This is a genomic window from Jiella pacifica, assembly GCF_010500815.1.
GTDB lineage: Bacteria > Pseudomonadota > Alphaproteobacteria > Rhizobiales > Rhizobiaceae > Jiella > Jiella pacifica.
In genome coordinates this window covers 1-55069 of sequence record NZ_JAAAMG010000003.1, presented here as the reverse complement: position 1 = coordinate 55069, position 55069 = coordinate 1, and the positions used below count along the sequence as shown (strand labels likewise).

59 protein-coding genes and 1 riboswitch (1 of these 60 cut by a window edge) are annotated in these 55069 nt (G+C 66.7%); of the genes, 29 read left to right on the top strand and 30 right to left on the bottom strand.

Going from position 1 to position 55069, the window contains the following annotated elements; genetic code table 11:
• On the top strand, nt 1–431 hold the 3' portion of the coding sequence (ccmA, locus tag GTK09_RS05095) for a heme ABC exporter ATP-binding protein CcmA (protein ID WP_163461599.1). The gene continues 352 nt to the left of window position 1, outside the view; the window shows 431 of its 783 coding nt (coding positions 353–783); its start codon lies beyond the left edge, outside the window; the stop codon is at nt 429–431.
• Complete coding sequence (ccmB, locus tag GTK09_RS05090) at nt 428–1087, top strand: heme exporter protein CcmB (RefSeq protein ID WP_163461598.1); 660 nt, start codon at nt 428–430, stop codon at nt 1085–1087. The genes ccmA and ccmB overlap by 4 nt, the downstream gene beginning before the upstream one ends.
• A gap of 71 nt (nt 1088–1158) precedes the next feature.
• Here the strand turns inward: ccmB and GTK09_RS05085 are convergent, their stop codons facing one another.
• Nucleotides 1159–1485: a hypothetical protein gene (locus tag GTK09_RS05085; protein ID WP_163461597.1), complete on the bottom strand. Its 327-nt coding sequence runs from the start codon at nt 1483–1485 to the stop codon at nt 1159–1161.
• On the opposite strand from GTK09_RS05085, the gene GTK09_RS05080 reads away from it, so the two are divergent.
• Nucleotides 1475–1735, top strand: coding sequence for a type II toxin-antitoxin system ParD family antitoxin (locus GTK09_RS05080; protein ID WP_163461596.1), 261 nt, complete (start codon nt 1475–1477; stop codon nt 1733–1735). The two genes, GTK09_RS05085 and GTK09_RS05080, sit on opposite strands and share 11 nt — an antisense overlap.
• Nucleotides 1725–2012 (top strand): type II toxin-antitoxin system RelE/ParE family toxin, encoded by a 288-nt coding sequence (locus tag GTK09_RS05075; RefSeq protein WP_312869637.1) that lies wholly within the window; start codon nt 1725–1727, stop codon nt 2010–2012. Before GTK09_RS05080 ends, GTK09_RS05075 begins: the two co-directional genes overlap by 11 nt.
• Before the next feature lie 41 nt (nt 2013–2053).
• Here the strand turns inward: GTK09_RS05075 and GTK09_RS27735 are convergent, their stop codons facing one another.
• Nucleotides 2054–3079, bottom strand: coding sequence for a GGDEF domain-containing protein (locus GTK09_RS27735; protein WP_163461594.1), 1026 nt, complete (start codon nt 3077–3079; stop codon nt 2054–2056).
• Nucleotides 3080–3294: 215 nt separating this feature from the next.
• On the opposite strand from GTK09_RS27735, the gene GTK09_RS05065 reads away from it, so the two are divergent.
• The 7 genes from GTK09_RS05065 (at nt 3295) to GTK09_RS05035 (ending at nt 6731) form a co-directional block, all read left to right on the top strand.
• Nucleotides 3295–3804 (top strand): GNAT family N-acetyltransferase, encoded by a 510-nt coding sequence (locus GTK09_RS05065; RefSeq protein ID WP_163461592.1) that lies wholly within the window; start codon nt 3295–3297, stop codon nt 3802–3804.
• 57 nt (nt 3805–3861) lie between these two features.
• Nucleotides 3862–4623 (top strand): heme ABC transporter permease, encoded by a 762-nt coding sequence (locus tag GTK09_RS05060; protein ID WP_163461590.1) that lies wholly within the window; start codon nt 3862–3864, stop codon nt 4621–4623.
• Between the two features lie 23 nt (nt 4624–4646).
• Complete coding sequence (gene ccmD, locus GTK09_RS05055) at nt 4647–4838, top strand: heme exporter protein CcmD (protein ID WP_163461588.1); 192 nt, start codon at nt 4647–4649, stop codon at nt 4836–4838.
• Nucleotides 4839–4900: 62 nt separating this feature from the next.
• On the top strand, nt 4901–5515 hold the full coding sequence (locus GTK09_RS05050) for a DsbE family thiol:disulfide interchange protein (RefSeq protein ID WP_163461947.1): 615 nt from the start codon (nt 4901–4903) through the stop codon (nt 5513–5515).
• 70 nt (nt 5516–5585) lie between these two features.
• Nucleotides 5586–5861, top strand: coding sequence for a type II toxin-antitoxin system ParD family antitoxin (locus GTK09_RS05045; protein WP_163461586.1), 276 nt, complete (start codon nt 5586–5588; stop codon nt 5859–5861).
• A gap of 6 nt (nt 5862–5867) precedes the next feature.
• Nucleotides 5868–6164, top strand: coding sequence for a type II toxin-antitoxin system RelE/ParE family toxin (locus GTK09_RS28105; protein WP_163461584.1), 297 nt, complete (start codon nt 5868–5870; stop codon nt 6162–6164).
• Nucleotides 6165–6167: 3 nt separating this feature from the next.
• Nucleotides 6168–6731, top strand: coding sequence for an NUDIX hydrolase (locus tag GTK09_RS05035; RefSeq protein WP_163461582.1), 564 nt, complete (start codon nt 6168–6170; stop codon nt 6729–6731).
• A 180-nt stretch (nt 6732–6911) separates the two neighbouring features.
• Here the strand turns inward: GTK09_RS05035 and GTK09_RS05030 are convergent, their stop codons facing one another.
• On the bottom strand, nt 6912–7358 hold the full coding sequence (locus GTK09_RS05030) for a c-type cytochrome (RefSeq protein ID WP_163461581.1): 447 nt from the start codon (nt 7356–7358) through the stop codon (nt 6912–6914).
• Nucleotides 7359–7872: 514 nt separating this feature from the next.
• On the opposite strand from GTK09_RS05030, the gene GTK09_RS05025 reads away from it, so the two are divergent.
• On the top strand, nt 7873–8655 hold the full coding sequence (locus tag GTK09_RS05025; RefSeq protein ID WP_163461579.1) for an outer membrane protein: 783 nt from the start codon (nt 7873–7875) through the stop codon (nt 8653–8655).
• Between the two features lie 142 nt (nt 8656–8797).
• Here the strand turns inward: GTK09_RS05025 and GTK09_RS05020 are convergent, their stop codons facing one another.
• Nucleotides 8798–9748, bottom strand: a complete 951-nt coding sequence (locus GTK09_RS05020) for a carbohydrate kinase family protein (RefSeq protein WP_163461577.1) — start codon at nt 9746–9748, stop codon at nt 8798–8800.
• Nucleotides 9749–9916: 168 nt separating this feature from the next.
• On the opposite strand from GTK09_RS05020, the gene pcaD reads away from it, so the two are divergent.
• Nucleotides 9917–10723, top strand: coding sequence for a 3-oxoadipate enol-lactonase (gene pcaD / locus GTK09_RS05015; protein ID WP_163461575.1), 807 nt, complete (start codon nt 9917–9919; stop codon nt 10721–10723).
• The gene (locus tag GTK09_RS05010; protein ID WP_163461573.1) at nt 10720–11778 is read left to right on the top strand and encodes a 3-carboxy-cis,cis-muconate cycloisomerase; all 1059 of its coding nucleotides are present in this window, start codon (nt 10720–10722) and stop codon (nt 11776–11778) included. Before pcaD ends, GTK09_RS05010 begins: the two co-directional genes overlap by 4 nt.
• Nucleotides 11779–11815: 37 nt before the next feature.
• Here GTK09_RS05010 and bluB read toward each other — a convergent pair whose 3' ends face one another.
• The 8 genes from bluB to GTK09_RS04970 form a co-directional block, all read right to left on the bottom strand.
• The gene (gene bluB / locus GTK09_RS05005; protein WP_163461571.1) at nt 11816–12517 is read right to left on the bottom strand and encodes a 5,6-dimethylbenzimidazole synthase; all 702 of its coding nucleotides are present in this window, start codon (nt 12515–12517) and stop codon (nt 11816–11818) included.
• Between the two features lie 83 nt (nt 12518–12600).
• The gene (gene cobO / locus GTK09_RS05000) at nt 12601–13209 is read right to left on the bottom strand and encodes a cob(I)yrinic acid a,c-diamide adenosyltransferase (protein WP_376767953.1); all 609 of its coding nucleotides are present in this window, start codon (nt 13207–13209) and stop codon (nt 12601–12603) included.
• A 38-nt stretch (nt 13210–13247) separates the two neighbouring features.
• Nucleotides 13248–13775, bottom strand: coding sequence for a GNAT family N-acetyltransferase (locus GTK09_RS04995; protein ID WP_246217717.1), 528 nt, complete (start codon nt 13773–13775; stop codon nt 13248–13250).
• Nucleotides 13762–17670, bottom strand: a complete 3909-nt coding sequence (gene cobN / locus GTK09_RS04990; RefSeq protein ID WP_163461562.1) for a cobaltochelatase subunit CobN — start codon at nt 17668–17670, stop codon at nt 13762–13764. Before cobN ends, GTK09_RS04995 begins: the two co-directional genes overlap by 14 nt.
• An 11-nt stretch (nt 17671–17681) precedes the next feature.
• Nucleotides 17682–18773 (bottom strand): cobalamin biosynthesis protein CobW, encoded by a 1092-nt coding sequence (cobW, locus tag GTK09_RS04985; RefSeq protein WP_163461560.1) that lies wholly within the window; start codon nt 18771–18773, stop codon nt 17682–17684.
• Nucleotides 18774–18864: 91 nt separating this feature from the next.
• Nucleotides 18865–19389 (bottom strand): bifunctional adenosylcobinamide kinase/adenosylcobinamide-phosphate guanylyltransferase, encoded by a 525-nt coding sequence (cobU, locus tag GTK09_RS04980; RefSeq protein WP_163461558.1) that lies wholly within the window; start codon nt 19387–19389, stop codon nt 18865–18867.
• A gap of 3 nt (nt 19390–19392) precedes the next feature.
• On the bottom strand, nt 19393–20160 hold the full coding sequence (locus tag GTK09_RS04975) for a CbtA family protein (protein ID WP_163461556.1): 768 nt from the start codon (nt 20158–20160) through the stop codon (nt 19393–19395).
• A gap of 90 nt (nt 20161–20250) precedes the next feature.
• Entirely contained in the window at nt 20251–20427 is a 177-nt protein-coding gene (locus GTK09_RS04970; RefSeq protein WP_163461554.1) for a CbtB domain-containing protein, read from the bottom strand.
• A 33-nt stretch (nt 20428–20460) separates the two neighbouring features.
• A riboswitch (cobalamin riboswitch) is annotated at nt 20461–20710 on the bottom strand.
• A gap of 357 nt (nt 20711–21067) precedes the next feature.
• On the opposite strand from GTK09_RS04970, the gene GTK09_RS04965 reads away from it, so the two are divergent.
• The 4 genes from GTK09_RS04965 (at nt 21068) to GTK09_RS04950 (ending at nt 26323) form a co-directional block, all read left to right on the top strand.
• Complete coding sequence (locus GTK09_RS04965) at nt 21068–22843, top strand: N-acetylglutaminylglutamine amidotransferase (protein ID WP_163461552.1); 1776 nt, start codon at nt 21068–21070, stop codon at nt 22841–22843.
• Between the two features lie 4 nt (nt 22844–22847).
• Nucleotides 22848–24641, top strand: a complete 1794-nt coding sequence (gene ngg / locus GTK09_RS04960; RefSeq protein ID WP_163461543.1) for an N-acetylglutaminylglutamine synthetase — start codon at nt 22848–22850, stop codon at nt 24639–24641.
• The gene (locus GTK09_RS04955; protein WP_163461532.1) at nt 24642–25796 is read left to right on the top strand and encodes an osmoprotectant NAGGN system M42 family peptidase; all 1155 of its coding nucleotides are present in this window, start codon (nt 24642–24644) and stop codon (nt 25794–25796) included. It begins immediately after the preceding gene.
• A 77-nt stretch (nt 25797–25873) separates the two neighbouring features.
• A complete protein-coding gene (locus tag GTK09_RS04950) occupies nt 25874–26323 on the top strand; it encodes a hypothetical protein (RefSeq protein ID WP_163461523.1) in 450 nt (149 codons plus the stop codon).
• Nucleotides 26324–26676: 353 nt separating this feature from the next.
• On the opposite strand, the gene GTK09_RS04945 is transcribed toward GTK09_RS04950, so the two are convergent.
• Nucleotides 26677–27615, bottom strand: coding sequence for an NmrA family NAD(P)-binding protein (locus GTK09_RS04945; protein ID WP_163461522.1), 939 nt, complete (start codon nt 27613–27615; stop codon nt 26677–26679).
• Between the two features lie 74 nt (nt 27616–27689).
• On the opposite strand from GTK09_RS04945, the gene GTK09_RS04940 reads away from it, so the two are divergent.
• Entirely contained in the window at nt 27690–28517 is an 828-nt protein-coding gene (locus tag GTK09_RS04940; RefSeq protein ID WP_163461517.1) for an AraC family transcriptional regulator, read from the top strand.
• 256 nt (nt 28518–28773) lie between these two features.
• Here the strand turns inward: GTK09_RS04940 and GTK09_RS04935 are convergent, their stop codons facing one another.
• From GTK09_RS04935 to GTK09_RS04895, 9 genes are read right to left on the bottom strand one after another with little or no spacing between them, the layout of a single operon-like run.
• Entirely contained in the window at nt 28774–29571 is a 798-nt protein-coding gene (locus GTK09_RS04935; protein WP_163461515.1) for an SDR family NAD(P)-dependent oxidoreductase, read from the bottom strand.
• The gene (locus GTK09_RS04930) at nt 29568–30002 is read right to left on the bottom strand and encodes a DUF423 domain-containing protein (RefSeq protein ID WP_163461513.1); all 435 of its coding nucleotides are present in this window, start codon (nt 30000–30002) and stop codon (nt 29568–29570) included. The genes GTK09_RS04935 and GTK09_RS04930 overlap by 4 nt, the downstream gene beginning before the upstream one ends.
• 1 nt (nt 30003) lies before the next feature.
• Complete coding sequence (mnhG, locus tag GTK09_RS04925; protein WP_163461511.1) at nt 30004–30423, bottom strand: monovalent cation/H(+) antiporter subunit G; 420 nt, start codon at nt 30421–30423, stop codon at nt 30004–30006.
• Nucleotides 30420–30806 (bottom strand): cation:proton antiporter, encoded by a 387-nt coding sequence (locus tag GTK09_RS04920; protein WP_163461509.1) that lies wholly within the window; start codon nt 30804–30806, stop codon nt 30420–30422. The genes mnhG and GTK09_RS04920 overlap by 4 nt, the downstream gene beginning before the upstream one ends.
• Nucleotides 30803–31276 carry a Na+/H+ antiporter subunit E gene (locus tag GTK09_RS04915; protein WP_163461507.1) on the bottom strand — a complete coding sequence of 158 codons (474 nt, stop codon included), beginning with the start codon at nt 31274–31276 and terminating at the stop codon, nt 30803–30805. Before GTK09_RS04915 ends, GTK09_RS04920 begins: the two co-directional genes overlap by 4 nt.
• Complete coding sequence (locus GTK09_RS04910) at nt 31273–32973, bottom strand: proton-conducting transporter transmembrane domain-containing protein (protein ID WP_163461505.1); 1701 nt, start codon at nt 32971–32973, stop codon at nt 31273–31275. The genes GTK09_RS04915 and GTK09_RS04910 overlap by 4 nt, the downstream gene beginning before the upstream one ends.
• Before the next feature lie 6 nt (nt 32974–32979).
• Entirely contained in the window at nt 32980–33357 is a 378-nt protein-coding gene (locus GTK09_RS04905; protein WP_163461503.1) for a Na+/H+ antiporter subunit C, read from the bottom strand.
• Complete coding sequence (locus GTK09_RS04900) at nt 33357–33776, bottom strand: Na(+)/H(+) antiporter subunit B (RefSeq protein ID WP_163461502.1); 420 nt, start codon at nt 33774–33776, stop codon at nt 33357–33359. The genes GTK09_RS04905 and GTK09_RS04900 overlap by 1 nt, the downstream gene beginning before the upstream one ends.
• The gene (locus tag GTK09_RS04895; protein ID WP_163461500.1) at nt 33773–36133 is read right to left on the bottom strand and encodes a putative monovalent cation/H+ antiporter subunit A; all 2361 of its coding nucleotides are present in this window, start codon (nt 36131–36133) and stop codon (nt 33773–33775) included. Before GTK09_RS04895 ends, GTK09_RS04900 begins: the two co-directional genes overlap by 4 nt.
• A gap of 344 nt (nt 36134–36477) precedes the next feature.
• Here GTK09_RS04895 and GTK09_RS04890 point away from each other — a divergent pair, with 344 nt between their 5' ends.
• Nucleotides 36478–38583, top strand: coding sequence for a S9 family peptidase (locus GTK09_RS04890; RefSeq protein WP_163461498.1), 2106 nt, complete (start codon nt 36478–36480; stop codon nt 38581–38583).
• Between the two features lie 104 nt (nt 38584–38687).
• On the opposite strand, the gene GTK09_RS04885 is transcribed toward GTK09_RS04890, so the two are convergent.
• From GTK09_RS04885 to GTK09_RS04865, 5 genes are all read right to left on the bottom strand, one after another.
• Entirely contained in the window at nt 38688–39857 is a 1170-nt protein-coding gene (locus tag GTK09_RS04885; RefSeq protein WP_163461496.1) for a glycosyltransferase family 61 protein, read from the bottom strand.
• A gap of 218 nt (nt 39858–40075) precedes the next feature.
• Nucleotides 40076–41044, bottom strand: a complete 969-nt coding sequence (gene egtD, locus GTK09_RS04880) for an L-histidine N(alpha)-methyltransferase (protein WP_163461495.1) — start codon at nt 41042–41044, stop codon at nt 40076–40078.
• Between the two features lies 1 nt (nt 41045).
• On the bottom strand, nt 41046–42335 hold the full coding sequence (gene egtB, locus GTK09_RS04875; protein WP_163461493.1) for an ergothioneine biosynthesis protein EgtB: 1290 nt from the start codon (nt 42333–42335) through the stop codon (nt 41046–41048).
• 197 nt (nt 42336–42532) lie between these two features.
• Nucleotides 42533–43363 carry an amidohydrolase family protein gene (locus tag GTK09_RS04870; RefSeq protein WP_312869670.1) on the bottom strand — a complete coding sequence of 277 codons (831 nt, stop codon included), beginning with the start codon at nt 43361–43363 and terminating at the stop codon, nt 42533–42535.
• Nucleotides 43364–43574: 211 nt separating this feature from the next.
• Nucleotides 43575–44372 carry an HpcH/HpaI aldolase family protein gene (locus GTK09_RS04865; protein WP_163461491.1) on the bottom strand — a complete coding sequence of 266 codons (798 nt, stop codon included), beginning with the start codon at nt 44370–44372 and terminating at the stop codon, nt 43575–43577.
• A 331-nt stretch (nt 44373–44703) separates the two neighbouring features.
• Here GTK09_RS04865 and GTK09_RS04860 point away from each other — a divergent pair, with 331 nt between their 5' ends.
• Nucleotides 44704–46092 (top strand): HD-GYP domain-containing protein, encoded by a 1389-nt coding sequence (locus tag GTK09_RS04860; RefSeq protein ID WP_163461489.1) that lies wholly within the window; start codon nt 44704–44706, stop codon nt 46090–46092.
• Nucleotides 46093–46125: 33 nt separating this feature from the next.
• On the opposite strand, the gene hslV is transcribed toward GTK09_RS04860, so the two are convergent.
• Complete coding sequence (gene hslV, locus GTK09_RS04855) at nt 46126–46692, bottom strand: ATP-dependent protease subunit HslV (RefSeq protein ID WP_163461487.1); 567 nt, start codon at nt 46690–46692, stop codon at nt 46126–46128.
• Between the two features lie 222 nt (nt 46693–46914).
• Here hslV and hisB point away from each other — a divergent pair, with 222 nt between their 5' ends.
• The 6 genes from hisB (at nt 46915) to GTK09_RS04825 (ending at nt 51173) form a co-directional block, all read left to right on the top strand.
• Nucleotides 46915–47523: an imidazoleglycerol-phosphate dehydratase HisB gene (gene hisB / locus GTK09_RS04850; protein WP_163461485.1), complete on the top strand. Its 609-nt coding sequence runs from the start codon at nt 46915–46917 to the stop codon at nt 47521–47523.
• A gap of 16 nt (nt 47524–47539) precedes the next feature.
• On the top strand, nt 47540–48292 hold the full coding sequence (locus GTK09_RS04845; RefSeq protein WP_163461484.1) for a DUF2628 domain-containing protein: 753 nt from the start codon (nt 47540–47542) through the stop codon (nt 48290–48292).
• A gap of 2 nt (nt 48293–48294) precedes the next feature.
• Nucleotides 48295–48948 (top strand): imidazole glycerol phosphate synthase subunit HisH, encoded by a 654-nt coding sequence (hisH, locus tag GTK09_RS04840; RefSeq protein WP_163461482.1) that lies wholly within the window; start codon nt 48295–48297, stop codon nt 48946–48948.
• Between the two features lie 166 nt (nt 48949–49114).
• Entirely contained in the window at nt 49115–49594 is a 480-nt protein-coding gene (locus tag GTK09_RS04835; protein WP_163461480.1) for a methyltransferase family protein, read from the top strand.
• Nucleotides 49595–49705: 111 nt separating this feature from the next.
• A complete protein-coding gene (locus GTK09_RS04830) occupies nt 49706–50182 on the top strand; it encodes a CYTH domain-containing protein (protein WP_163461478.1) in 477 nt (158 codons plus the stop codon).
• Between the two features lie 19 nt (nt 50183–50201).
• Nucleotides 50202–51173, top strand: coding sequence for a CHAD domain-containing protein (locus GTK09_RS04825; RefSeq protein WP_163461476.1), 972 nt, complete (start codon nt 50202–50204; stop codon nt 51171–51173).
• Nucleotides 51174–51204: 31 nt separating this feature from the next.
• On the opposite strand, the gene GTK09_RS04820 is transcribed toward GTK09_RS04825, so the two are convergent.
• Nucleotides 51205–52077: a glucose 1-dehydrogenase gene (locus tag GTK09_RS04820; protein ID WP_163461474.1), complete on the bottom strand. Its 873-nt coding sequence runs from the start codon at nt 52075–52077 to the stop codon at nt 51205–51207.
• 260 nt (nt 52078–52337) lie between these two features.
• Between GTK09_RS04820 and GTK09_RS04815 the strand changes: the two genes are divergently transcribed.
• Nucleotides 52338–53114, top strand: coding sequence for a DeoR/GlpR family DNA-binding transcription regulator (locus GTK09_RS04815; RefSeq protein ID WP_163461472.1), 777 nt, complete (start codon nt 52338–52340; stop codon nt 53112–53114).
• Between the two features lie 55 nt (nt 53115–53169).
• The gene (locus tag GTK09_RS04810) at nt 53170–54396 is read left to right on the top strand and encodes an MFS transporter (RefSeq protein WP_163461470.1); all 1227 of its coding nucleotides are present in this window, start codon (nt 53170–53172) and stop codon (nt 54394–54396) included.
• 155 nt (nt 54397–54551) lie between these two features.
• Here GTK09_RS04810 and GTK09_RS04805 read toward each other — a convergent pair.
• Nucleotides 54552–55069 (bottom strand): transposase (locus GTK09_RS04805; protein WP_163461469.1); only part of this gene is annotated, 518 nt, incomplete at its 5' end.

The window sequence follows — 55069 nt, the reverse complement described above, 5'->3', positions numbered from 1 at the left end:
GGCAGGATGCCCGACGCGGCCCGCATGTCGGCGTCCCGACCGTTTCCGCCCCGCTCTCGCCGGCCGAAGCGCTCGCCGCCGTCGGCCTGCCCGGCCTCGACGCCATCCCCTTCGGCTATCTCTCCGCCGGCCAGCAGCGCCGGGCGAGCCTTGCCCGCCTCCTCGTCGCCCATCGGCCGGTCTGGATTCTCGACGAGCCGACCTCCGCTCTCGACATCGCCTCGCAAGCCCGCTTCGCCGATCTCGTCGCCGGCCACCTCGCGGCCGGCGGCATCGCCATCGCCGCGACCCACCATCCCCTCGGCCTCGAAGCGGCCAGGACCCTGCACATCACACCAGGTGCCGGACGCGACGACGGCCGGGGCTCGAACGCCCCCGGCGCGCCCGCCCTCGACGACGCCGCCCTCGCCGAAGCCGAGGGCTGGCTGTGACCGCCCTCTTCCTGCGCGACCTGCGCCTCGCCTTTGCCGGCGGCGGCGGGGCGACCACCGGCGTCATCTTCTTCCTCGCCGTGATCGCGACGATCCCCTTCGGCGTTGGGCCGGACCTCAACCTGCTGTCGCGTATCGGCCCGGCGATCCTGTGGATCGGCGCGCTGCTCTCGACCCTGCTCACCCTCGACCGGCTGTTCCAGGCCGACCGCGACGACGGCACCCTCGACCTCCTGATCGCGGGCCCGCTGCCGATGCCCCTCGTGGTGCTGGCAAAATGCCTCGCCCTCTGGGCCGCCTCCTGCTTGCCCCTGGTCCTCGCCTCTCCCGTCCTCGGCCTGTTCCTGGCGCTCCAGCCCGCCGCCCTCCTCGCTGTGATGGCCACCCTCTTCGTCGGCACCCCCGCCATCGTCTGCATCGGCGCCGTCGGCGCGGCGGTCGCCGTGGCGCTCCCCCGTGGAGGCCTCTTGGTCTCTGTGCTGGTCCTGCCGCTGGCGATCCCGGTGCTGATCTTCGGCGTCTCGGCGACCTATGCGGCGGTGAACGAGCCGGACCCGTTCTGGCCGCCGTTCATGATTTTATGCGCGCTGACGCTGTTCTTTGGGGCGCTGGGGCCGATGGCGGCGGGGGCGGCGTTGAAGGGGGGCGGGGATTGAGGACGGGGCGTCGTGTCGCGCTGGCTCACTGTGGATGGTCGAGGGCTGAAACGCAACAGAATGAAAGTGTTTCACACACGAGGTTCTGGCATGCCAGGAACAAACGGGATTGTAACCGCTCTGGCACGAATGATCCCACCCAATCCGTAACAAGGTTCAATTTCCATCTCGACGTCGTCGGGTAACGGATTGACCGAAAGGGAACCTCGACGTTCAGCTCGGTCAATCGCGCGGCGCAGAGTCAAGCAGGCCTCGTCCAGCGCCGCGATGTCGCTCTTGTCGATCTCGCTGCCCGGCAGCGCCATCTTGCAAAGCGTTACCTCTTCTTCCCAGATCGCCTTGGCAATCCTTGCCAAAAATGCGATATCTCCCCCAGGAGGTCCGGCCATGGCGACCATGAACGTTTCCCTGCCTGATCCCATGAAAGACTGGGTCGAGGCCCAGGCCGAGACCGGCCGCTACAGCAATGCCAGCGATTATGTGCGCGATCTCATCCGCCGGGATCAGGAGCGCGCCGCGAAGGTCGCCCATATGCAGGCGCTCGTCACAGAGGGGCTGGAAAGCGGGATCAGTTCGCACTCGATGGATGACATCGAGGCGGCCGCACGCCGGGAAGCCGGTGTCGAGCCGGCCGGGCGTGACCTATAGGCTGACGGCCAAGGCCGCGGACGACATCCGGCGCATCACTGCCGACGGCATTCGCATGTTCGGGGCCGCGCAGGCCTCGCGCTACCACGCCCGTCTGCGGCAGAGCTTCGAAGCGCTCGCGCGCTATCCCGAACTCGCCCGCGAGCGGCATGAACTGACACCCCCCGTCCGCGTTCATCCCTGCGGCTCTCATATCATCGTCTATCTTGCCGATCAGAGCGGCGTCCTGATCGTCCGCGTTCGGCACGGCCATGAGGATTGGGGCAACGAGCCCTGAGTGAGACCGGCTATCCGACCCTTACGTCTTCGCTCCCTGCCTCACCCCCAAACCACCCGGTTCCGCCCCGCGACCTTGGCCGCATAGAGCCGCTTGTCCGCCGCGCCGAGCAGGGCTTGGAGCTCCCTCCCGTCCTCCGGACACGAGGCGACACCGATGCTCATGGTGAAGGAGAGGGTCGCGCCAGCCTCCTCGAAGGACGATCCCTCGACGAGGCGGCGCAGCGTCTCCGCCGCCTGCCGTGCCTGCGCCGCTGAAGCATTGGAGAGGAGAATGCAGAACTCCTCGCCGCCGTAGCGAAAGACGTCGTCGTTCGGATCGATGGCGTCGCCCAGGAGCGAGGAGACCGCCCGCAGTGCGTTGTCGCCGGCCTCGTGTCCGTAGGAGTCGTTGATCGTCTTGAAGAAATCGATGTCGAGAAGAAGAAGGGCGAGCGGCGTTCCATCGCGCTCCCATCGCGCCTTTTTTTCCCGAAACCGCATCTGCAGGTGGGCGCGGTTGCCGAGCCCGGTCAGGGGGTCGGTATGGGCCTGGCGTTTCAGCGCCTTTTCCGCGCGCGAGCGCGAGGTCTCGTAGACGAAGGAGAAGCCGAAGATGCACAGCGCGACGCCGGCGACGTTGAGGAGCGCCCGCGGGTTGCCGGTCACCGTGTCGTCCGAGAAGCGCGTGTAGTAGATGGCGAAGGCGGTCGCCAGGAAGACGACGGTGACGCTGCCGCCCAGCGCCCGGCCGAGCAGCATGTGCGAGAGGATGGGGATCAAGAGCACCCAGGCGAAGACCGACGGCGAGGACTGCGGCGTCGAAAGGATCAGCATCATCGTCGTGTTGAACAGGACGAGATAGACGAAGGACCACCGGATGAGATGGGGCGTCCTGCGGATGACCGGAACGAGGGTCAGCGCGAAGAGCCCCATGGCGATTTCGCCGGCCATCGCCTTGTAGTTGGCGTTGCCGTAATTGAGAACCGCGAAGATCGCGCCGAAAGAGGTCGTGAAAATCAACAGGACGATGAGGATGGAGCGGCGGAACGCGTCGCCATCGTCGAGACTGCCCGTCTTTTTCGTCACCGTTCGACGCTCATGCTTCACATCCGGTCACTTCGGTTGCCGCCGGAAAGACATCGGCGCTCCGGCTGCGGAAGCCCTGAGAACCAGGAGGCGCGGCATCGGTCGGAGGTTCCTGCCGCCATCGGCCTCGACCCGCGCCGGTATTAGAACACAAGTGTGAATCTCGTTTTAACCGTCCTGCCGGCCTTGCCCGGCGGCGGACCCGGCGCCACAAGATGGCGTTCCAAGCCTCGAGCCATGCGGAGTTCCCCTTGCCGCCCAGCCCTTCACCCGACAGCCTGCCGAACCGCAGCGTCCTCGCCGGCTACGATTTCGCCGAGGAGATCCCCGGGATCGAAGACTACCGGCGCTTGCGGGAAGTCTCCGGCCTCTCGCCCAAAAGCGACGAGGCCGCGCGCATCGCCTTGCCGAACACGCTCTTTGCCGTCGTGGTGCGCCATGACGGCCGGGCGGTCGGCATGGGCCGGGTCGTCGGCGACGGCGGCTGCCACATGCAGATCGTCGACATGGCGGTCGAGCCGGCGCATCAGGGCAAGGGCATCGGCAAGGCGATCTTCGCGGCGCTCGAAGCCTGGCTGACGCGGACCGTGCCCGACACCGCCTATGTCAGCCTGATCGCCGACGGCGACGCGAAGCATCTCTATGCCAAGTTCGGCTTCGAGGAGGTGATGCCGGCCTCGATCGGCATGGCGCGGTTCTTTCGCGGCGACCCTGCGAAAAGGTGATCCGATCGGGACATCATCCGTTTGCGGGCGGCTTCGACTGGTTCTAGTATGCCGGCCATGACCGACGTCTCCACCAGCGCCAAGCCTTCGCGCTTTTCCATCCTCGCCAATCCGACCCGCTTTCTGGAGCTGTCGGGCAAGCTGCAGCCGTGGCTCTACGGCGCCGCGCTGATCGCGGTCGCCGCCGGGGTTTTTCTCGGCCTGACGGCGCCCGCCGACTATCAGCAGGGCATGACCGTGACGATCATGTTCATCCACGTGCCCTTTGCCTGGCTGTCGATGATGATCTGGACGGTGATGAGCCTCTCGGCGCTGGGCACGCTGGTCTGGCGCCATCCGCTGGCCGACGTTTCGGTCAAGGCCGCGGCGCCGATCGGCGCGGTATTCACCGTGCTGTGCCTGATCACCGGCTCGATCTGGGGCCGGCCGATGTGGGGCACCTGGTGGGTCTGGGACGCGCGGCTGACCTCGGTCTTCGTTTTGTTCCTGATGTATCTCGGCCTGATCGCCCTGACACGGGCGCTGGAAGAGCCGGGCAAGAGCGCCAAGTCGGCCGCGATCCTCGTCCTCGTCGGCTTCGTCAACATTCCGATCATCAAGTTCTCGGTCGACTGGTGGAACACGCTGCATCAGCCGGCGAGCGTCATGCGGATGGACGGGCCGGCCATGCCGGCTGCCTATCTGACGCCGCTGCTCGTCTCGGCGCTGGGCTTCACGCTGTTGTTCTTTGCCCTGCATCTGACGGCGATGCGCACCGAGATCCTGCGCCGGCGCGTCGCCGCCCTGTCGCGCCTCGCCGCCCGGCGGGCCGAAGGCTGAAACGCCCGAACTGGAGCCATTTCATGCAGGCCGATTATTTCGCCTTCGTCGCCAGCGCCTACGGCATCTCCGCCCTCGCCATCGCCGGCCTCTTCGCCTGGGTGTTCGTCGACGCCAAGGCCCAGCGTCGGGCCCTGCAGGCGCTGGAGGCGCGGGGCATCCGCCGCCGCTCCGAGGCGGGCGGTTCGCGCGATGCACCGGGGGCCGCACGATGAGCACGGGCAGCGAAAACGAGACGTTGCTCCAGACGGCACCCGCCGACGAGCTGCCGCGGGAGATGAAGCCGGACGGGCGACGCCGCGGCCCGAGGCCCGTCGTCCTGCTACCGCTCGTCCTGTTCTTCGCCCTTGCCGGCGTCTTTCTCTATCAGCTCCTCTCCGGCCACGACCCGAAGGAGATCCCCTCCGTCCTCGTCGGCAAGACCGCCCCGATGACGGTGCTGCCGGCGCTCGATGGCGCGCGTCTGGCGAACGGCCAGCCGATGCCGGGCCTCGACCTCGCCGGCCCCGGCGACGGACGGCCGGTGCTGGTCAACGTCTTCGCCTCCTGGTGCGCGCCCTGCCGCGAGGAGCATCCGCTTCTGATGCAGCTCGCCAAGGACGAAAGGTTTCGGCTGGTCGCCATCAACTACAAGGACAAGCCAGCCAACGCCCTCGGCTTCCTGCAGAATCTCGGCAATCCCTATGCGGCGATCGGCGTCGACGAAAAGGGCTCGGCGACCATCGACTGGGGGGTCTACGGCGTGCCCGAAACCTTCCTCGTCGCCCCCGACGGCGAGATCGTCTACAAGCAGACGGGCCCCTTCACGCCGGAGGCGATCGAGACTGGGCTGATGCCGGCTGTGGAACAGGCGCTGCAGCGCGAACCGATGGGGCGGCGGCCGACCAGTTGAGCGCGGCGTCGTTGCCGGCCCATCGGTCATCGCCCAGCATGACCCTCATCGGCGCGAACGAGCTGAGGACATGGCCATGAATTCCGTAAAGAGCTTCGATCTCGGCGAGCATTTCGGCGCCTTCGTCGAAGATCAGGTCGAACGCGGGAATTTCGACGATGCCGATTCGGTCGTCCGGGCGGGGCTCGCCCTCCTCGAACGGGCGAGCATCGGCGAGGACTCCCGGATCCGGGCGGCGATCGCGGAGGGTGAAGCGAGCGGGGGGTTTGGCGAACTCGACTGGAACGCGCTCTATGCCGAAATCGAAGCCGAGGAAGCAGACACATCATCGTCCAGAACGGGCTGATCCGGGGTGGCGCGACCGCCGGTCTATTCACGACAGGCCGAAGCCGATATCCGGCACGTCTTTCGGCACAGTCTTCAGCTGTTCGGCCCACGACAGGCACGCGGCTATTCCGACAGGATCCGCCGAGCTTGCGAGGATCTTGCGGCCGGCGTCGCCAAAGGTCAGGCGATCGACCGAATTCGGGCCGGCTATCTGCGCAAACTCGTCGGGTCTCACTATGTGATCTATCGCTTCGATGACGGCGGGCGTCTCCTCGTCGTCCGCATCCTCCATTCCCGGATGGACCTTCCCGACCATCTATAGTCCATGCCAGATCCATCCTTCTCCCTCCGCACCCCCGATGACGATAGCATCGCCCGCAAGATCTGCGACAATTGCGGCTACGTCGCCTACGAGAACCCGAAGATCGTCGTCGGCTCGGTGGTGCGTCACGAAGGCGCAATCCTGCTCTGTCGCCGGGCGATCGAGCCGCGGCGCGGCTTCTGGACGATCCCGGCCGGCTATCTGGAGCTGAACGAGACGCCCGAGGACGGGGCGAAGCGCGAGGCCAGGGAAGAGGCGGAGGCCGATCTCGCCATCGAGCGGCTGCTCGCGGTCTATTCCGTGCCGCGCATCAGCCAGGTGCAGTTGATCTACCGGGCGCGGCTGCAACGCCCGCATTTCGCATCCGGGCCGGAGAGCCTCGACGTGCGGCTGTTCGATCCGGCCGACATTCCGTTCGACGAACTCGCCTTTCCCTCGGTGCATTGGGCGCTCGCCCACGATGCTCTGGCCGAGGCCGGCGCTCCTTCGCTGCCATTCTCGAACCCTTCGGGCGAAAGCGGCAACCGCATGCCGGACGGCCGTCCGGTAACGCCCGACGAGAGCTGACGGCCGGGCCCTCCGCCCACCCACGCGACGCCCTCGGGAAGCTCCTGCTTCTGCTCAGCCCGCCCTGTACTCCTCGCCTCACGCGAAAGGGCGGGACGCCGGCACCGACGTTCCGCCCTTTTCAGAACATGCATGGATTTCAGACAGACCCGCGCGGCGGATGGCCGTCGCGGCAATCGGCTACTTCGCGGCAGCCGCCTTCAGGGCTTCGGCCGGGTCCTGCTTGGCGCCCGATTCGTCGAAACTCGCCAGATAGGCGATGACGTTTTTGAGCTCTTCGGGCTTCTTCAGGCCGACGAAGACCATCTTGGTGCCTTTGACCACGGCTTTCGGATCGGAGATCCAGGCCGTCAGCAGTTCCTCGTTCCAAGCCGCCTTGTCGGCTGCCCAGTCCTGGAAAGGCTTGGAGAACTTGAAGCCGCCGCGATCGGCGCCCGGCTTGTCGCCGACGATGCCGTTCAGCTCCGGTCCGATCTTGTTCTTCGCCCCTTCGCCGACGGCGTGGCAGGCCTTGCACTTGTTGAACACCTTCTCGCCGGCCGCCGGATCGCCGACCTCCTGGGCCGAAGCCGCCCCCACGGCAAACAGAAGCGCCGTCCCGGCAATGGCGAGGTTGAACTTACGCATCTTTCCTCCCTTTCAGGTCGCATGGTCCGATTGTCCCGGCACCCACCGCGACCATATCGGGACCGGCGCCGGCTTGGCAATCGAGATGAGAACGAATCCAAACTGTTCCACGTTCCCCCGAGACGCCGCAAACGAGGCACCGCGAAGCGACGGTGTACCGAGGCGCCACCGCGCTTGAGATCGCCTCCCCGGATACAACCTTCCCTTTGGGAATATTATCTTCACAGTTTCGCCACAGTCGTAAACCCCTCCAGAATTTGCGGAAATTTTTATTAAGTTTAAATTTTAGTCGTTTCTCAAAGGTTTGGGATCATGAATGGGTCATTAACGAGACGGCCTCGGAGGGGGTGCGGCGGATCGGCAACAGGAAGAATATGACCGTATTCCTGCCATCTTTCAGCCAACTCAACCGATCAGGGATCTGTCTCGAATTCGGATGTGATCCGAATCCGTCACGTGCAGGCGGCCTTGCCCCTGCCAATGCGTCGCGACAAGCGACAAAGGAGACATACGCATGAAACGCCTTGCCCTGCTTCTCGCCACCGCAGCGCTTTCCACCCCGGCCATGGCCGCGGACGTCCTCGTCCCCGAGCCGCCGGCACCGGCGCCGGTGGCCTACGAGCCGATCTCCGAGACGACCACCTGGACCGGCCTCAATCTCGGTGTTCAGGCCGGCGTCGCCTTCGGCAACAGCGATAACGGCGCCAACTTCAACACCAGCAATCCGGTGCTCGGCAGCGGCGTATTCGACGACGACGACAATGCCGGCTTCATCGGCGGCGGTCATATCGGCTACGACTACCAGTTCCAGAACAACGTCGTCGTCGGCGCCGTCGCGGACATCAACTACATCGATGCCGAGACGAACCGCTCCTACACCACGCCGGGCGGCGCTGAGTTCAACTCGAACAGCGACATCAACTATCTCGGTACCGTGCGCGGCCGCCTCGGCTATGCCTTCGACAGCGTCCTCGTCTACGGTTCGGGCGGTCTCGCCTATGCCGGCGTTGACAACGACATCTCGGCGCCGAACATCGCCAACTACGACTTCGACAACAACGGCGACGATGCCGACATCGGCTATTCGGTCGGCGCGGGCGTCGACGTGATGGCGACGCAGAACCTCTCCTTCGGCGTCGAGTATCTCTACACCAACCTCGGCTCGAACGAGCAGTCCGTGACCGGCACCGGCACCGGACCGAATGCGGGTCAGACGATCAAGTACACGACCGATTCGAGCAACGAAGACCTCGACTTCCACACGGTCTGGGCCAAGGCGTCCTACCACTTCAACTAAGACGATCCGGGCGGCCGGGGCCGCTCGCCTCTCTTGGACACGCAAAAGGGCCGGCGGATCGCATCCGTCGGCCCTTTTCGCGTCGATCTTTGGAAATTTCCGGCGCCGGTCCGAAGGATTGCCCGCGCTCCGCCGTTGCGAGTCAAACGAGCGGCGCAAGCCCCAGTTCGGCGCGCCGGGGCAGATCCGCCCCCTTGCGCGTGCAGGTGACGGCTGCCGCCCTGACGGCGAAACCGACGAGCTCCTCGACATCCGATCGCGCGAAGCCGGCGATCGCAGCGCGTGACAAAGCGCCGCGCTCCTTCAGGCCCGCCAGCAGCGCGGCCTGGAAGGTGTCGCCCGCGCCCACCGTGTCGACCACCGTGACCGCGCGGCCCGCCACCTTCGCCGTCTCGCCCCGGCTCGTCGCGGCGATCGCGCCGTGCTCGCCCAGGGTGACGACGGCGATCTCGGCCCCGGCCGAAATCCACTCGCCGACGACGCTGTCGACGGCGCGGCCGGGATAGAGCTGGGCGATGTCTTCCTCGCTGGCCTTCACCAGGCCCGCCAGGGGCACGAGTTCTGCGACCTTCGCCCGCCAGACGTCGAGGTCGGGCTCGATCGAGGCGCGGATGTTCGGATCGTAGGAAATGAAACGGTTCGGCGCTTCCTGCCTGACCAGCTGCAGGAGAGCCGATGCCGTCGGCTCGGTCACCGTCGAATAGGAGGCGACATGGACGACCTCGACCTCGGCGGGGAGCGACTGCGGCACCTCCTCGGGCTCGATCGACCGGTCGGCCGTCCCCTCGATGTAGAAGGCGTAGCTCGCCGAGCCGTCCGGCGCGAGCGAAACCATGGCGAGCGTCGTCTGGCGGTCGGTGGGGATCAGGAAGCGCTGGTCGATCGCCTCGCGCTCCATGAAGGCGCGGATCTTCTCGCCGAACAGATCGCCCGACATCTTGGTGAAATAGCCGGCGTGGTGGCCGAGCCGCGCGAGCCCCAGCGCCACGTTGAGGGGCGATCCGCCGATCCGCCCGGACAGGGCGATGGTGGATACGTCCTCCTGCGGGACGGCGAACAGATCGAACAGGCAATCTCCGCAGCTGAGAAACATCCACGATCCTCCCTTGGGTGATGCAACAGCGGCTAGCAGGAATGAGGCATTCGGAAAAGAGCGGCATGCGCCGCCGGCGGAAAAGAGCGGCGCGCGGCGTCGGGGCCTTCCTTCGCCGCCCGCGACCCCTATGATGCCGGGCAACCGAGACCGAGCCGGGACCAGGCAATGCCCTTCGATCGCTTCGACGACATCGTCATCCATCACAAGGCCGAGGGGCCCGAGGCAGCCCCGACCCTCGTCCTGATCAATTCGCTCGGCACCGACTATCGTATCTGGGACGACGTCGTCCCGAAGCTCGCGGGCCGCTACCGGGTCATCCGCTACGACAAGCGCGGCCACGGTCTCTCCGAGGTGCCGCCCGCGCCCTACCGCATGGAGGACCATTCGGCCGATCTCCTGGCGCTTCTCGACCATTACGGCGTCGCGCAGGCTCTCGTCGTCGGCCTGTCGATCGGCGGCCAGATCGCCCTCGGCCTCGCCGCGATCGACCAGAACCGCCTCGCCGGTCTCGTCCTGATGGACACCGCCCACAAGATCGGCGATGCGGCGAGTTGGAACGGGCGGATCGACGCGATCGGGAAGGACGGGATCGCCGCGATCGCCGATCAGATCCTGACGCGCTGGTTCACCCCCGCCTTCCGCAGCGGGGGCAATCCCGCCTTCGTGGGCTATTCCAACATGCTGGTGAATTCGCCCGTCGCGGGCTATCTCGGCTCCTGCGCCGCACTGCGCGATACCGACCATACCGAGACGGTCCGCAACCTCGAGGTCCCGACTCTGTGCATCGTCGGCGATCAGGACGGCTCGACGCCTCCGGATCTCGTCAAGGCCTGCGCCGATCTCATCGTCGGCGCGCGGTTCGAGATCGTCGAAGGCGCCGGACACCTGCCCTGTATCGAACGGCCGGAGACGACGGCCCGGCTGCTCGGTGATTTTGCCGACGCGATCTTCGGCCAGGACGCGCCGCGTTGACGGCGTCGGTCTTCACCCACCCGTTCCTCGGCTCGCTGTTCGGCGACGAGGAGATCGCCAGCTATTTCACCGCGGCCGCGGACATCGAAGCGATGGTCGCGTTTGAAGTGGCGCTGGCGGAGGCAGAGGCTGAGTTCGGCCTCGTCGAGAGTGCCGAACTCGAATCCATTCGGGCCCGCACGGCCGAGTTCGCGCCGGATCTCGCGGCGCTCGCCGCGGGAACGGCGCAAGATGGCGTCGTGGTGCCGAGCCTCCTGAAGCAACTGCGCGCCGGGCTGGACGACGCCGCCGCCAGGGCGCTGCACAAGGGCGCGACCAGCCAGGACGTGATCGACGCCTCGCTCGCCATGCGCATGCAGGGCGTCTCGCTGGTCCTCGACCGGCGGCTGGCGGCGCTCACCGACGCCTTCGCCGGCTGGAGCCTCGAATCGGGCGAGCGGCGGGTGATGGCCCATACCCGCATGCAGGCGGCGAAGGAGACGCGGTTTTCCCGCAAGCTCGCCGCCTGGACCGATCCGCTGGTGCGCTGCCGCCTGAAGCGCGAGGCGATCGCGCCGCATGCCTTCGCCCTGCGGATCGGCGGCGCCGTCGGCGACAGAACCGGCTTCGGCGAGAAGGCCGACCAGATCGCCAGTTCCGTCGCAGCGCGCCTCGGCCTCCACGCCGCGCCGTCCTCGCTGCATTCCGAGCGGGACGGCCTCGTCGAAGTGGCAGACTGGTTCTCGCTGATCACCGGGGCACTCGGCAAGTTCGGTCAGGACGCGGTGCTGTCGCTGCAGAACGAGGTCGGCGAATTGCAACTCACCGGCGGCGGTGGCTCCTCGGCGATGCCGCACAAGAACAATCCGGTCGGCGCCGAACTCCTGGTGACGCTGGCCCGGTTCAACGCCACCCTCGTTTCCGGCATGCACCAGGCGCTCGTCCACGAGAACGAGCGCTCGGGTGCCGCCTGGTCGCTGGAATGGATGATCCTGCCGCAGATGGCCATGGCCGCCGCCGCCTCGACCCGCACGGCACTCGACCTCCTGGAGAAGCTGTCGCTCGCCCCGGAGTAGCCTCGGCGAAAACCTCATCCTGCGCGACGTCGCCGTATCACCCTTCCTCCGGGAAGCGCCACGGTCGGTCCCAACTTTCCTCGAAGACGAGATCCTCAAGCGCCAGGCGTTTCGACCATCGCCGGGCCTCCAGCTCCGGCCGTCGGAAAAGCGCCTCGACATAGCCGACGCAGAGATAGGCGACCGGCACGACCGGATCGGGCAGTTGGAGAATCGGCCTCAGATCGTCCGGCTCGAAGATCGACACCCAGCCGACGCCGATCCCTTCCGCTCTGGCGGCAAGGAACAGGTTCTGGACGGCACAGGCGGTGGAGAGAAGGTCGGTGTCGCGCTGGTGGGTGCGGCCGAGCACCACCTTGCCGCCACGTGTCCGATCGCAGGTGATGCAGATGTTCAGCGGCGCATCGACGATGCCTTCGAGCTTCAGGCGCTGATAGGCGGCGGCGCGATCGTCGTCGAACATCGCCGCGGCTTCCGCGTTGCGCGCCATGACGATGTCGCGGATCGCCCGGCGCGTCTTCATGTCGCGCAGGATGATGAAGTTCCATGGCTGCATCAGCCCGACGGACGGCGCGTGATGGGCGGCTTCGAGCAGCCGCGCGAGAACCGCGTCCGGAACCTCTGTCGGCAGGAACTCGCCGCGCACGTCGCGGCGGGTCTCGATCGCCCGGTAGACCGCCGCCCGCTCGGCCTCCGAGAACGGCCCTGCGGCGGTCAGTTCTCCTTCCGCGAGGTCCACGTCGGAGGATCGGTCGGCAATGTCTGCCGCAGGGGCCTCGTCGCTGCGACCCGCCCTGCGGCCGCCCGTCGCCTGGTCCGCTGTCAGAACTCGATCCCCTTCTGCGCCTTCACGCCGGCGCGGAACGGGTGCTTGACCATCTCCATCTCGGTGACGAGATCGGCCAGCTCGATCAGCTCGTCCTTGGCATTGCGGCCAGTGACGATGACGTGCTTGTTGGCCGGCTTTTCCTTGAGGAATGCGACGACGTCGCCGATGTCGAGATAGTCGTATCTGAGGACGATGTTCATCTCGTCGAGCAGCACCATCTGGTGCTCCTCGTCCATGATCATCGCTTTGGCCCGCTCCCAGGCGGCCTTCGCAGCCGTAATGTCGCGCTGGCGGTCCTGGGTCTCCCAGGTGAAGCCGTCGCCCATCGCCGTCATCGTCACCTGCTCGGGAAAATGCTCGAGGATCTTGCGCTCGCCGGTCTCCCACTTGCCCTTGACGAACTGCACGACGCCGACCTTCATGCCGTTGCCGAGCGCCCGGAAGACCAGCCCGAAAGCCGCCGTCGACTTGCCCTTGCCCTTGCCGGTATGGACGATCAGAAGGCCCTTCTCGATCGTCTTGGTGGCGAGGATCTTGTCGCGCGCGGCCTTCTTCTTCTTCATCTTTTCGGCATGGCGGGCGTTCAGTTCCTCCTCGCTCATGCCATCGGTGATCTTGGTACGTTCGCTCGGCGTGTCGCTCATGCGGCCCTCCCGGTTTCCGTCGACTGGTCGTCGTTGAAAAGCTTGGCGAAGAAGATGCGCTCCTCGCCTTTCGGATAGTTCGGCAGGCGGCCGAAGGGCAGATAGCCCATCGCCTCGTAGAAGCCGGGCGACTGGAAGGAATAGGTATCGACCCAGACGCCCGTGCAGCCTTCGTCCCGGGCGATCGCCTCGGCCCTTTCCATCAGCGCGCGGCCGAGCCCGCGGCCGCGCCAGCGCTCCGGCACGGCGAGGATCTCGACATGCATCCAGTCCCAGTAGACCTGCGCGATCAGCCCGCCGTCGACGCCCCTCTCGTCCTTCAGCGCCAGCGTCACGTAGCGCGGCGTGAAGGAGAAATCCTTCTTGGTCGAAAACTCGGCGAGGGGCGCGACGATGCACGACCTCAGGTCCGAGCTCGGAAGCTCGAGGCGCTCGATGGCCGGGAACGTGGTGGGTGGAAGTGTGGGGGTTGGGGTCATCGCGTTGTCATGATCCGAACCCAGCCGCGCTTCAAGCCCTGCCATGAGATGCTCCTTTGGCCTGCAGCTCGGCACGGGCGGAATTGGACCGCGGCGTCCACAGCCCCCGCTCGATCGCCTCGGCAAACCGGTCGCGGATTTCGGCGAGCGCCGCCGCGTTGTTCGCTTCGAGAAAATCGCGGACCCGGTCGTCCATGAGGAAGGCGTTCCAGGCGGCCTCGAAGTGATGGTCGCGCACCGCTCCGGTCGTCGCGGCAAAGGCGAACATGTAGTCCACCGTCGCGGCGATCTCGAAGGCGCCCTTGTAGCCATGGCGCATGACGCCGGCGATCCATTTCGGGTTGACGACCCGCGCCCGGACCACCCGGCCGATCTCTTCTTCCAGAGTCCGCACCACCGGGCGCTCCGGCCGCGAATGGTCGTTGTGGTAGACCACCGGCCGCGTTCCGGAGAGATGCTCGACCGCCGCCGTCATGCCGCCCTCGAACTGGTAGTAGTCGTCGGAATCGAGCAGGTCGTGTTCGCGGTTGTCCTGGTTCTGGACCACCGCCTCGATGCCGGAAAGCCGCGTCTCGAACGTCTTCCGCTCGGCCTCGCCTTCCGCGTCGGCCCCGTAGGCGTAGGAGCCCCAGACGAGATAGCTCTCCGCGAGATCGGTCTTGTCGTCCCAGCCCTTTTCGTCGATCAGCGCCTGCAGCCCGGCGCCGTAGGCGCCCGGCTTCGAGCCGAAGACCCGGAAGCCGGCGCGTCGGTCCGCCTCGGCCGCGTCGGTCCCCGCTTCGATCAGAGCGGTCTTGTCGGCCCGCATGCGCGCGGCGATCGGATTGTCGCTCGCGTCCTCATCCAAGGCGCCGATGGCCCGGATCGCCCGGTCGTAGAGCGCGATCTGGTCCGGAAAGGCGTCGCGGAAGAAGCCGGAGATGCGCAAGGTGACGTCGACCCGCGGCCGGCCGAGTTCGGCCAGAGTGACGATCTCGTAGCCGGTGACCCGGCGGGACGCCCGGTCCCAGACCGGCTTCGCCCCGATCAGCGCCAAGGCCTGGGCGATGTCGTCGCCGCCGGTGCGCATGTTGGAGGTGCCCCAGGCGGTGAGCCCCAGCGACGTCGGCCATTCGCCATGGTCCTGCAGGTGGCGAGTGACGAGGAGTTCGGCCGACTTTTTGCCGAGCCGATAGGCGGTCTCGGTCGGCACGGCGCGGGTGTCGACAGAAAAGAAGTTCCGGCCGGTGGGCAGCGCGTCCGGCCGCCCTCGCGTCGGTGCGCCGGAAGGCCCGGGCGCGACGAAACGGCCGGCAAGGCCGGCGAGGAGGCCGGCGATCTCGGCCGGGCCGGAGGAGGTGACGGCCGGCCGCAGGCTCGATGCGATGGCTTCGAGCACCGGCGCGGTGGACCTCCAGTGGATATCCTGTGGAAGATTACCGTCGAGAAACTCCGAGGCGAGCATTTCCAACCGTTCGACGACATCGCCGGCAGTTCGCCAGGATGCTGTGGACAGATCTGCAAGTACCTGTGGACGAGGACCTGCCCATGGCGCCGCCATGTCGCAGTCCAGCGGGTCGAAAGAACTCGCTCGGCCTACGCCGCGCCCTTTGGCGCCCCCCTCTGTCCCGCCACCGACCTCCGAAGAAGCGAAGAGGTGCCCACCGCCGCCTTGATCGTCGGACAAGACGGACAGCCCCAGATCCTCCGCCACCGCCCGGATCAGCGACGCATCCCCCGGCTCGCTGCCTCGTGGCAAACGGGCAAGCGCCACCACGAGATCCGTCAGCAGCCGCCCCTCCGGCGCGACGCCGAAGACGTGCAGCCCGTCGCGGATCTGCATCTCCTTGAGTTCGCAGAGATAGGCGTCGAGCTTGGTCAAGGCCGTCTCGTCACCCTCTCCTTCGGCAATCCCCGCGTCGTGGTCGAGGCCGATGTCGCGGACGAGGTCGAGGATCTCGGTCTTCAGAAGCGTCACCCGGCGGGGATCGCCGCCGGAGGCCTCGTAATATTCGTCGACCAGCGCCTCTAGGTCCTTCAGCGGGCCGTAGGTCTCGGCCCGGGTCAGCGGCGGCGTCAGGTGATCGATGATGACGGCCGAGGTCCGGCGCTTGGCCTGCGTCCCCTCGCCCGGATCGTTGACGATGAAGGGATAGAGATGCGGCAGCGGGCCGAAGACGGCCTCGGGGAAGCAGCTTTCCGACAGCGCAAGCGCCTTGCCCGGCAGCCATTCGAGATTGCCGTGCTTGCCCATGTGGACCACCGCGTCGGCGTCGTAGACGTCGCGCAGGAAGGCGTAGAGCGCCAGATAGTTGTGCGGCGGCACGAGATCGGGGGAGTGGTAGGTCTCCTTGGGATCGATGTTGTAGCCTCTCGCCGGCTGAATGCCGACCAGCGTCTCGCCGAAACGGGCCAACGGCAGCGCAAAAGCCGGCTTACCATTTGCGTCCACGATGAAAGGATCACGCTCCGGGGGGCCCCAGCGCTCCAGCACGGCGGCTCTCACAGCCTCCGGAAGCCGACCGAAAAACGCCTGATAGGCATCAAGCGGCATCGTCTCACGCACCTCACGGGCAGCCATTCCGGCATTGGTTGGACCGGCCGTCAGATGAGCGATCAATGCGTTGCCGTCCGCCGGGACGTCGGCGACAGGGTACCCCGCCCCTCGCATCGCCTTCAGCACCTCGACCGTGCCGGCCGGCGTATCGAGACCGACGCCGTTGCCGAGCCGCCCGTCGCGGTTCGGATAGTTGGCGAGCAGGATGGCGACGCGCTTGTCGCCATTCGCCTTGTTGCGCAGCCGCGCCCAGCGCGCCGCGAGTTCGGCGACGAAACCGACCCGGTCCGACACGGGCCGGTGGGCGACGATGTCGGTCTCGGTCAGCGCGTCCCATTCGCCAGCCGACTTGAAGGCGACGGCGCGCGACAGGATGCGCCCGTCGAGCTCGGGCAGTGCGATGCTCATGGCGAGATCGCGGGCGGAAAGACCCTGGCTGGAGTCCCGCCAGGCCTCCTGCGAGCCCGAGGCGAGCACCGCCTGCAGGACGACGGCGCCGTGTTCTTCGAGGACGGTCGGCACGCGCTCGGCCCCGGCGCCGGCGGATGGCGATGAGACGGCAAAACCGGTGAGGTTGATCACGACGGAAGGCTGGCGGCGGGCGAAGAGCGAGCGGGCGGTCTCGATCGAGACCGGGTCCTTGAGGCTGGAGACGTAGACGGTCAGGACGTCGAGACCGCGCTCGGACAGGGCGTTGGCCAGCGCCTCCACCGGCTCCGTCTGCCCGCTCTGGACGAGCGCGCGGTAGCAGACGATGGCGGCGAGGGGTTTGTCACCTGTTTCGTCATCCTGGGCTTGACCCGGGATCCAATCCAAATCGCGGCCGCCGCGATGAAGGTCGCCGTCGCCCCCCTCTCCGCACAGTTCCACCACCCCCGCCTTCAACAGCGGTGTCGCCTCCCCGGGCCATTCTCCCTCGCCCAGCACCGCCCGACACCCCTGCAGAAACCCCTCTGCATTGGCCGGGCCACCCTCGACGAGATACCGCCACAACCGGTCGCGCTCTCCCAGCGGGATGGTCGTATAGGCGTCGAGCCCCGGATCCGGCTTGTCGTCGCCGGGGATCACCGCGAGGTTGCTGCCAGTCGCTTGCGCGTTGGCAAGCAGGGCGTCGAGCCCGTAGGGCCAGTAGGCCTGCCCACCGAGCAGCCGCACGACCACCAGCCGCGCATGGCGAAGGGTCCGCCCGACAAAAGTGTCGACCGACATCGGATGCTTCAGCCGCAACAGGTTGGCGAGGCGCAGATCGCTCGCGCCGAGACGAAGCCGCCGCGCCGCCGCGGCGAGCGCGGCAATCTCCGTGTCGGCGGCGGAGAGAAAGACGATGTCGCCGGGCGACTGGCCGAGATCCACCGCCTCGCCGCCATCGTCGATCGCGCCCTTCTGGGCGAGGAGAAGATGCAAGCCGCCGGCCCCTATTCCGCCGCCTGCGCGGCGCCTTCGCCGGCCGCGAGCGCTTCGATCCGCCGGGCGATCGTGTCGCAGACCTCCTCCGTCAGCCCGTCATGCAGGCCGATGACGACCAGCCGCGTCGCCCGCGCCTCGTCCTTGCCCCAGGGCCGGTCGAAATAGGTCTCGATGCGCTGGCCAACGGCCTGGACGACGAGCCGCATCGGCTTGCCGGGAACATCGGCAAAGCCCTTCAGCCGCAGGATGTCGTGCTCGCCGATCAGGGCTTTCAGCCCCTCGACGAAAGCGGTCTGGTCACGAAGCGGCCCGGCCTCTGCGACGAAGCTCTCAAACTCGTCATGATCGTGCTCCTCGCCGCCCTCGTGCTCGATCTCGTGATGAGACTTGCGGTCGGCAATGAGATCCTCCGTCCCGGCGGAAATACCGAGCAGCACGTCGGCCGGCAGCTTGCCGTTCTCGGCGGCGATGGTCTTGAACGTCCGCGCCGTCGCCGCGGCGGTCTCCTTGCGCACCCTTTCGAGAGTGTCCCTGTCGATCAGATCGGCCTTGTTGAGGACGATGAGATCGGCGGCGCGGATCTGGTCCTCGAAGAGTTCTTCGAGCGGGTTGTCGTGGTCGAGGCTTTCGTCGGCGGCCCGCTGGGCGGTGACCTTTTCCTCGTCGTCGGCGAACCGGCCGGCGGCCACCGCCGGCGCGTCGATGACAGTGACGACGCCGTCGACCGTCACCTTCGTCTTCACCTCCGGCCAGTTGAAGGCGGCGACCAGCGGCTGCGGCAGCGCCAGGCCGGACGTCTCGATGACGATGTGGTCGGGCAGGATGTCGCGTTCGAGCAGCCTGGTCATCGCCGGGATGAAATCGTCGGCGACGGTGCAGCAGATGCAGCCATTGTTGAGCTCGACGACGTCGTCCTCGCTGCAGGTCTCGATGCCGCAGCCCTTGAGGATGTCGCCGTCGACGCCGAGATCGCCGAATTCGTTGATGATCAGCGCGATCCTGCGGCCGCCGGGGTTCTGCAGGAGGTTGCGGATCAGCGTCGTCTTGCCGGCCCCGAGAAAGCCGGTGATGACGGTGGCGGGAATTTTCTGTGCAGGCATCGATGCCTCCTTGAATCGCGTTGTGCCGCAGCGCGTCGGCGAGACGCCGTCGCTGCGGTCTTGGATCGTTCGAAGGGCCCGAGCGCTTTGCTCAGCCCTTCATCTTCAGCGGCAGGCCGGCGGCGACGAAATACACCGTCCCCGCCAGCGCCGCGATCGTCTGGTGCAACCGGCCGGCATGGTCGCGAAACGCCCGTGCCATGGCATTGTCCGGCACGATGCCGAGTCCGACCTCGTTGGAAACGAGGAGGACCGGGCCGCCCACCCCGGCTTCGAGAGCCGCGCCGAGCGCGTCCGCTTCCTCATCGACGTTGCGCCCCGCCATCATCAGATTGGTCACCCAGAGCGTGAGACAATCGACGAGGAGGAAACGGCCGGCCGCCGCCTCGCGCCGCAGCGTTCCGGCAAGGTCGAGCGGTGCTTCGACGGTCCGCCAGGTCGGCCCGCGATCGCTCTGGTGGCGGGCGATGCGGTCCGCCATTTCGTCGTCATGGGCCTCGCCGGTCGCGACATAGACCGGCTCGAGGCCGCTCCCGGCGACGAGGCCTTCGGCAAAGGCCGTCTTGCCGGAGCGCGCCCCGCCCAGAACCAGGGTGAGCCGCGCTTCCTCGCCCATCGCTCAGGCCTCGGCGCCGACGTATCTGTCCATCGCCGCGCCGAGGGACAGGCCCAGAAGCACCCAGAACAGCGCCCCCGTCGCAAGCGACGCGACGGCGAATTCGGCCGCCAGCGTCGGCGGGATCGGGCTGGAAAGATCCGCCGGGTGAGGCGCTGCAAAGAGATGCGGCACCACCAAGAGGAGAGCGCCGCCGGCCCTGACGACGGGCTGGCGCCTCAGGACGAGGCAGTAAAGGCCCGCGGCGGTCATGACGACGGTCATGATCCACCAAATCTGGCGGGTCGAAAGATCGGCGACGGGCATCGCCGGAAGCTCCGGCGGCAGGCCGAGGGCCGGAGCCAGCGAGATCGCCGCAAAGCCGGCAAGGCCCCAGAGAGCGCCGGTCCGCAAGGTGATCCGATGACCGGTCAGAAGCGCCACGGCGCCGAGCATCAGGGCAAAGCCCGCCCCGGTGACGAGGTTCGCCGTCAAGGTGCCGAGGGCCCGGCTTTCGAACAGGCTGGCATCGCCTTCCTCCTCACCTCCGGCTGCGGCCGGACCGTGCACGAGGATGACCCGGCCGGCCTGATGGTTCGAAAGCCCGTGCGCATAGGCGGAGGAGACGAGCGAGGCCTGATGCTCGTGGGTCGGCGCGATGCCGTGACCGCCCTGTTCGTAGACCTCGGCGTGCTCGATCAGCGGCACGAGCTTGAGATAATGGATGGGCGTCATCAGGACGCCGACGAAGAGCCCGGCCGCAAGCGCTGCCAAGAGATATCTGACCAACATGATGAAGCTTTCCCGTTGCCGGCGACGACACGCCGGCCTGTGACTGACTGGATGTGCGAAAGGCCCGGCGCTGCGCCGGAAGAGCCGCGGTCAGTGGCAGGGAAAGCCGAAGGCGTGGCGAACGTCGTGAGCCGTGTCGTGCAGGGCGGCCGAATGGGCAAAGCCCGCACCCCAAACGAAGAAGGCGCCGAGAACGAGGGCGAAAAGCCCGGTGGCGACGCGGGTGCTCGAGGCGGTTCCCGCAATCTGATTGGTGTCAGTCGTCATATCAACCTCCGTGACGGCCGCTCACCACGAGCGGCGCATGTTGGAAGGCCGGCAGGTCTCCTGGCTCGCGGGTCGTCGAAATGCGTCTCGCCTTCCCGGAGGTCTCTCCAGTGGCTTTCAGGCACCGACGCGCATCGAGCGCATCGGGCCAGTGACGAATCTCTCGCCGCTCTACAGTCGCGGGGTCGGCTGCGATGAAGGCCCCCGACTTGGGTCGACCCGTCGCATTCCCTCTTCGCCCCTACCGCTTTGCGGTGGGGGAACCGTCCTTCGCCCGGCGCCAGACGTGGCGCCCGAGCGCGGCGAGACTAGCAGCCGCCCTGGCGAGCGCCAAGCGAAATCGCCGCCGCGATCCCTTCAAGCCCCCGGCCGAGCGAATCGCCCGGCACGGAGAAACCTTCCGCTGAGCGTCTTCACAGCCGCCCGCGCCTCCCGTCATCGCCCATCGAGCCGCCTTGAAACGCGAGGCGAACAGTCTCTCCCACCGCCATCAAGCCGTATTTCGAGCAAACCGCAGGATCGGTGCACTATCGCAGCGCAAAAACATCGCCCGAAAACGGTTCTCGTTTCGCGTCAGCCTCTATATCCCATCCGAACGACACAATTTCGAGCAAGCGAGATCGACGGAGACTGAGGCGACATGTGCGGAATTTGCGGCGAGATTCGCTTCGACGGAAACCAGGCCTCGGGCGAGCGGCTGCAACGCATGGGCGATTGCCTGGCCCGGCGCGGCCCCGATGGTGCCGGTCAGGTGCTGCGCGGACCGATCGGCCTCGGCCACCGGCGGCTGAAGATCATCGACCTCAGCGAAAAGGCCCAACAGCCGATGGTCGACCCGGAACTCGGGCTGACCATCGCCTTCAACGGCTGCATCTACAATTACCCCGAGCTTCGCCAGGAGTTGGAAGGCAAGGGCTACCGCTTCTTCTCGACCGGCGACACGGAAGTGATCATCAAGGCCTATCACGCCTGGGGCCGCGACTGCGTCAAGCGCTTCCACGGCATGTTCGCCTTCGCCATCGCCGAGCGAGAGAGCGGCCGGGTGATGCTGGCGCGCGACCGCTTCGGCATCAAGCCGCTCTATCTCTCGCAGACCGACAAGCGCCTCTATCTCGCCTCCTCGCTGCCGGCGATTCTGGCCACCGGCGACGTCGACCGGACGATCGACCGGGAGGCGCTGCATCACTACATGACGTTCCACGCCGTCGTCCCGCCGCCGCTGACGATCGTCAAGGGCGTGCGCAAGCTGCCGCCCGCCACCACCCGCATGATCGAGCCCGACGGCTCCTTTAACGACGCGGTCTACTGGGCGCCGGAGTTTTCGCCGCGCGCCGGCGACGAGAAGCTGTCCTCCAACGACTGGCGCGACCTCGTCATGGACGCGCTGAAGCTCGCCGTCGACCGACGCATGGTCGCCGACGTTCCGGTCGGCGTACTGCTCTCGGGCGGCGTCGATTCCTCGCTGATCGTCGGGCTTCTGGCCGAAGCCGGGCAGAAGAACCTCAACACCTTCTCGATCGGCTTCGAGGACGCCAATGGCGAGGTCGGCAACGAGTTCGAATTCTCCGACATCATCGCCAAGCATTACGGCACCGAGCATCACAAGATCTTCGTGCCGGGCTCCGAACTGATGGAGCATCTGCCGGGCACCATCCAGGCCATGTCGGAGCCGATGGTCTCCTACGACAATGTCGGCTTCTACCTCCTCTCGCGGGAAGTCTCCAAGCACATCAAGGTGGTGCAGTCCGGCCAGGGCGCCGACGAGATCTTCGGCGGCTATCACTGGTATCCGCCGATGGTCGGCGCCAACGATCCCCTCGCCGCCTATTCGAGGGCCTTCTTCGACCGCAGTCACGAGACGCTGAAGGGCCAGATCGCGCCGGAATGGCAGACGGAGGAGGACGTTTCGCGCAATTTCGTCGCCCGGCACTTCGCCATGGCCGGCGCCACCAACCCGGTCGACAAGGCGCTGCGCGTCGATGCCCATGTCATGCTGGTCGACGATCCGGTGAAGCGCGTCGACAACATGACCATGGCCTGGGGCCTCGAAGCCCGCGTTCCCTTCCTCGACCACGAGCTGGTCGAGCTTGCCGCCCGTGTGCCGGCCGAGGAGAAGCTGAAGCAGGACGGCAAGGGCGTCCTCAAGGAAGTCGCCCGGCAGGTCGTGCCGTCCGCGGTCATCGACCGCAAGAAGGGCTACTTCCCGGTGCCGCAGCTGAAATACATCTCCGGCCCCTATCTCGACATGGTCAAGGACACGCTCGGGTCCGAGGCGGCCAGGGGTCGCGGCCTGTTCCAGCAGAGCTATCTCGACGAACTTTTCGCCAATCCCTCGGATCACATCACGCCGCTGCGCGGTTCGGAGCTGTGGCAGGTCGCGCTGCTGGAGATGTGGCTGCAGGAACAGGGGGTCTGATCGGATGGCTGTCGACAAAAAGACAGACCATCGCCTGGAAAAGCTGCGCGCCTCCGGGCCGAGCGGCCCTGCCGCCCGCGCGCGGGCCGACCAGAACGGGCTGAAGAAGAACGCCATCCTCGATTGCGGCTGGGGCCGGCTGGTCTTCGGCCAGACCTTCGCCGATCCGCGCGAACTCGCCAACTCCTTGCGCGAGGAAGGTCCGGACCGCCGCGACATCGCCTTCTACGTCAAGGATCCGCACGTCCTCCTCAGCCACGCGCCGCAAGAGCTGTTTCTCGATCCGTCCCACACCTACCGCCTCGATCTTTCGACCTACCGGCCGGGCACGCGCCGCCCGCGCGGCTACTTCATCCGGCGTCTGGCGTCCGAGCAGGACGCCACCGAAGTCAACCGCATCTACCAGTCCCGCGGCATGGTGCAGGTGCATCCCGCCTTCTTCTGGTCGAACCGCGACAACCGGGCGCTGACCTATTTCGTCGCCGAGGACGAGACCACCGGGGCGATCCTCGGCACGGTGACCGGGGTTCACGGCAAGCGCGCCTTCGGCGATCCGGAAAACGGCTCCTCGCTGTGGTGCCTCGCGGTCGATCCGCAGGCGCCCCATCCCGGCATCGGCGAAAGCCTGGTGCGCCGTCTCGCCGAGCATTTCCAGGCGCGGGGCTGCGCGTTCATGGATCTTTCGGTGATGCACGACAACGAGCAGGCCATCGGGCTTTACGAAAAGCTCGGCTTCGTCCGCGTCTCCTATTTCACCATCAAGCGCAAGAACGAGATCAACGAAAAACTCTTCACCGGCCCGAACGCCGAATATGAGGAGCTCAATCCCTATGCGCGGATCATCGTCGAGGAGGCCCGGCGCCGCGGCATCCACACCGAGGTCGTGGACGCGGCCGGTGGCTTCTTCCGGCTCACCCATGGCGGCCGCACCGTTCTCTGCCGCGAAAGCCTCTCCGAGCTGACCTCCGCCGTGGCCATGTCGATCTGCGACGACAAGCGGGTGACCCGGCGGATGGTCGAGGGGGCAGGCGTCACGGTCCCCGAACAGATCTCCGGCGACAGCGACGACGCGGCGCTTTCGGCCTTTCTCGAAAAGCACGGCCAGGTCGTCGTGAAGCCTGCCCGCGGCGAGCAGGGCCGCGGCATCTCCGTCGGCATCGAGACGCTCGACGATACGAAGACCGCCATCGAAGCGGCGCGGCAGCATTCGCCGCACGTCCTGGTCGAGGCCTGCTTTGCGGGCGACGACCTCAGGCTCATCGTCATCGATTACCGCCTCGTCGCCGCCGCGCTGAGAAAGCCGCCGGTGATCACCGGCGACGGCCGCTCCAGCGTGAAGGACCTGATCGAGCATCTGTCGCGCCGCCGCTCGGCGGCGACGGGCGGCGAAAGCAAGGTGCCGATGGATGCGGAGACGCAGCGCTGCGTGCGCCAGTCGGGCTATGGCATGGACGACACGCTGCCCGAGGGCGAGCGGGTCACCGTCAGGAAGACCGCCAACCTCCACACCGGCGGCACCATCCACGACGTTACCGGTGATATCCACCCGGCGCTGGTCGAGGCAGCTGTTGCCGCCGCAAGGGCAATTGAGATACCGGTGACGGGCATCGACCTGATGATCAAGTCGCCGGCGCTGCCGGACTACGTGTTCATCGAGGCGAACGAGCGGCCGGGCCTCGCAAATCACGAACCGCAGCCGACTGCGGAGCGGTTCGTGGACCTGCTGTTCCCGCTGTCCGTGCCATTTTCAGTGAGAGCGGCCCGCACCAACCGGCGGAGATCGCTGAAGGAGGGCTGAGTGCCGAGGCTTACGATCGATACCGAGTATCTGACCGAGCAGCTGAAGGCGCTCCTCAAAATCCCCTCCCCGACGGGCTACACCGACACCGTGGTCCGCCATGTCGCCAAAGAGCTCGAACGGCTCGGCCTGAAGGTCGAACTGACCCGGCGAGGCGCCATTTCGGCGATGCGCCAGGGCTCGCGGCGCGCCTCTGCCCGGGCGATCGTCAGCCATCTCGACACGCTCGGCGCCCAGGTGAAGCGGATCAAGGAGAACGGCCGGCTGGAGCTCGTGCCAATCGGCCACTGGTCGGCGCGCTTCGCCGAGGGCGCGCGCTGCATGATCTTTTCCGATGCCGGCACCTATCGCGGCACCATCCTGCCGCTGAAGGCCTCCGGGCATACGTATAACGAGGAAGTCGACACGCTTCCCGTCGGCTGGGACTATGTCGAGCTGCGGGTCGACGCTTTGTCGCGGGACGTCGCCGAGATGACCAGGCTCGGCATCGAGGTCGGCGATACGGTGGCGATCGATCCGCAGCCGGAATTCCTCGACAACGGCTACATCGTCTCGCGCCATCTCGACAACAAGGCCGGCGTCGCCGTCATGCTGGCGGCGATCAAGGCGATGGAGGACTCTGGCGCATCGACCCCGGTCGACACCCATTGGCTGTTCACCATCGCCGAGGAGGTCGGCGTCGGCGCGGCCTCGATCCTCACCCCCGACATCGCCTCGATGATCGCCGTCGACAACGGCACCTCGGCGCCGGGACAGAACTCGGCGGAGTTCGGCGTCACCATCGGCATGGCCGACCAGACCGGGCCGTTCGACTATCACCTGACCAAGAAGCTGGTGCGCATCTGCCAGGACGAGGACATCCGCTACCAGAAGGACATCTTCCGCTACTACCGCTCGGATTCCGCCTCGGCGCTCGAAGCCGGCCATGACGTGCGCACCGCCCTCATCACCTTCGGCGTCGACGCCTCGCACGGCTACGAGCGCATCCACATGCATGCGTTGCGCTCGCTGTCGGAGTTGATCACCGCCTATCTGACCTCGCCGGTCGAGATCGAGCGCGACCGCAACTATCATGCGGGGCTGAAGGGCTTTACCCGCCAGCCGGACGTCGAGGCGCAGCAGGAGCTCGCCAGCGACACCGACCCCGCCGAATAGCCACCGCCGAACAGCCCCCGAAGGAGCCGGCCCCGCCCATGAGCCCCGCCCGCAAGTCCCGGCCGTGAGCCCCGTCCGTGAGCTTTGACGACATCGTCGCCTTCCCCGGACGGGTTCTCTGGGACCTCCTGATGCTGCTCGGGTCACTGGCGCGCGATTGTCTGGCGGTGGCTCAGGGCCATCCCATCCTCGCCGCGGCGATCACGCTGGCCTTCCTCGTCGCGCTGGTTCTCGCACGCGGAGCGGTGATGATCGGTCTCGTCCTCTGCTTCTTCGCCGTTGCCGCGCTGATCGGCGCCGAGCCCGTCCCCGAACTCGACAAGCGCCAAGCCTTCTCGGCCCTGACGATGCTCGCCATGATCCTCATCGGTCTCGCCTTCCGCCGCCAGCGCCTGCTGCGGCAAGGGCTGGAAGACGAGATCGCGGCTCGGGAAGAGGCGCTGGACGAAGCGCGGCGGGAGGGCTGGGAAGCGGCGATGAAGTACCGGCCGGAGGATGAGACGCCGCATCTCGGCCCGCCGGATTGAGGAGGATGGGTGAAAACCGGCCAAAGGCAGATTGCCGGCCGGATTAAGGGGCACGGCAGTGTCGGTTGGAAAGCAGCCGACTGATTACCCGATCTCAGTGACTGCTCCACGCCCTGCTTCTGCCGTTCAGCAGAACGGCACTTCCTCTTCACGCGGACCTTGCTGGTCCCTGTCATAATGGCATCAATTTCCGGCCAGTGAGGTAGGGATGCTCTCAGCTTCCTCGAAAGGCCGATCTATCGGACAAATTGATGCGAACCTCCAGAATGTCGGCTGCGCGTGATCGGCTTCGACGCATAGGTCTCAGATCGTCCGGCTTCGCACCCCGCCATCTCTGATCGCTAGAGCCGACCCTAACGGGCAAGCCAAGTATAGAAGGTTTCGGCTTCCTCACCCATGTCGAGCGACTTCAGGTATCGCGGCTTCCATACTTCTCTGATGAACGCTTCCATCGTGGTCGGCAGGGAGGGACGAGTTTCCTTGCCTTCATGAAAACGGACGACGCCATTGTTGATTGCGTCGGTGGTTCGGCTGTCGTCCAGCCAGTGTTCATGCGTGCCGAACCGTTTGAGATACTCGTCTTTGATTTCGGGCAGGGAGCGGTCGATCAAGCGATACTCCACCGGCTTGCCCAACTCACGACTGATGATCGCCGTCACTTCGCGCATCGACAGATCTTGGGACCCTACCTCGCGGATGACGCGGTGCTCGCCAGAAGGGTTCAGCAACTCCTTCGCCGCCAATGTTGCGATGTCATCCGTCGCCACCCACGGCATCTTCAAGTCTGCCCCTTGGAACCATGGGAGACGACCGAAGCGGGCGACCGGCGTGATCCATGCGAAGGTGTTCTCCATGAACCAGGCCGCGCGCAAATGCACGAGATCGATGCCGTCGAGCTCGTTCAACTTTTGGTCTAGGTGATGGAAGACCTCGAAATGGCCAGTCTTCCCCGCGACCTCGGAACCCATCGCCGTAAGACTGACGGCAAGCTGGACCGGCGAGCCGCGCAAGGCGTCGACGAAGCGCTGCGCGACCATGGGATAGTGGCCGTCGATATTGCACCAGTCGGTTTTCACCATGAGGAAAGCCGCCTCGACGTCCGCGAAAAAGGCATCGAGGTTTCCGGTGCCAATATCGAAGCTGCCGAGGAAGGGCTCGGCGCCCTGTTCAACCAGGGCATCGAGCGCCGGGCCGCCTCTGGACATGGCTTTGACCTGATGGCCGGAACCGATGAGGGTCCGCGTGAGCTTGGCACCGATCCTCCCGGTGGCGCCGACGACGGCAATGCGCATGACGATCTCCATTTGCTTGTTGGTCGGAGCGTGTTAGTCGATCGCTGGCTGCACGAATTTCGAGATAGTGCCGAATGATCTTCAAATCAGGCCAATCGGCTGAGGCCTTGCCGCCCTGCGCTCAAGACATCGATTTCAATCGGTTCGGCGGGCCGGCCATGGCCCTGCGGGTCGGCTTTGGCGACGACGACACCAAGGTCCCCGAACACCGGCATGCCCAGGGTCAGTTGATCCTGGCGCTGCATGGGGCGGTGACATGCACGGCGGTGGGCGGCCTATGGCTCGTTCCCTCAGGCTCGGCTGTCTGGATTCCGGGCGGCGTCCCGCACAGCAATCAGGCGACCCACAACGCGCGTCTGATCTACCTGTTCGTGGAGCCGTCTGAGTCGGACCTGCCGCCGACATGCCGCAGCGTGTCGGTCTCGCCAATGCTGCGCGAGATGATCCTGCGCCTGGCGGACGTCGATCACGCCGCACCTGACGAGCGCACCAGCCGTCTCATGCGGGTGCTCCTCGATGAACTGGCGCTCATGCCGAATGGCGGTCCTGTGCTTCCGCTCACCGACCATCCCAAGATCGCACTCATCGCCGCGGCACTGGCGGCCGATCCCGCTGATCGCCGCACATTAGGCGAATGGGCCCGTCATGTCGCCGTGAGCGAACGGTCCTTGAAGCGTCTGATGGTGAAGGAGACCGGTCTGACCTTCAGCCACTGGCGGCGGCAGCTTCATCTGATCATCGCCGTTCGCGAACTCGCAGGTGGCGCCACGGTGCAGAAGGTTTCCGGCGACCTCGGTTACGAGTCCGTCACCGCCTTCATCGTCATGTTCAAGAAGGCGCTCGGCGTGACACCGAGCCGCTATCGGCCGCACGCGGACTTGGGATCGCGCCAGACTGCTTGAGCGGAAACTCCGCGTTGATTTTGGACGGCAATGAGGAGAAGCCCGAAGGGCAGCTCTCCGCCTGCTCTGCCCGAAGCCGTCGGCCCGGTTTTCGGCGCAAAGTTGACACCGGCAGCAGGCGAAGTGGCCATCAAGAACGACAGCATCGGGTCCCTGGCTGTCGAAAATCCGTTGCCGCTCGACACGGAAAACTGGCTTACGCATCACGCCCAGAATGACAACCGCGAACGAGGCGGCCACACGCCCCGCTCCCCCCTCACCCCATGAACTGCCCGCCATTCACCTCGATCACCTGCCCCGTCATGTAGCCCGATAGCCTCGCGCTCGACAGAAACAGATAGGCCGGCGCGCAGTCTTCCGCCGTGCCGAGGCGCTTCATCGGGATCGCGGCGGCGGTGGCTTCGAGCTTTTCCGGCGAGGAATAGCGGCGGTGGAAATCGGTCATGATCGTGCCGGGCGAGACGGCGTTGACCCGGATGTGGTCCGGCGCCAGCTCGCGGGCCAGCGCCCGGGTCCAGGTGGAGATGAAGGCCTTGGACGAGGAATAGAGCGAGGAGCCCGGGCTGCCGCCGACGATCGCCGAGATCGACGAGGTGTTGACGATGGCGGCGCCGCCCTCGGCCTTGCCGCCTTCCTTCAGCGCCGGCAACAGCGCCGTCGTCAGCGCCACCACCGAGCGGACGTTGAGATCGACCACGGCGTCGAATGCTTCGGCATCGACCTCGGCGGCCGGGATGCGGCCGATCATCGTGCCGGCATTGTTGACGAGGCCGTCGAGCCGGCCGTCGAGCTTTGCGAGGATCGATCCGGCAAGTTTCTCGCCGCCGTCCCTCGTGCCGAGGTCGGCGATGAGAAGGTCGAGGCGGCCTCTTTCGTCGTCGGACAGACCGGAGAGGACGCCGTCTTCGGCATGGTCCAGCGTCCGGCCGGCATGGGCGATCACCCGCGCGCCGGTCCGAAGGAAGCCGCGCGCCACCGCCGCGCCGATGCCGCGCCCGGCGCCGGTGACGACGACGGTCTTGCCGGAAAACAGCGCCGGGTCGAAACCGATCATCGCGTCACTCCATCGATCCGGGGGGCGGAGGAGCGAACACCCGTCTCCTGCCGCCGAAACATCGCTACGACGCCGGCGACGGCGGTGAGCAGCCAGCCGGCGATGAGCATCGTGCCGCCGGTCGGCGCGGCATTGGCAAACAGCGAGGCGCCGGTGGCTGCCCGCATGGCGAGATCGCCGGAAAACAGGACGACTCCGACCATCATCGCGGCGCCGGCAAGGCCGAGCAGACGCGGCGTGCGGGGAAGGACCGCGGCAACGCCGAGCAGTGCCGGGGCGTGGATGAGCGCCATGGAGGCGGCGATCGCGACGAAGCGATCGCCCTCGGCGACATGGGCCGCCAGCGCAGCACCGGCGACGCCCGCCGCGCCGAAGAGCCCGGCAAAGACGATGAACAGCCCACAGAGGACGCGTATTCCGCTCGCCGACATCTCAGTCTTCCCGTTGGCGGAACGGCTCGAGGTCCTCGTTCGAGGCGAGATGGGGGTCGGCGGGCGTATTCGATTCACCCGTCGTCACGGAAAGCTTCGGCATCTCGTCGAGGACGGAGCCCGGCCACATCTTGTAGCCGACGGCATAGGCCGACTTGGCGAGAAGATGTGCCGAAAGCGGCGCGGTCAGCAGGACGAAGGAGATGGCCGCAAAGGCCCGCAGGGTCTCCGGACCGCTGTCGGAAACCAGCGCCAGCGCCAGCAGCATCATGCCCGACCCGACCGAACCGGCCTTCGAGGCGGCATGCATGCGGGTGTAGATGTCCGGCAGGCGCAAAAGGCCGAGGGCGGCGATTGCCGCGAAGCCGGCGCCGGCGACCACCAGCGCGCCAGCGAGGATGGTGAAAACCGTGTCGATCAACGCTCCGCTCCTCTTGAGGCGATGGCGCCCTCTCCGGATTCGTGCGGGTCGCCGTCGATCTTCCGGACCTCCTTCTTCTCGCCATCATCCGCCGTCTTGCCCCGGGCCAGGATGAAACGGGCGAAGGCAACCGTTGCCAGGAAGCCCACCAGCCCAAGAGCGATGGTGATGTCGACATAAAGGGTGAAGCCGGTGTCGATGCCGAGGACGGCGATGAAGCCGATGGCCACCGAGGTCAGCATGTCGAGGCCGAGAACCCGGTCCGGCAGCGTCGGGCCCTTGATGATCCGGATGATCGTCAAGAAGAAGGCGAGGGCGAGCAGCGCCAGCGAGACGTCGAGGCAGACGTCGAGAAAGGTCGTTGCGAAGTCGGTTCGGTTCATCGGAACGCCTCGAGAATTTTCCGCTCGAAGCCTGAAGCGATCTCGGCTCTGGTGCCCTCCGGATCGGAGCAATCCAGCGCATGGACATAAAGCGTCGAGCGATCCTCGGAGACGTCCACCGAGAGGGTGCCGGGCGTCAGGGTGATGAGATTGGCGAGCAGCGTGATCTCGAAATCATCCTTCACCTGAAGCCTGTAGGCGAAGATGCCGGGCTTCAGGTCCATTTTCGGCGACAGCACCGTCGCGGCGACGCGCCAGGCCGACTTGAAAAGTTCCGACAGGAAAAGCAGAAACAGCGCCCCGATCCGGAAGATGCGGCCGACATAGCCGACCGTGCCGATTTCCCGGCGGATCAGATAGAGCGACGCGGCGCCGAGAAAGAAGCCGAAGCCGAGGTTCAGCAGCGTGAACGAGCCGGTGACGATCGTCCAAACGAAGGCGAGGACGATGTTGATCAAAAAGAGGGTCACGACGCACCTCCGAAGACCGAGCCGACATAGGCTGCCGGATCGACGACGCCACGCGCGGCAACCTCCGTCAGCGTCACCAGCCATTGCGGCGAGACACCGGCCGCGACGACGAACACCGCGAGGATGAGCAGCGGCAGGATGGACAGAAGCGGCGATGGCTGGCCCGTCGGCCCGAAGTCCCGGGCGCCTGCCAGGGCCGGCTCCGGCGCGTCGCGCCAGAAGGCGAGCGCGAAGACCCGGGCGCTCGCCACCGTCATCAAAAAGCCGGTGAGGAGGATGACCGCGCCGAGCCAGGGAAGGCCCGACTGGAAGGCGCCGCGCACCAGGATCACCTTCGGCCAGAAGCCGGAAAACGGCGGCAGGCCGGAAACCGCGAAAAGAAACACCAGCATCAGCGCCGCGAGCCCGGGAGCCCGGCGCCACAGCCCTCCCATGCCGCGCAGCGACGACGAGCCGGCAATGCGCGCCGCCGTGCCTGCGGTGAGATAGAGCGCGGTCATCACCACGATCGAGTGGAGGGCATAGAACACCGCGCCGGAGAGACCGACGACGAGGTTCGAGGTGCCTGTGACGAGTGGCGCAGCGGATCCCGTGGTCGCGGCAGCGCTCATTCCGCCGTCCGTCCCCGTCGCGGCGCTCGCCGCCGTTGCCAAGGCTTCCCCCGCCCCGCCCGTCTCGGTCAGCGCCAGGCCGGCGAAGATCGTGCCGATGCCGGCGATGACGAAGTAGTTGAGGAGCCGCCTGAGATCGCTCTGCGCCAGCGCGCCGAAAGCCCCGACCAGCATGGTCAGCGCCGCGACCCAGCCGATGATCGTCGCAAGGTCGGCATGCTGGGCCGGAAACAGCATCAGCACCATGCGGATCAGCGCATAGACGCCGACCTTGGTGAGCAGCCCGGCAAACAGCGCCGACACGACGAAACGCGGCGTGTGGTAGGAGGCCGGCAGCCAGAAGTTCAGCGGGAAGGCTGCCGCCTTCATGGCGAAGGCGATGAGGAAGAGCACCGAAATGGTGAGCAGCGCACCGTCATCCTCGAAGCGGCCTGCCTTGCCGCTGATGTCGGCCATGTTGAGCGTGCCGAACAGGCCGTAGAGATAGCTGATGGTGATGAGGAACAGCGTCGTCGCGACGAGATTGAGGAAGCAGTACTTCGTCGCGCCGTCGAGTTGCTCATGCTCCGAGCCGAGGATCAGAAGACCGAAGGAGCCGATCAGGAGCACCTCGAACCAGACATAGAGATTGAAGACGTCGCCGGTGAGGAATGCGCCGGAAACGCCGCCCATCATCAGGAACAGGAACGGGAAGAAACCATAGCGACGCTCCGTCCGGCTGATCGAGAAGGTGGCGTAGATCGTCGCCGCCAGCCCGACGAAGCCCGCCGTGGTGACGAACAGCGCGCCCAGCATGTCGACGGTGAAGGCGATGCCGAAGGGCGGCTTCCAGTTGCCCATCATCATGGTCTGCGGGCCTTCCAGCGCGACCTTGAGGAGCAACAGAACGTCGATCGCAAAGAGCGCGAGGAAGCCTGGAATGGCGAGCCAGGGGTGCCAGTCGATGCGCTTGCGCAGCATCAGGAGCACCGCGCTGAACAAAAGGCAGACGGCGACGGGCGCGACGACGAGGTAGTCGATCGGCGCCAGGGCGCCCTCCACCATCGCTTCGGCTTTCAAGGCTGCAAGATCGGAAGGTCCGGCCATCGGTTCTCAGTATCCCAGCGGTGGCGGGCCGTCGTCCTCGGGCTCGGCGACACGCATCTGGTCGGTGTCGTCCGTCCCGAGGTCCTGATAGGCGCGATAGGCGAGCACCAAAAGGAAGGCGAAGAAGGAAAAGGAGATGACGATCGCCGTCAGGATCAGCGCCTGGGGCAGCGGATTGGCGACGTCGGTGAGCGGCGTCTCGGCGCCTGCCGGCACCAGCGGCGGCGCGATCGAGGAGACGCGTCCGGCCGTGAAGATCAAGAGATTGACCCCGTTGCCGAGCAGGACGACCCCGAGCAGCATGCGAATGATGTGTTTGGACAATAGAAGGTACAGCGCCACGGTGAACAGGCAGCCGACGACGAGGCAGAGGGCGGTTTCCATCAATCGGTGTCCCGTTCCTCGAGGGCGAGGGCGATCGACGTGATGCCGCCGACGACGACCAGATAGACGCCGATGTCGAAGAGCAGCGGCGTCGACAGCGCGACCTCATTGCCGAAGAAGACCGGGAAGATCCACAGCCCCGTCATGAAGCCGGTGCCGGCGAACAGCGAGAACAGGCCGGCGACGACGGCGAAGAACAGGCCCGCGCCCGAGATCGCCATCGGATGGAACCACAACGCCCGGCGAACCGCCACGACCCCGCAGGCGATGCCGTAGATCGCGAAGGCCGAAGCGGCGATCAGGCCGCCAATGAAGCCGCCGCCAGGATCGTTGTGGCCGCGCAAGAGCACGAAGATCGAGAACAGCACCATCAGCGCGGTGAGATAGGGCGCTGTGAAGCGGAAGATGACCGTCCTCATGGCGTCGTCTCCATCGGGTCGGGCTGAACATCCGTTTTCCCGCCAGCCCGGATGCGGATCAGCGCGAGGATCGCGAGGCCCGCGGCCATGACAACGGCAAGCTCGCCCATCGTGTCGACGCCGCGGAAGTCGACGATGATGACGTTGACGATGTTGTGACCGTGGGCGATCGGATAGCTGTATCTCTCGAAGAAGTCGGACAAAACCGGATCGAAGGGCCGCTGGACGATCGACAGCAGGAACAGGCCGAGGCCGGCGCCGCCCGCCAGGGCCAGCGCCGCATCGGGAAGCGTCTCGCGCATCGGCCGGTGGTCGGCCGGCGAGAGTTTCAGCCGCGTCATCACCAGAGCGAGGATGACGACCGACAGCGTCTCGACCATGAACTGGGTGAAGGAGAGATCCGGGGCGCCCAGAAGAATGAAGAGAAGCGCGATCGAAAAGCCCTGGATGCCGAGCGAGACGATCGCCGTCAGCCGGTTCTTGGCGATGACGACGGCGAGAATGCCGACGAGAATCAGCGCCAGAACGATCCACTCGTAGAAATACAATGTCGGCATGGAAGGCTCGGCCGGCAGGGCCCCACCGAGGATCATCGGGGCGAACAGCCCGGCGGCGATCACCATGACGGTGACCGTCATGTAGTAGTCGAGCCGGCCGGACTGCAGGCGGCTCGTCACGAAGAAGGAGAAGCGCAGGAGCCCGCGCATCGCCTGATCGAAGCCGTGATCCGGGCCCCAGCCGATCGCCGACAGGACGCGGCTCGTCGCCGTCCGGATGGCGTTGGAAGCGAGATAGATCACGATGCCCAGGACGATCGTCGCGAGCGACAGGGCGAATGCGAGGTTGAGATGGGGCACCCACGAGATGTCGATCTCGACCGGCGCGCCGACTGCAGCGCTCGCCATCGGGACCGAGAAGAGCTGGTGGTAAGTCTCGTAGAACAGCGCGCCGAGAAGGCCGAGAACGCCAAGGACGAGCGGGCCCAGCCAGATGGTCGGCGAGCCTTCGTGCGGATGGTGGATCGTCTCGGGCAGCTTGCCGACGAAGGGCTTCAAGGCGACGATGAAGGCGGCGGCGAACATCAGCGCGTTGCCGAGGATCGCGGCGGCCATCAGCGCGACGTGATAGGCGTCGCCATGTTCCAGCGCGTGGTAGATCTCCTCCTTGGCGAGGAAGCCGACGAAGGGCGTGATGCCGCCCATCGACAGCGCGCAGAGGAGCGCAGCGGCAAAGGTGATCGGCATGTGTTTGGCCAGGCCGCCGAGCTTGCCGATCTCGCGGGTATGGGCGCCGTGGTCGACCGAGCCGGCGACCATGAAGAGCCCGCCCTTGAACAGCGAATGGGCGATCAGATAGAGCACCGCGGCGATCAGCGCGTATTCGGTCGAGACGCCGATCAGCATGACCAGCAGCCCTAGCGAGGACACGGTCGTATAGGCCAGCGTGATCTTGATGTCCGTGGCGCGGACAGCCAACAGCGCACCCATGACGAGTGTGACCGCGCCGAAGAGCGGCAGCACCGTCGTCCACAGCGCGGTGTCCCCGAGCGCCGGCTGCGTGCGCAAGAGCAGGTAGATTCCGGCCTTCACCATCGTCGCCGAATGGAGGTAGGCCGAGACCGGCGTCGGCGCTTCCATGGCGTTGGGCAGCCACACGTGAAACGGCATCTGCGCCGACTTGGTGAAGGCGCCGCACAGGACGAGGACGAAGATCGGCAGATAGTACTGGCTGTCGCGCAGCGCGTCGCCCGCGGCGAGGATCTCGCTCATCGAGTTGAGCCCGGCGACCTCGCGGATCAGGATGAAGCCGGCGAGCAGCGCCAGACCGCCGCCCCCGGTGATCGCCAGCGCCTGGATCGCGCCGCGCCGCGCCTTTTCCCGCTCATGGTCGAAGCCGATGAGCAGGAAGGAGGTGATCGAGGTCAGCTCCCAATAGACGAACAGGGTCATCAGATCGTCGGCGAGAACGAGGCCGAGCATCGCGCCCATGAACATCAGGATGAAGGAGAAGAACCGACCCTGGTCGCGGTGACCGGCGAGATAGCCGCCGGAATAAAGCACGATCAGCGTGCCGATGCCGGTGATCAGCAGCGCGAATGTCGAGGCAAGGCCGTCGATGCGGAAGGAGAAGCGGACGTCGAAGGCGGGGATCCAGTCGTAGCCGAAGGAAACCACGCCCCCGCTGGCGATGGTCGGCAGGAAGGAGAAAAGGAGCGCGAAAGCCGCCGCCGGCGCAAGCGCCAGGATCCAGCCCGCATAGGCCCCGAAGATCCGCTTCAGGATCGGCGCGAGCGCTGCGGCGATGAATGGCAGGGCAAGGGCCAGGGTTCCTCCGGTCGTCGCCTCGATTTCCGCCATTCGCCGTCCTAGTCCTTCCCTCGCGACGACCGGGCGCGCTGACGCCGGATCGGATCCTCCGTTCTATAAGAACCGGCAAAGCCGGGGGCAAGGACGGCAGCGACGCCGTGCGTACAGAATTGGCCTGGCGACGGTCTCAGACTTGCGCAGCGCCGGCGGACGGATTAGGTCCGGAACGGGCTCGCGCCGCGATTTGCCGACAATTCTGCAAGGGTTTCGTCACCAATCTCTCGGCGTCTGCTCGCGGCGGGGCGGCGGCCCTGGCATGTTCCAGGAAATTGCGACGATCGCGGCGCGATCCGACCCGCCTGCCTTTTCGACGACACGCGTGGAAGCCTCTCACAATGAAACGTTTCGCTCATCCTGCCGAACTTCCCAAGCCGCCGCTCCCCGAGCAGCGTCCCTTGAGCGATACGCGTCACGGCCGCGAGCGGCGCGATTCCTATGCTTGGCTGCGGGCGGACAACTGGCAGGAGGTGTTCAAGGACACGGGGCTTCTCGACCCGGCGATCCGCGCCCATCTCGAAGCGGAAAACGATTATCAAAAAGTCGTCATGAGCGGGACGGAGACCCTGCGCGAGACGCTGGTCAAGGAAATGCGCGGGCGAATCAAGGAAGACGATTCCTCCGTTCCCGCCCCCGACGGCCCATTCGCCTACGGCATCGCCTATGAGACCGGCGCCGAACATCCACGCTTCATCCGCGTTGCACGCGGGGGCGGCGCCGAGGAGGTGCTGCTCGATGCGCAGGTCGAGGCGGCGGACCGCCCGTATTTCTCCCTCGGCGGCGCCAGCCACTCCGGCGACCATCGCTGGCTGGCCTATGCCTATGACGACAAGGGCTCGGAGTTCTACACGCTCAGGGTCCGCGATCTTCAAAGCGGCGAGGACCTTGCCGACGTCATCGAGGATACCGGCGGCGGTGGCATCTGGTCGGCGCGGTCGAACGGCGTCTTCTATACGCGACTGGATTCGAACCATCGGCCGAGTCGGGTGTTCTTCCACAGGCTCGGCGACGGCCCGGCCGAGGACGCGCTGATCTACGAGGAGACCGATCCCGGCTTCTTCATGGGCGTCGGCAAGACCCAGTCGGGCGAGTTCGTGGTGATCGACATCCACGATCACGAGACGTCGGAATGCTGGCTGATCCCCGCCGCCAACCCGGCGGCCGAGCCGCGGCTTCTCGCCGAGCGCGAAACGGGCGTCGAATACGACGTCGACGAGGGCGGCGGCCGGCTCTACATCCGCACCAATGCCGACGGAGCCCACGACTACAAGATCGTCGTGGCGCCGGTCGACGCGGTCGGCCGGGGCGAGTGGACCGACTACGTCCCGCACGAGGACGGCCGGCTGGTCCTCGACCATTTCGTCCTGAAGAACCACCTGATCTGGCTGGAGCGCCGCGAGGGCCTGCCGCGCATCGTGGTGAAACGTCTTTCCGATGGTGCGGAGCACGCCGTCGACTTCGCCGAGGAGGCCTATTCCCTCGGCCTGTCGGGCACCTACGAATTCGACACGACGGCGATCCGCTTTTCCTATTCCTCGCCGACGACGCCCTCCCAGACCTATGAATACGACGTCGAGACGCGCGAGCGGACGCTTCTGAAGACCCAGGAAGTTCCCTCCGGCCACGATCCCGAGCGCTATGTCACCCGGCGGATCTTCGCGCCGGCGAAGGACGGCGAGAGTGTGCCGGTGACGCTTCTCTACTCAAAGGCGACGCCGCTCGACGGCTCGGCGCCCTGCCTCCTCTATGGCTACGGCTCGTACGGAATCACCATCCCGGCGAGCTTCAGCACCAACATCCTGTCGCTGGTCGACCGCGGCTTCGTCTATGCCATCGCCCATATCCGCGGCGGCAAGGACAAGGGCTTCCGCTGGTACGACGCCGGCCGCCGGCGCAACAAGGCGAATACCTTCACCGACTTCATCGCGGCGGCCGATCATCTCGTCTCGGAGGGCTTCACCTCGCACGACCGGATCATCGCCGAAGGCGGCTCGGCCGGCGGCATGTTGATGGGCGCCGTCGCCAACATGGCGCCGGAAAAGTTCGGCGGCATCGTCGCCATCGTCCCCTTCGTCGACGTCCTCAACACCATGCTCGACGACACCCTGCCGCTGACCCCGCCGGAATGGCCGGAGTGGGGCAATCCGGTCTTGTCCGGCGAGGACTACGAGGTGATCGCCTCCTACAGCCCTTACGACAACGTCAAGGCCCAGGCCTATCCGCCGATCCTCGTCCTCGCCGGTCTGACCGATCCGCGGGTGACCTACTGGGAGCCGGCGAAATGGGTGGCGCGGCTGCGCGAGTTGAAGACCGACGACAATCCGGTGCTGCTGAGGACCAACATGGATTCCGGCCATGCCGGCGCATCGGGGCGGTTCTCGAAGCTCGAGGAGGTGGCGTATGTCTACGCCTTCGCGCTGCGGCTGATGGGGGTGACGGAGTAGTCTGAGCTTCGGCGAACGACGGCTCGGCGTGCCGGCAGGTCCGCGCAGCAAGGTCTCCGCAGGATTTCAGAGAGTGCCCCGTCCCGATCGTTGCCCGGCCGTCGTCACGGCGTGCGACCTTCGGCCGGGAGCGTCTTGGCGTCGTGGAGGCGTCGCCATTCCCGCATGTAGAGATCGCGCTCCTCGACGAGGTCGCGCGGATCGACCTGCGGCGGCTTCGACAGGAAGCCGGCCTCGAAGAGGTGCCGGCAGCAGGCTTCGGAATCGATGAGATGCGGGCTCATCAGGCCGCTCGTCGAGGGCAGCGGGTTGAGGGCCGCATAGATGTAGAAGCTTTCGTAGGAAGCGAACGCCTGGTCGATCGCCGGGAATGTCGGCGGGATCGTCCCGCCCCGGCAGAGATAGGCGACCTTCTCGGCCTGGCGGCAGTAAAGCACGTTGTGCATCGCCGAACCGGTGCAGCCGACGATTTCCCGGGCATTGGCGAAGGCCGCGATCTGTTCCGGCAGCGTCGCCCGGGTTGGGTCGAGGACCGCGAAACCCTCCCTGCGCAGCACGTTCTGCACCGTGCGTTCGCCGAAGACGGCGCCGACCCCCTGTCCTCGCGAGACATAGAGCCTTTCCGGCCCGCTCTTCCCCCTCGATCCTTCGGCGATCTGCTGGAACGGCAGTGTGAAGCTGCGATGCACCCCGCCTCGCTCCATGGCGGCCGCCTGCGGGACGATCAGCGAGCGGACGCGGACGCCTTCGGCGCCGTCGAGGAAGACAGGCCTGATGCCGAGCAGCGAGAAGAAGCGCTGCGCATAGTCCGGAACCTCCGGCTGGACGGTCTGGAAGATCACCGGGCCCTGATAACGGTTGAGCGCCACCCACCAGAGCCGCGCGGTGCTCTCGATCATGAAATGTCCGAAATGGGGAAGAATGTAGCCGCCATAGACGGCTTCGGCGCATTCCTCGGAGCTCGCGACCGGCAGTTCGTCGTAGCTGCGGACGATCTCCCGGATCCCGCCGCCAGCCGGCCGTTGCAGCCCGGTTCCAGCGATCATCGTGCCATCCGCCCGGTATGCCCCCGCAGCCATTTCAAGCGGCCACATCACGTCGATCCGGGCCGGCGGCACGAAGCAGTTCTCATAGACAGAGACGTCGGGATCGGGCGTCGGCACATCCTGCCGGATGCGGGCGGCCTCGCGCTCGGTGACGGTCCCAAGCGCCTGGCGTCCCGATCCACCGCCGCCGTTTCCGGCACGAGATCGGCGCCGAAGGCGCGACAGCAATCGGGGAGGCGTGAAAGCGCGAGACGAAGACCACATAGGCCGGACCTATCAGATCTTCCTGGCGGGTGCAGGGGGCTGGCTGCGCGGCATTGTGGCCGGAGGGCGGGAACTGCGCCTGCGACGGCCGGCATAAGCCGGTTCGTCGCAGGCGTGCAAGGAAAGACGCTGGAGCCCTGCCGGTTCCCGTCAGACGCTCCCCCCGGTAGATTTGGCGATCTTCAGGCGGACGATCCGACCTTGAGCCCCATTACCGCGAACCGCTTCTTTCCGTCCGTCCAGACCTCGTCCAGCGACCAGCCGGCCTCCTTGGCCAGCGCCGCCAGCCCCTCGACGTCGTATTTGCGCGAGTTTTCCGTGTGGATCGTCTCGCCCTCTTCCATCGCAAACCGGCGACCGTCGATCGAGAAGGTCACGGGCTCGCGCGCCACGAGATGCATCTCGATCGCCGAGGTCGCTTCGTTCCAGCGGGCCTCGTGGGCGAAGCTCTCGACCGGAATGTCGGCGCCGAGTTCCCGGTTGATCCGCGTCAGGATGTTGAGGTCGAAGGCCGCAGTCACACCCGCCGCGTCGTCATAGGCGGCGATCAGCGTCGGGATGTCCTTCTTCAGGTCGCAGCCGAGGACGGCGACGCCCCCCTCTCCGACATGCCGGCGCATGCGCTTCAGGAAGGCCAGCGCTTCCGCCCGGTCGAGATTGCCGATGGTGGAGCCCGGAAAGAAACCGCCCCGACTGCCAGCCTCCGGCAGGTCGCCCGGCAGATCGAACTCCTGGGTGAAGTCGGCGGTCACCGGCTCCACCGCGAGATCCGGAAAGCGCTCCCGTATCCGCTCGGCAGAAGCTGCGAGGAAATCGCCGGAGATGTCGATCGGAACGTAGAGGCTCGGCCGATCCAGGGCTTCCAGCACGATCTCGGTCTTGATGCCTGCCCCGGCGCCATATTCGAGGATCACCGCCTCGGAACCGAACAGCGCGGCGATCGCGCCGGCATTCTCCTGAAGAATGCCGGTCTCCGTGCGGGTCGGATAATATTCCGGGGCCTGGGTGATCTCCTCGAACAGCTCCGAGCCGCGATCGTCGTAGAGCCAGCGAGCCGGCAGGGTCTTCTGCTGCGGTTTGGCGAGCCCTGCGTGCACGTCGCGGTGGAAGGCCTCGCGCTGCTGCGCCTCGGTGTCGGTCTTGTCGAGCATCTCAGGCGTCCTCCGCCAGCCGCAGCCCGGAGAACTGCCAGCGGGCATCCGGCGGGAAGAAGTTGCGATAGGTGGCGCGAATGTGCCCCTCCGGCGTGACGCAGGAGCCGCCGCGCAGCACGAACTGGCCGCACATGAACTTGCCATTGTATTCGCCGACGGCGCCTTCCACCGGCTTGAAGCGCGGATAGGGCGAGAACGGGCTGCGGGTCCACTCCCAGACGTCGCCGAACATCTGGCGCAGGGTACCGTCGCTCGACGGCCCCGCCGGCTTCGGACGCAGGCGTCCAGACCCGGCGAAGTTGCCGTCCATGGAAAGGCCCGCCGCCGCGTTCTCCCATTCGAACTCGCTCGGCAGCCGCTTTCCGGCCCAGGTGGCGAAGGCGTCCGCCTCGAAATAGGACAGGTGCGTCACGGGCGCATCGCGATCGACGGGCTGGGCGCCGCGCAGCGTCATCGTCCACCATTCGCCGTCGCGTTTCGACCAATAGAACGGCTTGTCCCACTTGTTGGCGAGGATGTCCGCCCATCCGGCCGAGAGCCAGAGCAGCGGGTCGCGATAGCCGCCATCCTCGATGAAGGCGATGAACTCGCCATTGGTGACGAGCCGGTCGGCCAGCCGGTAGGGTTCGAGCAGCGCCCGGTGGCGCGGGCCTTCGGAATCGAAGGCGAAGCCCTCCCCGTCATGGCCGATCTCGACGATGCCGCCGTCGAAGGAGACGAAGCGCGCCTCGCCGGGCTCGGCTCCGACGCCGAGCGGCTGCGGGTCGCGGTAAGCCGGCTTTAGCGGGCTCTGGGCGAAGAGATGCAGGATGTCCGTCAGGAGCAGCTCCTGATGCTGCTGCTCGTGGTGACAGCCGAGCTCGACGAGTTCGGCGACCGTCGGCGAGGCGCCGCGATCGAGCAGCGTCTCGACCGCCGCGTCGACATGGTCGCGATAGGCGTAGATCGTGTCCAGATGCGGCCGGGTGATCATGCCGCGCATCGGCCGCGGCTGGCGCTCGCCGATCGTTTCGTAATAGGAGTTGAAGAGGTAGTTGAAGCTCTCGTCGAAGACTTCGTAGCCGGGAAGATTCGGCTTCAGCACCATGGTCTCGAAGAACCAGGTGGTATGGGCGAGGTGCCATTTCGCCGGGCTCGCGTCGGGCATCGACTGCACCGTCGCATCGGCGTCCGAGAGTGGCGCGCCGAGTTCACGGCTGGTGGCCCTGACATGCTTGAAGCGCTCGGACACAGGCGAGGCTTGGGTGAGAGAATTTTGGCTCAGAGGCTTTTGGGAAAGCTTCGACATATCGGACCTCCTCGGTCGATGGCTGCGTCGATGTCTGGTCGTCGAAGTGGTTCACATCACTGACGATCGCGTCGGAGGTGGCACTTAGCCCGACGGCTTGTCATGGCAACGACGTTCACAAATGTTCTATCGGTCGAGCCGCGCGACCAAATCACGCAGGATCCGCGAGGGTTGGACCTCATGGGAGAGAAATGCGCTCAGCCGATGCGGTAGAATTCGCTGGCGGTGCCGCCGAAAATGCGGGCCTGGTCCGCGTCTGACAGATGCGAGACGAGCGACAGCGCGGTCTCGTACCAGGTCTCGTATTCGCATCTGAGGCGGCAGACCGGCCAGTCCGAGCCCCACATCACGCGATCTACGCCAAAGACCTCAATGACATGGTCGGAGTAATAGGCGAGATCCTCGCGCCGCCAGTCATCCTTGGCTTCGGTGACGAGGCCGGAGAGCTTGCAATAGGCGCCGGTGCCGCTGGCGAGCCGGGCGATGCCGCGGGCCCATTCGTCGAAGCTCTCGGGGCTTTCGTCGGTGATCATCGGCTTCAGGCAATGATCGAGCACGACCCGCATTCCGGGATAGCGGGCGAGCAGCGCGGAGAAGTATTCGATGTGGCGCGGAAAGCCGAGGGCATCAAAGGTCAGGTCGAGGTCGCAGATCGCCCGGAACGCCCAGTCGAGTTCCGGCCGCAGCATCCAGCCGACGTCGGAAATGTCCTGGATCATCGGCCGCAGCCCGAGAAACTTCGGATGGGCGGCGAGGCGCCTCAAGGTGTCGATCTCTTCGGGCCGTTCGAAGTCGATCCAACCGACCACCCCGGCGACGTGATCGGTCGCATCGGCGAGGCCGAGGAGATATTCCGTCTCCGCCGTCGTCGGCGCCGCCTGGACGAGGACGGTGCGCTCGACGCCGGTCGCCGCCAGCGCCGGGGCGAGATCGGCCGGAAGATAAGGCCGCGAAAGGACGGGGTCCTCCGGCGGCAGCCAGCCGTAATCGCCGCGGGCGGGATGCCAGAAATGCTGGTGGGCGTCGATCTTCGTCAGTGTTCGCCCCTTCGTTTCATCATGTCCGTCGCGGCACGGCGAGGCCCGCCGCGCCGCCGCTTTTCGACCTTGCCGCGCTCCGGCAGGACGGTGCGACGGGATGTCCTTGTGACGCCGGATCGGCGGAGATGCAACCGCGCCCCGCCCGGTCGGCCCGGATCGGGGGCGCGAGAGGCGGCTTTCGCCCCGGCGCCGGAAGCCCTTACGCGCCGGCGCCTTCGGCCGCCGCTCCGGTGAGCTGGCGCCATTCGGCCACCGAGGCGGCCGCGGCCAAAGCGAGCAGCCGCGTGTCGCCGGAGACCGTCGTCAGGTCGAAGCCCCAGCCGACGGCGCGCGCCGCATAGTCCGGCGAGCCGCAATGAAGCCCGGCCCTGATGCCGTTCGCCTTGGCGACGGCGGCGATGCGCTTGATGCTGGCGACGAGATCCGGATCCTCGGGATCGAAGCCCGGGGCGAGCCGGCCGTCGGTCGTGCCGAGGGCGAGATCCGACGGCCCGACATAGAGCCCGTCGATGCCCGGCGTCGCGGCGATCGCCTCGACGTTTTCAAGGCCGGCCTTCGTCTCGATCATGGCAAAGGCCAGAACCTCGTCATTGGCCGAAACCCCGTAGCCGGGATGGGCTACGGCCGCCCGCGTCGGGCCGTAGCTGCGGGTGCCGCGCGGCGGGTAGCGCATGAAGCTGGCGAACTCGGCCGCCTCCTCGGCGGTGTCGATCATCGGGCAGATGATGGCCATGGCGCCGGCATCGAGCGCCTTCATGACGATGCCGGGTTCGCGCCAGGGCACCCGCACGATCGGCGTCACGGCCGAGCCGCGCATCGCCTGGAGCATCGGCAGGGCGCCGGAATAGTCGAGCGCGCCGTGCTGCAGGTCGATGGTCAGGCTGTCATAGCCCTGCCCCGCCATGATCTCGGCGACGAAGGGGCTGGCGATCGACAGCCAGCCGTTCACCGCCGGTCGCCCTTCGTCCCAGAGTGCCTTCAACCGGTTTCTGAACATTGCCGCTCTCCCACTTCCGTTCGATCGTTCGCCCCGGACGAGCCGGCCACCGGCGCATCCGCCGGCCGCCCTCGTGGGCGCACCGCCGCGAAGATGCCGCGTTCGGGCGCGAACCGCCAGCCTCATCCGCATCGAGGAAGCCGCGATCACGCATATCGCCTGCCGAATCCAGACAGTTCGCGACTCAATATTCATCAGTTTTTATAGTCGCGATGATTAACTGCCGGAGAAGCCGACATTCGCGCAGTCGTCGAAGAGGCCGGGTTACCCGCGCATCGGGCCCTCGCATCGCAATCCGGCGCCACGAGCGACCATCGCAACGGAGCACGAAATGCAAGCCGCCGATCTGGCCCACTCGGCCAATGGGACGACGGGCTCGCTCCGACTCGCCGAAATCCTCGCCGCGCTCTCCAAGGCACTCGATCTGACCGAGGGGCAGCCGCCCGGCCATTGCATCCGCTGCTGCTACATCGGCATCCACATCGCCCGGACCATCGGCCTCGACGCCGTTCGAACCGGCGAACTCTACTACACGCTGCTCCTGAAGGACCTTGGCTGCTCGTCGAATGCGGCGCGGATCTGCGAGCTCTATCTGACCGACGACATCGGCTTCAAGAAGAGCTTCAAGGAGATCGACGACAGCCTCGCCCATGTCCTGCGCTTCGTCCTGCAGCAGACCGGGCTGAAGGCCGGGCTCGCCGAGCGTTTCAGGGCGCTCTCCAACATCGTGCGCAATGGCGGCGCGATCGCCCAGGAGCTGATCGAGACCCGCTGCCGGCGCGGCGCGGCGATCGCCCGCAAGCTGCGCTTCGGCGAGCCGGTGGCCGACGGCATTCGCAGCCTCGACGAGCATTTCGACGGCGGCGGCCGGCCACAGGGGCTGACGGGAGAGGCGATCCCGCTCTATTCCCGCGTCGCGCTGCTCGCCCAGGTCGCCGACGTGTTCTTCCGGGTCGGCGGCATCGCGGCGGCGCTCGCCGAGGTGAAGGCCCGTTCGGGCAGCTGGTTCGATCCGGCGCTGGTCGCGGCCTTCGAGAGCCTCGCCGCCGATCAGGCCTTCGTGGCAAGGCTCGGCGAGGACGACCTGTCGGAGACGGTTCTTTCGCTCGAACCCGCCCAGGCGCGCCGGGCCGTCGACGAAGACTATCTCGACGACATCGCCGAAGCCTTCGCGGAAGTGGTCGATTCCAAGAGCCCCTATACGAGCGGCCATTCGGAACGGGTGGCGCTGTTCACAGACATGATCGCCGAGGCCATGGGCCACCCGCCCGAACACCGGCGCCGGCTGAAGCGGGCGGCGCTTCTCCACGACATCGGCAAGCTCGGCATTTCCAACGCCATTCTCGACAAGCCCGGCCGACTGAGCGAGGCGGAATTTGCCGAGATCCGCCGGCATCCGGTCTATTCTGAGGAGATCCTGTCGAAGATCGGCGCCTTCTGCGAACTCGCCCTCATCGGCGGTCGCCATCATGAGCGCCTCGACGGCACGGGCTATCCGCTCGGCCTTTCCGGCGATGACATCGGCCTCGACACGCGCATCGTCACCGTCGCCGACATTTTCGACGCGCTGACCGCGGATCGGCCCTACCGGCCGGCCATGCCGCTGTCGAAGGCCCTGGCGATCCTCGACGAGGGGACGGGCACGATCGTCGACGGCGCCTGCGTCGCGGCCTTGCGCCGGGCGCTCGCCCGTCTCGACGAAGAGCGCAGCGCGGCCTGAACCGCGATCCCGCCGCGACGCTCGACGCCATCCTCAGGCGGCGTCGTCGATCGTTTCGACCACGACGTTGTCGTTGGTGTAGATGCAGATCTCGGCGGCGATCTTCATCGCCTTGCGGGCGATCGCCTCGGCGTCCATGTCCATATCGGCCAGGGCTCTGGCCGCCGCCAGCGCATAATTGCCGCCCGAACCGATCGCCATCAGCCCCTGTTCCGGCTCGAGCACGTCGCCTGTGCCGGTCAAGGTCAGGGTGACGGAACGGTCGGCGACGATCATCATCGCCTCGAGACGCCGCAGATACCGGTCGGTCCGCCAGTCCTTGGCGAGCTCGACGCAGGCGCGCATCAGCTGGTCGGGATATTGTTCGAGCTTGCCTTCCAGGCGCTCGAGCAGGGTGAAGGCGTCGGCGGTGGCGCCGGCGAAACCGGCGATCACCTGGCCGCCCTTGCCGATCCGGCGAACCTTCTTGGCATTGCCCTTGATCATGGTGTTGCCGAGGGAGACCTGGCCGTCGCCGGCGATCACCACCTTGCCGCCCTTGCGGACGGTGACGATGGTCGTGCCGTAGATCTTGGCCGGGTCGTGCTGTTCGAAATTCATGGCAGATCCTCTTGCAGGGCCGACTTTGGAGAGATGGCACTGGGCCATGCGCGTGGTCGCTTCCCCGTTCGCTCCCCATGTGGGCGTCCACCGCTTTCTTGCCAAGCGAGAACACCGGCGAGCGGGCGGTTTTTGCGTCGGTTTTGCGACAGACGGCTTTCCACCCGCCGCATTCCAGCGTAGAAGCCAAGGAAAATGAAATCCGTGTTCAGGGGCAGGAACATGGCTCACACCGCCGGGCGGCGCGACGGCGTGGTCGAACGTGCGACCAAGGAAACCAAGGTCAGGGTCCGGGTCGATCTCGACGGCACCGGTCGCTCGACGATCGCGACCGGCGTCGGCTTCTTCGATCACATGCTGGAGCAGCTGTCGCGTCACTCGCTGATCGACATGGACATCGCCACCGAGGGCGACCTCCACATCGACGACCACCACACCGTCGAGGATACCGGCATCGCCATCGGCCAGGCGATCCGCCAGGCGCTCGGCGAGCGGCGCGGCATCCGCCGCTACGCCTCGCTCGACCTCGCCATGGACGAGTGCCTGACGCGCGCGGCGATCGACGTCTCCGGCCGGCCCTTCCTCGTCTTCAAGGCCGAGTTCTCCCGGGCGAAGATCGGCACCTTCGACACCGAGCTGGTGCGCGAATTCTTCCAGGCGCTGGCGCAGAATGCCGGCCTGACGCTGCATGTCGAGAACCTCTACGGCGACAACGCCCACCATGTCGCCGAGACCTGCTTCAAGGCGGTGGCGCGGGTGCTCGGCCAGGCGATCGAGATCGATCCGCGGCAGGCGGACCTCGTTCCCTCCACCAAGGGGCTTCTGGCATGAGGCGGGGGCTGCGGTCATGAGCCGCTACGTCGTCTTCGAACCGCCGGAGGCCGTGGGGCCGAGCGAGGCGGCGATCTTCCTGCGCGACCGCTTTTCGTTCCTCGCCTTCGTCTTCACCTTCCTGTGGATGTTCCGTTACGGGCTGTGGCTCTCCGGGCTGGTGACGATCGCCATCCTCGTGGCGCTGAACGTGCTCGGCACGGTCCAGGGCTTCGAATTGAGCGCGGCGCTGATCTCGGTCCTCCTCGGCGTCCTTATCGGCCTCGAAGGGCCGAGCCTGCGGGCCGCTAGGCTGCGGCGCAAGGGCTGGAGCGACGTCGCCGCCTTCGAGGCGCAGAACACCGACGAGGCCGAACTGATCTATTATCACGCGACGGAAATTGCCCTGATCGAGCCTCCCGTTTCCTCGAGCACTCCGGTCGCACCGGCTCCATCGACGACGTCGGGCGAGCCGGAGGATCCGGCCGGCGGGGATCCAACATCCGAGCCGGACAAGCCGGCGGCCACCACCGCGCTCGTTCCGGCTTCTGCCGGCGAGGCCGAAGGGGCCGAACCGAAAACCGGACACGAGGTCGACCGGCGTGCCGATACCGTCGAGGCCGTGCCGGCAGACCCCGAAGCTTCGACCAAGACCGATCCGAGCGCCCGGCTCAAGGCCGAGCTGGAACGCACCATCAAGGTCGAGGGCTGGGCCGAGCGCTGGGACAAGCCGGGCGTCGAGATCGCCAGGCTGCCCGGCGGACGGCGCCAGCCGATCGGCAGGCTTTGACCATGCGGACATTCGTCATCATCGACTACGGCTCCGGCAATCTCCGTTCGGCCACCAAGGCGGTCGAGCGCGCCGCCCGTGAAGCCGGCAGCGACGTCACCGTCGCCCTCACCGACGATCCCGACGTGGTGCGCGCGGCCGACGGCGTGATCCTGCCGGGCGTCGGCGCCTATGCCGACTGCCGGGCCGGGCTGGCAGCCGTGCCCGGCATGGTCGAGGCCCTGCTGGAAACCGTCGAGACCAAGGCACGGCCGTTTCTCGGCATCTGCGTCGGCATGCAGCTGATGGCCTCGCGCGGGCTGGAGAAGAGCGTCACCGAGGGCTTCGGCTGGATCCCCGGCGACGTCGTCAGGATTACGCCCTCGGACCCGGCGCTGAAGATTCCGCAGATCGGCTGGAACACCATCACCGCAGGCCGGGAGCATCCGCTCCTCACCGGCATCCCGACCGGGCCGGAAGGGCTGCACGCCTATTTCGTCCATTCCTACCACCTCGCCGCGAGCGATCAGGGCATGGTCGTTGCGACCGCCGACTACGGCGGCCCGGTCACGGCGATGGTGGCGCGGGACAACTTCGCCGGCACCCAGTTCCATCCCGAAAAGAGCCAGACCCTCGGCCTGAGGCTGCTCGCCAATTTCCTCGACTGGAAGCCTTGAGGCCTTTCGGCCTGCGGAAGGTGATCGCAAGGCCGGAAGCGGCGGGTCGAGGAGATCGCGCCCAAGGACAGCGGCGAGGTCTCGAGCGAACTCGCCCGGAATTGCCGCCTACGCGGCGACATACGAACATGGCGCCGTTCCAAAGGTTGCTATAGGCTTTCCAGCCATGAGCGATCCCTCCCGCACCGACCATCCAGGCGTCCTCGCCCCGCCGCCGCTGATCTTCGGCCTGCCGCTGCTTCTCGGCCTGATCGTGCATTTTTCCGGCGCAGGGCTCGATTTCGGCCTGCCGCTCTGGCTGCGCCTCGTCCTCGGCCTCTCCGCGCTGGCGGCGGGAATCGTGCCGATCGCCCTCGCGCTCCTGCGCTTTCGCCGCGCCGGCACCAGCCCCGAGCCGTGGAAGCCCTCGACGGCGCTGGTCGTCGACGGCGTCTACCGCCTCACCCGCAATCCGATGTATCTCGGCATGGCCCTCGTCTATGCCGGGATCGCGATCCTCCTCGATTGCGCCTTCACCGCCGCCCTGCTCGTTCCCGCCGTCCTGACGATCCACTTCGGCGTCATTTTGCGCGAGGAGCGCTATCTCACCGCGAAGTTCGGCAAGCCTTATCGCGACTTCCTGCGCCGGAGCCGCCGCTGGCTCTGACCCATCGGCGCAACGTCCGGGCAGGAAGGGTCGGCCCTCGATGCGTGACGGACAGGAACGAAGGCCGGCGCTCGCAAGTTTGCCCGCCATGACGGGAAGGAAGAGGGATCGATGGCCCGGGAAATCGAGCGGAAGTTTCTCCTTGCGGGCGATGGCTGGCGGCCGCACGCCCATTCGGCCAAGCGCCTCGAGCAGTTCTACCTGTTTGCCGGCGAGGATCGATCCTGCCGGGTGCGCATCACCGACGGCGCATCGGCGAAGCTGACGCTGAAGACCGGGCGCGGCCTCAGCCGCGGGGAATTCGAATACGACATTCCGCTCGAAGACGCCGAGACCCTGCGCGACAGCGCCCTCGGCCGAGTCATCGAGAAAACCCGCCATCTGGTTGCGAACGGCCGTCACACCATCGAGATCGACGTCTATGAAGGCGCCCTCGACGGCCTCATCGTCGCCGAGATCGAGCTGACGGACGAGGACGAGAGCTTCGAGCACCCGGATTTCCTCGGAGCCGAGGTCACCGGGGACGAGCGCTACCTCAATCAGACGCTGGCGCTTCGACCCCAGGTCGAAACGCCCGAGCCCCATTGAACGAAGAGGTGGACCCGAAGTGGCCTACGAGATCCGTCCATCCCGCGCACTCGACGCGGAGTTTCGCAAGGCGGCCCTTGCCCAGATCGATCGGGCGCTGAACGACCTTCGGCAGGAAGAGGGCGACCCGCACGAAGCGGTTCACGAGGCCCGCAAGCGCTTCAAGAAGCTGCGCGGCCTCGTTCGCCTGCTCCGGCCGGCCGACGAGCACCTTTACGGCGAACTGAACGCCGCCTTCCGGGACGGCGCCCGCGGCCTGTCCGGTGTGCGCGACAAGGCGGCGCTGATCGAGGCTTTCGACGATCTCGTCGCCGGTTTCGACGACAAGCTCCGCGTCCGCTCCCTCGCGAGCGTCCGGCGCAAGCTGGTGGCCGAGCGCGACGGGGCGGCAGAGCACGAGGGCGAACTCGCCGACGCCGGCCGCCACGCGGCCCAGGCCCTCGAACAGACGCGTTCGAAGGTCGAGGCATTTCAGATCGGTGGCGGTCGCCACGATGCGAAGAAGGCCGGCCGCCTCCTCGCGGCGGGCGCGGGGAAGACCTATGCGCGCGCCCGCACCGCTTTGCGGCGCGCCGAAAAGACCCGCAAGGCGGAGGATCTGCACGAGCTGCGCAAGCGGGTGAAGTATCACTGGATGCATCTGCGCCTTCTGGCTCCAGCCTGGCCAGAGGCCTTCGAGGCGCCGATCGACCTTGCCAAGACGATCGCCGACGACCTCGGCCGCGACCACGACTTCGCGGTGATGCGGGCGGAGATCCGCGCCGATGCGAAGGCATTCGGCGACGAGGAGACCCTGTCCCTGCTCCTGGCTTTGGTCGACCGCAAGCAGAGCGAGCTGCGCGAGCGAGGCCTCGCCGAAGCCCGCCGCCTTCTGATCGAGACCGACGAAAACTTCGCCACGCGCATCGAGGCGCTCTACCGGCTGGCCGCGCGCGAAACCGGCTCCGCCATGCCCGCCGAGGCGCCGAGTGCGGAGCAGCGGGTGGCGTGACGCCACCCGCCTTCGATCCCCAGGGCGTCCCTCAGAGCATCGGCCGGCCGCCCGTTACCTCGATCACCGCCCCGGTGATGTAGGTGGCGTCTTCCGATGCGAGGAAGACGTAAGCGCCAGCGAGTTCGGCCGGCTGGCCGGCCCGGCCGAGCGGCGTGTTCCCGCCGAAGCTCTTCACCTTCTCCTCCGGCATGGTCGAGGGAATCAGCGGCGTCCAGATCGGGCCGGGTGCCACGGCATTCACCCTGATGCCGCGATCGGCGACCATCCGGCACAGGCCGGCGGTGAAGTTCTGGATCGCTCCCTTGGTCGTGGCATAGGCGAGCAGGCCCGGCGAGGGATCGGTCGAATTGATCGAGGCGGTGTTGATGATCGTGCCGCCTGGCTCCATCCGCTCCACCGCCCGCTTCGACAGGTAGAACATGCCGTGGACGTTGGTGCGGAAGGTCACGTCCCACTCGGTGGCGGAGATGTCCTCCGGCTTTTCGAAAGTCGCCTGGTGCGCGGCGTTGTTGATCAAGATGTCGAAGCGGCCGAACTCGTCGAACGCCCGGTCGATCAGGCCGTTGCAATAGGCTTCGTCCTTGACGTCGCCGGGAACGAGAACCGCCTTGCGGCCGGCCTTCTCGACCCATGCGGCCGTGTCTTTGGCGTCGTCGTGCTCGTCCCAATAGGAGATGATCACGTCGGCGCCCTCGCGGGCATAGGCGATGGCGATGGCGCGGCCGATGCCGCTGTCGCCGCCGGTGACGATGGCGACGCGGTCCTTCAGCCGGCCGTGTCCCTCGTAGCTCTCTTCGCCATGGTCGGGCTTCGGCGTCATCGCATCGGTGTGGCCGGGCATCGCCTGTTGCTGGGCGATCTGCTCGGGGCGCGGATAGCAGTTTCTGGGATCGCGGGGCATGGTTGGATCTCCTGATCGGATCGGGTTTCGACGGGACCGGGCATCGCTGGCCCGTCGCGGCGGCGCCGGCAGTCGGCGCTCCGGCTCGTCCACTGTCCTTTCCCATCAAGCCGGCGGCCGCGGCCCATGTTCCAAGCGGCGCGTCAGACAATCGCTAGCTGCGCATGCTTCTTCCCCCGACGACGGCATGGATCTGGATTGCATGTTGTCTCCGAATCATGCATGAACACGCACAATGTTGGATGACTCGGAGGTTCGAGATGCTGACCCGGGAAAGACAGGCCGCCATTGCCCTCCGCCTGACGCGCGACGGCAAGGTTCTGGCCGGCGAACTGGCTGCTGCCTTCGAGGTTTCGGAGGATACGATTCGCCGCGATCTGCGGGAAATGGCATCGGCCGGGCTCTGCGAACGGGTCTATGGCGGCGCCCTCGCCCGGACCTCCGCACCGCCTCCCCCGCCGCTGCACGAACGGGCAACGATCGCCGCGCCGCAGAAGAACGCTCTGGCCGCCGCGGCAGCCCGATATCTCGTCGACGGTGCAACGGTCTTCATCGACGCGGGCTCCGCCAATCTCGCCCTCGCCGCCCGGCTGCCGACCGACCGGCGGCTGCGGATCGTCACCCATTCGCCGGCCATCGCCCTCGCCGTTCCGCCGCGCCCCCAGCATCCGGTGACGCTGATCGGCGGGCGCTACGACGCCGAGACCGGCGCCTGCCTCGGCGCCGAAACCTTGACCGAGGTGGAAAGGCTGCGGCCGGATCTGCTCGTCCTGGGGGCCTGCGGCCTCGACGCCGTCGCCGGCGTCACCGCCTTCGATCCCGAGGACGCGGCGATCAAGCGCCGTCTCGTGCGCAGCAGCGTCGCGATCATGGTTCTCGCGACGGCCGAAAAGCTCGGCACCGTGGCACCCTTCTTCGTCGTCGGCGTCGAAGCCGTCGGGAGGATCGTCACCGAAGCGGCGGCGAAAGGTCCGGCCTTCGACGCTCTCGGCGAAACCGGAGCCGACATCGTCCTCGCCGGCCCGATCGGCCGCTGACCCTCACGCCCGTCTCCAACAGCTCCCTCACGCATCACCGATTCCGGATCCCGTCATGACCTTCGCCTCGCCGACCGTCCTCGGCCATTTCCCGCCGGCCCGCCGCGCCGTGGCGCTGGCCTTCTTCGTCAACGGCTTCGGCATCGGCAGCTGGGCGCCCGAGGTACCCATCCTCGCCGCCCGCCTCGACATCGGCGAGAAGACCATCGGCTTCCTGATCGTCGCCTTCGGCCTCGGCGGCATCCTGACGATGCCGCTGATCGCCAGAGCCATCGGCCGCCTCGGCTCGCGCCCGCCGATGCTGCTCACGCATTTCTTCGCGACCTTCGCCTTTCCGGCGCTGATCCTCGCCCCGGATCTTGCCTGGGCCTTCGTGGCGATCTTCCTGTTCGGCGCGATGTTCGCGGGCATGGACGCGGCGATGAACGCCAATGCCATCAGCCTCGAGCGTCACATGGATCGGGCGATCATGTCGTCGAGCCATGGCTTCTGGTCGGTCGGCGGCTTCGTCGGCGCCGGCGCCGGCGGACCGATCATCGCCGCCTTCGGCCCCGCCACCCATGCCACCGTCGTGGCGGCGGTCATCCTGGTCTGCTTCGGCTTCGTCTGGAAGATGGCCCGCGACGACCGCGCCGCCGCCGTGCAGACGCCGAGCGAAGTCTCGGCCGGGAAGACCGGTGCCGCGACGGGGGCTGCGGCAGTCGCCTACGGGCCGGCCGGCCTCTTCAGTGCCGTCGCCATCGGCCTCTTCGCCCTCGTCGCCATGCTGCCCGAGGGCGGCACGATCGACTGGAGCGCGCTCTATCTGAAGACCGAGCTCGGCGCCGACACGGCGACCTCCGGCTTCGCCCTGGCGGCCTTTTCCGCCGCCATGGCGATCTTCCGCTTTCTCGGCGACGACATCCGCAACCGGCTCGGCGCGGTGAAGACGGTGCGGCTCTTCGCCTTCGTCGCGGCCTGCGGGTTGCTGCTTGCCGGTCTTGCCGGCCACATCCTCGTCGCCCTCGCCGGCTTCGCGCTCGCCGGGATCGGCCTTGCCAACATCGTGCCGATCGCCTTTTCCGCCGCCGGCAACGTCAAGGGCCTTCCCGACGGCACGGGCATCTCGATCGCCACCGCCATCGGCTATTCCGGCGGCCTGATGGCCCCCTCGGTCATCGGCTTCATCGCCGAGCATGTCGGCCTCGCCACCGTCTATCTCGGCATGGCAGGGCTGCTCGCCATCGTCCTCGCCCTGTCCGGCATGATGGCGGGAGCGGACCGGGAGATCGCCGTCGATTGACACGCCTGCGGCCGGCCGCGGCGGAGGCGCCAGCCCCAACGCTTCGTCATTCTCGGGCCCCGTCCCGAGAATCCAGAGATCGTCGGGCGCGATCGGCTTCAGCTGCAGAAGGCGGAAGCGGCCGATGTTGCGGCGGGTGCCCCTGGCAACTGTGTTCATGCGAACGCCTTTTGGTCGCGTTGCATGGCATTGAGGACGACGAGCAGCTTGTGCGCGACGGCGGTGAGAGCGAGCTTTTTCGACCCCGAGCGATTGGCGAGAGCCTGATAGAAGTCGTTGAAGCGCTTGTTGGCACGGATGGCCCCGAGCGCTGCCATGTAGAGGGCGTGGCGGGCGCGCGCCCGGCCGCCTTTGATGTGGCGTTGGCCTTTGCGCGGCCCGCTGTCGTCGTTGTAGGGTGCAAGGCCGACGAGCGCGGTGATCCGCTTCGGCGAGGTGATGCCGAGTTCCGGCAGGATCGCCGCCAAGACGCTGGCGGTGACCGGTCCGACGCCCGGCGCAGACCGCAGTCGATCGATCGTCCGGGCGACGTTGGTGTCGCAGGATGCCTGGCTCTTGATCTCGGCTTCGATCGCGGTGATCCGCTCGTCGAGGAAGGCACAGACGCTGGCAATGTCCTCGGCAACGACAGGATCGCCGGCTGCCTCGGCCTGCTGGCGCTGCTTGGACCGCA

What these genes read in the sequence shown, in the direction of transcription:
- GTK09_RS05080 (WP_163461596.1), top strand. Translation starts at nt 1,475, where the DNA reads ATGGCGACCATGAACGTTTCCCTGCCTGATCCCATGAAAGACTGGGTC.
- GTK09_RS05085 (WP_163461597.1), bottom strand. Translation starts at nt 1,485, where the DNA reads ATGGTCGCCATGGCCGGACCTCCTGGGGGAGATATCGCATTTTTGGCA.
- GTK09_RS05065 (WP_163461592.1), top strand. Translation starts at nt 3,295, where the DNA reads ATGGCGTTCCAAGCCTCGAGCCATGCGGAGTTCCCCTTGCCGCCCAGC.
- GTK09_RS05060 (WP_163461590.1), top strand. Translation starts at nt 3,862, where the DNA reads ATGACCGACGTCTCCACCAGCGCCAAGCCTTCGCGCTTTTCCATCCTC.
- ccmD (WP_163461588.1), top strand. Translation starts at nt 4,647, where the DNA reads ATGCAGGCCGATTATTTCGCCTTCGTCGCCAGCGCCTACGGCATCTCC.
- GTK09_RS05050 (WP_163461947.1), top strand. Translation starts at nt 4,901, where the DNA reads ATGAAGCCGGACGGGCGACGCCGCGGCCCGAGGCCCGTCGTCCTGCTA.
- GTK09_RS05045 (WP_163461586.1), top strand. Translation starts at nt 5,586, where the DNA reads ATGGCCATGAATTCCGTAAAGAGCTTCGATCTCGGCGAGCATTTCGGC.
- GTK09_RS05035 (WP_163461582.1), top strand. Translation starts at nt 6,168, where the DNA reads ATGCCAGATCCATCCTTCTCCCTCCGCACCCCCGATGACGATAGCATC.
- GTK09_RS05030 (WP_163461581.1), bottom strand. Translation starts at nt 7,358, where the DNA reads ATGCGTAAGTTCAACCTCGCCATTGCCGGGACGGCGCTTCTGTTTGCC.
- GTK09_RS05025 (WP_163461579.1), top strand. Translation starts at nt 7,873, where the DNA reads ATGAAACGCCTTGCCCTGCTTCTCGCCACCGCAGCGCTTTCCACCCCG.
- GTK09_RS05020 (WP_163461577.1), bottom strand. Translation starts at nt 9,748, where the DNA reads ATGTTTCTCAGCTGCGGAGATTGCCTGTTCGATCTGTTCGCCGTCCCG.
- pcaD (WP_163461575.1), top strand. Translation starts at nt 9,917, where the DNA reads ATGCCCTTCGATCGCTTCGACGACATCGTCATCCATCACAAGGCCGAG.
- cobO (WP_376767953.1), bottom strand. Translation starts at nt 13,209, where the DNA reads ATGAGCGAGGAGGAACTGAACGCCCGCCATGCCGAAAAGATGAAGAAG.
- GTK09_RS04995 (WP_246217717.1), bottom strand. Translation starts at nt 13,775, where the DNA reads ATGGCAGGGCTTGAAGCGCGGCTGGGTTCGGATCATGACAACGCGATG.
- cobW (WP_163461560.1), bottom strand. Translation starts at nt 18,773, where the DNA reads ATGCCTGCACAGAAAATTCCCGCCACCGTCATCACCGGCTTTCTCGGG.
- cobU (WP_163461558.1), bottom strand. Translation starts at nt 19,389, where the DNA reads ATGGGCGAGGAAGCGCGGCTCACCCTGGTTCTGGGCGGGGCGCGCTCC.
- GTK09_RS04975 (WP_163461556.1), bottom strand. Translation starts at nt 20,160, where the DNA reads ATGTTGGTCAGATATCTCTTGGCAGCGCTTGCGGCCGGGCTCTTCGTC.
- GTK09_RS04970 (WP_163461554.1), bottom strand. Translation starts at nt 20,427, where the DNA reads ATGACGACTGACACCAATCAGATTGCGGGAACCGCCTCGAGCACCCGC.
- GTK09_RS04965 (WP_163461552.1), top strand. Translation starts at nt 21,068, where the DNA reads ATGTGCGGAATTTGCGGCGAGATTCGCTTCGACGGAAACCAGGCCTCG.
- ngg (WP_163461543.1), top strand. Translation starts at nt 22,848, where the DNA reads ATGGCTGTCGACAAAAAGACAGACCATCGCCTGGAAAAGCTGCGCGCC.
- GTK09_RS04945 (WP_163461522.1), bottom strand. Translation starts at nt 27,615, where the DNA reads ATGCGCATTGCCGTCGTCGGCGCCACCGGGAGGATCGGTGCCAAGCTC.
- GTK09_RS04940 (WP_163461517.1), top strand. Translation starts at nt 27,690, where the DNA reads ATGATCTTCAAATCAGGCCAATCGGCTGAGGCCTTGCCGCCCTGCGCT.
- GTK09_RS04935 (WP_163461515.1), bottom strand. Translation starts at nt 29,571, where the DNA reads ATGATCGGTTTCGACCCGGCGCTGTTTTCCGGCAAGACCGTCGTCGTC.
- GTK09_RS04930 (WP_163461513.1), bottom strand. Translation starts at nt 30,002, where the DNA reads ATGTCGGCGAGCGGAATACGCGTCCTCTGTGGGCTGTTCATCGTCTTT.
- GTK09_RS04920 (WP_163461509.1), bottom strand. Translation starts at nt 30,806, where the DNA reads ATGAACCGAACCGACTTCGCAACGACCTTTCTCGACGTCTGCCTCGAC.
- GTK09_RS04910 (WP_163461505.1), bottom strand. Translation starts at nt 32,973, where the DNA reads ATGGCCGGACCTTCCGATCTTGCAGCCTTGAAAGCCGAAGCGATGGTG.
- GTK09_RS04905 (WP_163461503.1), bottom strand. Translation starts at nt 33,357, where the DNA reads ATGGAAACCGCCCTCTGCCTCGTCGTCGGCTGCCTGTTCACCGTGGCG.
- GTK09_RS04900 (WP_163461502.1), bottom strand. Translation starts at nt 33,776, where the DNA reads ATGAGGACGGTCATCTTCCGCTTCACAGCGCCCTATCTCACCGCGCTG.
- GTK09_RS04895 (WP_163461500.1), bottom strand. Translation starts at nt 36,133, where the DNA reads ATGGCGGAAATCGAGGCGACGACCGGAGGAACCCTGGCCCTTGCCCTG.
- GTK09_RS04890 (WP_163461498.1), top strand. Translation starts at nt 36,478, where the DNA reads ATGAAACGTTTCGCTCATCCTGCCGAACTTCCCAAGCCGCCGCTCCCC.
- egtD (WP_163461495.1), bottom strand. Translation starts at nt 41,044, where the DNA reads ATGCTCGACAAGACCGACACCGAGGCGCAGCAGCGCGAGGCCTTCCAC.
- egtB (WP_163461493.1), bottom strand. Translation starts at nt 42,335, where the DNA reads ATGTCGAAGCTTTCCCAAAAGCCTCTGAGCCAAAATTCTCTCACCCAA.
- GTK09_RS04865 (WP_163461491.1), bottom strand. Translation starts at nt 44,372, where the DNA reads ATGTTCAGAAACCGGTTGAAGGCACTCTGGGACGAAGGGCGACCGGCG.
- GTK09_RS04860 (WP_163461489.1), top strand. Translation starts at nt 44,704, where the DNA reads ATGCAAGCCGCCGATCTGGCCCACTCGGCCAATGGGACGACGGGCTCG.
- hslV (WP_163461487.1), bottom strand. Translation starts at nt 46,692, where the DNA reads ATGAATTTCGAACAGCACGACCCGGCCAAGATCTACGGCACGACCATC.
- hisB (WP_163461485.1), top strand. Translation starts at nt 46,915, where the DNA reads ATGGCTCACACCGCCGGGCGGCGCGACGGCGTGGTCGAACGTGCGACC.
- GTK09_RS04845 (WP_163461484.1), top strand. Translation starts at nt 47,540, where the DNA reads ATGAGCCGCTACGTCGTCTTCGAACCGCCGGAGGCCGTGGGGCCGAGC.
- hisH (WP_163461482.1), top strand. Translation starts at nt 48,295, where the DNA reads ATGCGGACATTCGTCATCATCGACTACGGCTCCGGCAATCTCCGTTCG.
- GTK09_RS04835 (WP_163461480.1), top strand. Translation starts at nt 49,115, where the DNA reads ATGAGCGATCCCTCCCGCACCGACCATCCAGGCGTCCTCGCCCCGCCG.
- GTK09_RS04830 (WP_163461478.1), top strand. Translation starts at nt 49,706, where the DNA reads ATGGCCCGGGAAATCGAGCGGAAGTTTCTCCTTGCGGGCGATGGCTGG.
- GTK09_RS04820 (WP_163461474.1), bottom strand. Translation starts at nt 52,077, where the DNA reads ATGCCCCGCGATCCCAGAAACTGCTATCCGCGCCCCGAGCAGATCGCC.
- GTK09_RS04815 (WP_163461472.1), top strand. Translation starts at nt 52,338, where the DNA reads ATGCTGACCCGGGAAAGACAGGCCGCCATTGCCCTCCGCCTGACGCGC.
- GTK09_RS04810 (WP_163461470.1), top strand. Translation starts at nt 53,170, where the DNA reads ATGACCTTCGCCTCGCCGACCGTCCTCGGCCATTTCCCGCCGGCCCGC.